This is a genomic window from Paenarthrobacter sp. TE4293 (assembly GCF_050435325.1).
GTDB classification, from domain to species: Bacteria; Actinomycetota; Actinomycetes; order Actinomycetales; family Micrococcaceae; genus Arthrobacter; species Arthrobacter nitroguajacolicus_C.
The window spans coordinates 115,344-173,014 of record NZ_JBNJRY010000006.1 but is presented as its reverse complement, the minus strand read 5'-3'; the positions used below and the strand labels follow the sequence as shown (position 1 = coordinate 173,014).

Below are 57,671 nucleotides of genomic sequence, written 5' to 3'. Positions count from 1 at the left end.
CCAGATCGGACAGCCTGCCTACGCCGCCTCCAAAGGCGCCGTGGCGGCCATGACCCTGCCGCTGGCCCGCGAGTTCGCCCGCTCGCTGATCAGGGTGGCCACCATCGCCCCCGGCATCTTCGAAACACCCATGATGGCCGGGCTGCCCCAGTCTGCCCAGGACTCCCTGGGCCAGCAGGTGCCGCATCCCGCGCGGCTCGGCCGTGCAGCCGAATACGCACAGTTGGCCGCCCACATCGTGGAGAACGCCATGCTGAACGGTGAAACCATCCGTCTGGACGGCGCCATCCGCATGGGACTCAAATGATGGGCGACTACAGTGGGGGCGCAGGTTCCCCGTCAGCCGGACCGGCTCCGTCGGTAGCGGAGTTGCCCAGCGCCGACTTTTTCGACTTCGAATCGCTGTTGAGCGTCCAGGAACAGCGGAAACTGAACGAACTCCGGGCGTTCCTTGCCACGGAAATAGCCCCGTACGCCGGGCAATGGTGGGAAAAGGCCGAGTTCCCGGAACACATCCTGCCCAAGCTCGCGGCACTACGGCTTAGCGCCCCGGCCCAGCGGGGGTACACGCACCTGTTCGCTGGGCTGGTGATTGCCGAGATGACCCGTGTGGACACCTCGATCGCCACGTTCTTCATGGTCCATCACGATCTGTTCGTAGAGTCGCTGTACGACTTCGGCAGCGACTCACAACAGGACCGCTACCTCGACGACGCCTCCAACCTGCGCACCACCGGCGCCTTCGCGCTCACCGAGCCAGACCACGGATCCGACGTCGCGGGCGGCATGGAGACCACCGCGCGAAGGGTCCGGCGGGCAGCGTCCGACGGCGGGGACTACTGGGTGATTAACGGTGCCAAGCGCTGGATTGGCAATGGGACGTTCTGCGACTACATGCTGGTGTGGGCCAAAGACGAAGCCGACGGGGCCATACGCGCGTTCATCGTCGACGCTTCGTTGCCAGGCATTACCCGGAGCCGCATCGAGAACAAGATCGCGCTGCGGACGGTGCAGAACGCCGACATCCTCTTCGTTGACGTCGAGGTCGCCGAGACTGACCGCTTCGGAGGGATCAGCAGCTTTTCAGATACCAACCATCTGCTGCGCGGCTCCCGGATCATGGTTGCGTGGCAAGCTGTTGGGCAGCAAATGGCGGCGTTCGACGTGGCCCGGCAGTACGCCGTCGAGCGCATGCAGTTCGGTAAGCCGCTCGCCAAGTTCCAGCTCATCCAACAGCACCTGGTAGACATGCTCGGAAATGCGGTTGCCAGCATGGGGATGATGGTGAGGATCGCACAGCTGCAGGAAGACATCTCCACGGATGCCCACGGTGTCCGTCACGGCGGTGCCGGCATGGCCCAAGTGGCGCTCGCCAAGGCATACTGCAGCGCCCGGATGCGGGAGACAGTAGCTTTGGGACGGTCAATTCTTGGTGGCAACGGAATTGTCACCGACTACCGGATCGCCAAAATCTTTGCCGATGCTGAGGCCATCTACACCTACGAGGGCTCTTACGAGATCAACTCGCTGATCGTGGGACGCGCAGTGACAGGTGTTTCAGCCATCGCCTAGGCCCGTGGGGCGTGTGGCGTGTGGCGTGGGGTGTTTGGGCTACGAAAGTTGGTCCTGGGGAATTTTCTCGCCGGCTTCCACCCGCACGTCGATCGAATTGCCACGCACCGGCATGGGGCAGGTGCCGTACGGGGTGAAGGCGCTGGGGTAGTTGATGCTTCGGTTGAAGTCGATCACCACGGACCCGTCCGGGCGGGGGCGCGGGATGAAGACCTTGCGCCACTCGTCCGTGGTGGAGCCGTTCGTCTCATCATGGAAGGTCACGTTGAGTGCGCCAAGCTTCTCTTCCTCAGCGTGGAGCCGGATGTCATGCGGGACCCCCGGTACCCGGAAGACGACCTCACCCACGGAACGGTGGACACCGTCCACCAAAGGATTGGCCGTGCCGATCGGTACATCCCTGGGCTCTGGGTAGGCTTCGAAACGCCCTTCGATGACCCAGTCCGGGTTGTAGTCATAGCTGGGCACGCCCTGGAACTCCGTCAGGACGGGAGATGCATCGTCCCGGGTGCGGATGGCGTACTTGTCCGCCCGCATCGCCAGTTCAACCACCACCTGCTTGCCATCGGAACCACCAAACTGAACCCACATCAGGGACTCTTCGTCTTCGAGAACTGCGCTGACCGCCCCTACAACAGGCTCCCCGGTCGCAACGAAGGTGAGGCCGTCTGCGGCGCTCGCCGAAAGAAAGGCCGAAGTCCCGTCGGAGGACCACAGACCGGGAGCAAGTTCGACCTCGCTCGGATCTGGCTCCAGCCATTGGAACGACGTCAGGGTCAACCAGCCGTGCTCCGTTGCCAGCGCCGCATTCCGGCCTGCACGGAACCGCTCCCAACGGGCGAGCTGGGCGTCAGTTGCTGTGGTGGGCGAGCTCATGGGTCTCCTCGGCTGGTGTTCAAGCAGGTTCGCGGTGATTGCACTTCACTCAACTATGCGCCGGGGGTGGGCATTCCCAGAAGTCTGGCCGCTCCGGGTGCCGCCGCGTAGGTGCCGCCGCGTAGGTGCCGCCGCTCAGTGGTGCCGCAGCGCGGCGCTTTTGCGCGGCCGAGTGGAACGGCCCGCGCTGGCCCCCAACCCATGCCAGCGCGAGCCGAGAATAAAGAACCGACTGATGGGCGGAGCGCACAGTGCCCGCCCATCAGTCGATCAAGCCCTGTGTGGGCCCTGCTAGTGCGACCTGCGGCCGGACCAGCGTGCGCCGACAAATGCGAGCAGGGACCCCACTGCCAAGAGCGCAGCGGCCACAAACACAAAGGCCGTTCCTCGGGCACCCGTGGTGGCCAGCGCTTCGGTGGGCTCTTCTGCGACAGGCTTTTCTGCGACAGGCTCCGACGGGATTTCCGTGGGAACCACAAGGACCGGAGAGGTGGTGCTGGAAGTCGGTTCAGGACTTGCCGAGGGGGCCGCAGTGGTGGTGCTCGGGCTTGGCGTGGGCGTCGGCGTCGCGGTGGCTGTGGCGGTGCTCGGGCTCGGCGTCGGCGTGGGGGTCTCAGTTAGCGTGGGCGTGGGCGTGGGCGTGGCGCTGGGTGTCGGGGTGCCGTTGCCGGTGCCGCTTCCGCTACTCCGTCGGGTCTGGGCGCCCACGGGAGTTTCCTGTCCTGCGATTGAGACAGTTCCACTGTTCTCGTAGACGTCCAGTGCCGTATCGGTTACCCGGGTCACAACATAAAGCTCTGCGTGCTCGCCCCTGGGAAGGCCCGTCCACGTGGCTGTGAGTCGCTGCGGAGTGCAGTCGAGGATTACCGGGTACCGCTCGTTGTCGTAGGGCTCGGCGATGTTGCCGTCGTCGTTCAGTACTCGGCCAACGCGTGGCGTAACCTGGCTGCAGTCGATCTCCATGCCTGCGGCGGGGGTATCGGTGACCACGACATCGTTGGTTCCCGAGGGCATCGGCGGCATGTAGAAGATCGACTCAAGGACCGTCTGGGCGGGGTCTACCCACCACATCGCCTTCCCGGCTGACGTAGGGATCGAAGGGCCGCACTCTGACGTGCACGGTTCAACCACCACTGGGACGCGTACCACAGAGGAACCGACGGTAAAGCTCAGTTCTTTTGTTTCACCGTCACCGGGGTCCACCGAGTATTGGGTGCTGAAGGAACAGGTGCCGCCGACGTTCAGTGGATGTTCAGCTACAAAGTCGGTCAACGTGAACACCACCAAGCCCGAGTCGTTTGCCGTGGCGGTGGCCACCGTTTGGCCGTCGGGATTCTGAAGATCAAAGGATGTCACTCCGAACCAACGCAGCTCAGGCGGGAGTTGGATGCTGAAAGTATCACCGGGCTGTGAGTTGTCCGGGACGGACCATTCACACGTCAGATCCACTTTGTCCCATTGACTGGAAACTACTGATTCCGTGCGCAGGGTGACTTCCGCGTCCGTCAGCGCTGCAGCATTGGCCGGCAAGGCAGTCATGCCCAGCCCCAGGACGGTCATGACAACCGCAAGTATGGCGGCCGCCAATGACGCGGTTTTAAGGTGGATCTCGTTTTTCATGTGCTGGATGGTCCTTAGAATCCGTCGTGAAGTGCTCCGTCAGTTAGTGAGTGGTGGGGCCGGATGGTTCGTGACGCAGTGACACAGCAGCTGGCCTACTTTGTTTACCAGGAAGAGTCTTTCGCCGCTGTCCCTGCAGCGGCCGCTGCTGCTTCGGCTGCCGAGGACAGAGGGTAGTACTTCAGGCGGGCAGGGCTGAGGGCACCATCACCCAGGGCTTCCAACGTTGCCTTGCATTCCATCAGCCGGTACAGGTTGCTTTCGCTGAGGGGGAACAGCACATGGATCGCGGAGTTTTGGTACATGGCCATGGCTCCGGTGCCATGCAAGTGACCTTTGACCGCCTCTCCGAGCTGGGCCAGGAGTGTCCAGCAGTGGCTGCGGCTGTCGCGCGGCCCGGCGACGGAGATGATCGCCATGGCATGCGCACCCCGGCAATCGGGCCCGGAACCCATCGCCGAGACTTCGTGGATCCGTCGCTGAAAGTGTGCTTGGGTTGCCAGCCCCGTGTAGACATCCGTGCAGGAGATCGGCGGCGCCGATTCCGCCACCTCGGCCCACCCCTCTGCCAATGACTGCAGGGCATCGACATCGAGGCTCCGTTCCGCCGCGGAAAAGAGGGCCCGAAAATCAGTCATGGTTTCGCTGATGCTCACGCCGTTCCTCGCGCGGGCAGCGCCGAGCGACTTGGCTGCGGGGGCCGGAACGGTGGAGCTTGCTGCCAGCGAGGTGACAACTGTCCGGACTTCCGGCAGGAACCAATCCGCATGAAAGCGCCAGCCTGTTTGATAACTGGTGGTCTGCCATCTACGTAGCAAAAGGTGCCGCGAGAACGTGCATTCTGCGAATGATTTTGTCCGGAACGATGTCATATCCGAACAGTGTGCGGAAAAGCTGATTCGTGACGAAGCGGCCCGGAAAATTGGTTGCTAAAGACAGTGTAGAAACGCGTCACGACTTGCCCCCTACCGCCACTCAATATGTATGGGCGGGATTAATAAGGGTTTGGGGGTGCCCTAGATGGCACACAGGTCACAAGCGGGCAGCCGCATGGACGCTGAGAGTGACGGGCACCTCATTGCGTTGGTCCGCGGCGGAGACATGTCTGCGTTCGACGACCTCTATGAGCGGCATCTCGCCATTGCGGGCACAGTCGCCAAACGCAATGTGGACAATCCCAGCGATGCCGAGGACGTTGTCGCCGAGGCGTTCCAGTCGGTGCTGCAGAGCCTTGTTGCCGGAAAAGGACCCGACACCTTCTTCAGGGCCTACTTGCTCTCAACGGTCACCAGGTTGTCCCACCAGCGGAATCGAAAGGCCGGCAAGGTCCTGCCCAGCAGTGACGAATCCGTCCTCGACCAAACGTTGGCGGACTCTGATTCAGCCGTCAGCGCCTTCGAGTCGCGTACCGTGGCCAAAGCGTTCCGTGCCTTACCGGAACGTTGGCAGGCCGTGCTGTGGTACTTGGACGTTGAGCGGATGAAGCCCGCCGCCGTGGCGCCGATTCTTGGGCTGTCCGCCAACGCAGTTTCCGCACTGGCTCTCCGCGCACGCGAAGGACTCCGGCGGCACTACCTTCAGTTCCATATCGCTGACCAACCCGACGAGGGCTGTGCCGAATTTGTGACCAAACTGGGCACGTTCATTCGTGGGGGACTCTCCAGCGCAACCGAGCGCAAAGTTCGTGGGCATTTGAAGGGCTGCTCCAAATGCACAGCTGCCCTGGCGGAACTAAAGGACGTCCAAGGCAGCATGAGGGTGGTCCTCCTTCCGCTGGTGACGGGTGTACCGCTCGCCTCGTGGGTGGCGCAAGGCGGGGGACTTGGCGCCATCGGCGGAGTCATACCGGCCAAGGCGGTCCTTGCTGTTCCCGCCCTGGCGAAACCGGCCGTGATGGCCGTCATCGCAGCGGCAGGCGTTGGACTTGTGCTGGGGGCTGTAGGAGTGGTTGACCAGCTGACCCCCGATGCCTATATGGAAGAGCGGGCAGTCGAGAGCCGTGCCCCACATGCGGACAACGAGCGTGTGGTGACACCAACTGAACCGACACAGACAACTGCGCCGGCGCCTGTTTCTCCGGCCGTGACCCCACCTCCACCGGTCGCCGCCGCACCCCCAGCCCCGGTGCCGGAGCCCTCTCCGGATCCGGTGGTTACTTCGACTCCCGTACCTACACCGGCGCCAACCACTCCCGCGCCCCTGCCATCAACGGCTCCCTCTCCACAGAGGCCTGTGACTATTTCGGGTACAGCGAGGCGGACCTCCGATTCGTATAACCGCGGTTCTGACATGGCAATTGACTTCACAGCCTCGGGAACACGGCCCTTGAGTGCGGGCACGGCAGTCTTTTCGGTAGGGAAGGACTCCCGGATCGTGGAAAGTTCACTCCGTGCTCCTGACGGATGGTCATGTTCCATGGAAGGGCGGACAGAAGTCACCTGCGTCACGGAGACAATCCAGCGAAGCGACCTGCATTTCCACGTGACTGTGGAGTCCCGGCGTCAGAAGGATGGAGGTGTCCTGAAGTACTCCCTCAGTGGGAGCGGCCTTACTCCGGGCGAGTTCACGTACCTCTACTAAACCGGAGTGGTGGGACAGCGTCACGAACCTGATTCCTCTCCCACTACATCTACGGCGGCCTCCCGGGAGATGGGAGCCGTGCTAATTCCGCTACGCATTCTGGGGGCACTATGGAAGCAACGCTGTTTGCCGTTGCTGGTTTGTCGGGGGTTCTCGTCGCGGTCTGGGCTATGGTTCCAGCGGGCCGGAACTGGTTTGCGAGGAAGTTCAGCTCACCGCATCGGCTGCGCTTGACGTTCGCCGGCTTAGGTTGCTTGATGCTGGTAGCCCTTGCGGGGTGCGCCTTCGGACCGGCGCATCCTCTCTGGCCAAACACCGTACTAGTGTTCGCAGGCGCCGCACTGATCGTCGCCTGTCTCGTCGCACCGGCGTTCCGCATCCGGCATGGAGTAACTTCCCAGCCACGAAGGGTACTTGCCATAGGGGCACACCCCGATGATCTGGAGTTGGCCTGTGGTGCCACCCTCGCCAAGTTGTCCGACGCCGGACATGACGTCAGAACCATGGTGATGAGTGCGGGGAGCGAGGGCGGAGACAGCAGTGTCCGGGTGACGGAAGCTGCTGCGGGCTCGGACTTCATGGGGGCCACTGCGGTTCAGGTCCACCAATTCCAGGACACCCACCTGTCCGAGCACGGGCAGGAAATGGTGAAGGCAATCGAGGACGCCATCCAGGACTTCCGTCCGGACGTCGTCATCACCCATTCCCGCAATGACTACCACCAGGACCACCAGGCGGTCCATAGTGCCACCATGCGGGCAGCACGCCGGCACTCCTCCATTTTGTGCTTTGAGAGTCCTTCATCCACCCGGGAGTTTGATCCCAGCGTCTTTGTGGACATCGCAGGGTATGTCGACGTGAAAATCCATGCTGTGGGCATGCACCGGGACCAAAAGGGCAAGCCCTACATGAGCGCCGAAAGGGTCCGCAGTCTCGCGGCCTTCCGGGGCTCGCAGGTAAAGACAACCTATGCGGAGGGCTTCGAACCCGTTCGGTTGCTGGGCTCGGCCGTAGGGGAGTTCTGACCGTGCGGGTACTCGTTACAGGTGTCGGAGGACCCGCCGGGCTGTCCCTGGCTCGTCAATTGATGGACCAGGGACATTGGGTCCTTGGCGTCGACATGCAGAAGGTACTTCCTTCGGCGGCGGACGCGGTATCCATGGTGTCTCCCTCAAGCGCTCCCGGCTACCTGTGGGAATTGCGGGGACTCGTGGCTGCCCACGGCATAGAACTCATGGTGCCAACGGTCAGTGACGAGCTCGTCCTGGTGGCGGAGGCGAGGGAGGATTTTGCTCCGGGAGTCGACATTCTCATTGCCGATCCTGCGGCCGTCCGCATCGCGAATGACAAGTACCTCACCATGAAGTGCCTTGCCAACGCCAACGTCGCTGTTCCGGACTTTGCCTTGCCTGGAGATTTTAGTTCGTACCACGAGGCAATGGCCCGCCTCGGCGGATCCCTGGTGGTGAAACCACGGGTGTCACGGGGCGGACGTGGTGTCGAGGTTTTGGAGAGAGGCGCCGACGGTGGACGACGTGCTGCGCGTGTGTGGTCCACATTGGATGATTCCTGGATCGTGCAGCGATTCGCGCCGGGAAGCGAATACGCGCCCGTCGTTTTCCGTTCAGCTGTAGAGGAAGAACAGGACGATCTGGTGGTGGTGCTGGAGAAGACGGAGCTCAAACATGGGCGCGTTGGCAATGCCCTCTCCGTCAGAAGAGTGGCTTCACCAGATGTCCACGATGTCTCGCGCCTCGCCGAATCAGCCGCAGCCGCTCTCGGATTGACGGGCCCCGTCGACATCGACATCCGCCGCATGCGGGACGGAAGGCCCGCGGTACTGGAGATCAATGCGAGGTTTGGTGCCAACAGCGCGTATGCCCCTGAACTGGTGGAACACGTCCTTCAGTCCCTTGTTCGCGGGCGAATGCTGGGAGGGACTGTGTGACGTTCCTGAATGCCGCATCGCTTTTCGTTCAGGCTGGCGGCCTGGTGATCCTCTGTTTCGGAATGGTCAAGGTCGCGTATGTACCGCTTGCTTTGTATTTCAACTGGTTCCAGCGTTCCAAGCCACCTAAGCACCGCTACTCAGTACTTAGCGAGCGGCCCTTGGTGTCCGTGATCGTACCGGGCTACAACGAGGCGGTGGTGATCACCAAATGCGTTGAGTCGATTCTGGCCAGCCGCTATCTTCGGCTGGAGGTCATTTTGGTGGATGATGGTTCCACGGATTCCACCGCCCAAATCATGGCGGGGCTGGCGGACCAGTATGACCGGGTGCGCTTCCTGTCGCAGTCGAACGCCGGCAAGGGCGCCGCCCTCAATTTCGGAATCGCCGCAGCGCAGGGTGACATCCTGATGTTTGTTGACGCTGACGGGATTTTTGCCCCGGACACCTTGATGAGCATGCTCGAAGGATTTGACCATCCAAAGGTGGGGGCGGTGTGCGGGGACGACCGCCCGGTCAACCTGAATCGTGTCCAGACGATGATGCTTGCAGTCCTCAGCCATGTTGGCACTGGCCTCGTCCGCAGGGCCCTCTCCCTTTTACATTGCTTGCCCATAGTTTCCGGAAACATTGGAGCCTTCCGGAGCGATCTGGTCCGGCAGCTGGGAGGATTCCACGAGGACACCCTCGGCGAGGATCTTGAGCTGACATGGAGGGTATACAAGGCCGGCTACCGGGTTCGATTCCAGCCCAAAGCCTTGGTCTACGCGGAGTCTCCTTCCACGATGGGTGGGCTGTGGCGTCAGCGTGTCCGATGGTCGCGGGGTCTGCTGCAGACACTTCGCCTGCACCGTGGGATGCTTGGGCGGCCCCGGTATGGGATGTTCGGCCCATTTCTGGTGTTCAATGCCATCACGATGGTTGCGATCCCCATGCTCCAACTGTTTATTTTGGCGGTCCTGCCCTATCTGTACCTGGCTGGCGAAGGTCCGGTGCCGGGCGAGGTTTTCGCGATTCTGGGCTGGTTGGGCCTGTTTGTGTCCCTTGCCCTGGCCTGTTTCTCCATTGGACTCAACCGTTCGTGGAAAGACCTGCGGTTCGTGTGGACCCTGCCCTTGTGGCCCTTGTATTCGGTATTCGTAGGACTGGCCCTGGCCAGCGCAATCGTCAAGGAGATCAAGGGCAGCCCCGCCAAGTGGAACAAGTTGCAACGTACCGGGGTCATCAGCGTCACGGCCACCGAATCCACCTTCCGGAACGAGGTGAGCACGTGAAACGCGTTCCGTCCCTGGCCATCGGCGGCCTGCTGGTATCGATCCTCTTGGCGTCCTCGTGCGCGGGGGAACCGGCCCCTGAGGCAGTGGACCGGATGGTCAATCTGGGCTTCGAGGACGTCGTCAACAGCGAGCCCGGGTACCTGGCCAAACTCTCGGACCGGCTGGACTCCGTAGACGCCACAGCGGTGTCGATCTCCGTTGGGCGCACTGATTGGACGGCTTTCCCCTGGCCCGGCCACGTCGGATCAGGATCCAGCGAGGTATCCCGGACAGGACGCGACTTTGTGGCGGAGTCGATTTCCGCTTTGGAATTCTCAGAAAACGGAAAGAAACGCGACGTCATCCTCACCATCGACGCCTTGTTGGGTCACTTGCTGAAGGACGATCCTTCGATTGCCGGGCGGACCATGGACGGTGTGGCCTCCGGGTCCTTTGCCAGTGTGTGGTCATTGAGGCATGGCATAGCCGGCACACGGCTGGCTTCCCTGGCGGCAACAATCGCAGAGAAATACAAGCCCACGGCGGTGAACCTGACGGAGCTGATGTTCGACGATTTCACGTTCGGAAGCGATGACCTTGAAGACTTCAAAATCACCACGGATTCCAGGGACTGGCCTCGAAACAGTGACGGATCCATCAACGCTGAAGACCCGCGCATCAACACCTGGCGCAGCGAGGCCATGGCGGACATCGTCCGCAAGGTTCGCGCCGCCGTCGAACCTTTTGGGGTCAACCTGGACATGGATGTCCGCTCGCCGCGCGATTCAGCCTCCGGAGACCGGGCGGACAGCGGACATGACTACGATCTGCTGCTCAAACAAGTGGACCGGCTCCACGTGTGGCAGTACGTGGGGCTCAACAACGAGCGATCACCGAAGACCCGGGAACTGGTTGAATCCATGAACCGCCGCGCGGGTCCCCGGATGTCGTTGTCTTTGGGTCTTTGGTCCGAGGATGGCCGGATGCCGGCTGGGGAATTTGCGGGCGCACTGCGGGAGGCTGCGCTGGGCGGGGCAGTGTCAGTGTCCGTGACGCCCGCAAGCCTCATGGAGGACCAGCATTGGGAAGAGCTGAGGAAGGCCTGGGCGGGGGAAGTACGGACTGTTGAGCCGATTCCCCGGGGAGTACGCTGACCGCATGGGGATGGACGCAGTGGTTGCAATCGTTGTCAGTGCCACATTGATTGTTGGCTCCATCTGGGCCGGCACCCGACTTGTCCAACGTGGTGTTCCAGCGAAGGGCGCAACTGGCACGCTGGGCAGCGTCTTGTCCATGATTGAGCCGGCCACCGGCGCACCTACCAGGATTGAGGCAGCCGCAGCGATTGAAGAGATGCGACAGCGCAGGCACGAAAAACTCTCCACCGGGGCCGCCCTGCAACACGATGAGTTGATGAGCGGAAAAGTGGTTCTTCCAGGATCGCCGTCCCGGAAACCTGATGCCAGAATCTGAGACGCATTCCGTAGGGCCAGTTTTGTGCGGGTAAGATCCCGTAGGAAACATTAGTAATCCGGCTCACAGTATCCAGCGCAGTGTACGGGCCACACCAGATCCCGAAGGTATGCATCCATGGTTCACACTGCCCATCAAGACACCGATCTCGCTGCTGAACTGCGGGCTGACGTGCGCCGCGTTTCCACCCTCCTGGGGGAATCGTTGGTTCGCCAGCACGGCCCGGAATTGCTTGATCTCGTGGAGCAGGTCCGCCTGCTGACCAAGGAGTCCAAGGAAGCCGCGCGGGGCGGCGCTGATGCCACCGGGCCCTGGAGCGCGCACGACGTCGTTGCCCAGGTCCGCGAACTGCTCGCCTCCCTGCCGCTGGACCAAGCGACGGACTTGGTGCGGGCCTTTGCGTTCTACTTCCACCTCACCAATGCGGCGGAACAGGTTCATCGTGTTCGCGGGCTCCGCACCCGGCAGGAAAAGGATGGCTGGCTGGCCAAGGCTGTTTCCGAGATTGCCGGCCAGGCAGGTCCGCAAGTCCTGCAGGACGTCATCAACGAACTCGACGTCCGCCCCATCTTCACTGCGCACCCCACCGAGGCTTCACGCCGATCCGTGCTTGATAAGGTCCGCAAACTCTCCGACGTCCTCGCCGAGCCCACCGCCGAAGGGACGTCAGCCAGACGTCGCCAGGACCGGCAGCTTGCCGAAATCATCGACCAGATGTGGCAGACCGATGAGCTGCGCCAGGTCCGCCCCACGCCCGTGGATGAGGCCCGAAACGCCATTTACTACCTGAACAGCATCCTGACCGATGCCATGCCGGAAATGCTGACCGACCTTTCGGAGCTCCTCGCCGAACACGGAGTCACCTTGCCGGCCGCGTCGGCACCCCTGCGGTTCGGCTCGTGGATCGGGGGTGACCGTGACGGCAACCCCAACGTCACAGCCGCTGTCACCCGCGAGATTCTGCAGTTGCAAAACCAGAATGCTGTGCGCATCAGCATTGCCTTGATCGACGAACTCATCTCGGTCCTCTCCAACTCCACGGCTCTTTTCGGGGCCGACCAGGTGTTGTTGGACTCGATCAGTGAGGACCTCAAGAACCTTCCGGGGCTCGACAAGCGAATCCTCGAACTGAACGCGCAGGAGCCTTACAGGCTGAAGCTGACGTGCATCAAGGCCAAGTTGATCAACACCGGACGCCGCGTTGCCGCGTCGACGTATCACGAACCTGGGCGTGACTACGCCACCACGTCCGAGTTGTTGGCAGAGTTTGGACTGCTCGAAGACTCGTTGCGCAACCACTCGGCCGCACTCGTGGCCGATGGGGCATTGGCCCGCGTTCGCCGGGCGATTGCTGCCTTTGGCCTGCATCTGGCAACGCTGGACATCCGCGAGCACGCCGATTACCACCACGATGCTGTTGGCCAGCTTGTGGACAGGCTCGGCACGGAAAAGCCCTACGGTGAACTCAGCCGCGAAGAGCGCTTCGCCTTCCTCGGCGCAGAACTGGCCTCCCACCGCCCGCTGTCCGGGCACCCCATCAAGCTCGACGGAACTGCTGACGGTACCTACGACGTCTTCCGGAGCATTCGACAGGCGCTGCACACCTACGGTCCGGACGTCGTGGAAACTTACATCATTTCCATGACCCGCGGAGCCGACGATGTCCTGGCCGCAGCTGTCCTGGCCCGCGAGGCCGGCTTGATTGACCTCTACGGCGCCAAGCCGCGCGCCAAGATCGGGTTCGCTCCGCTGCTGGAAACCGTTGAGGAACTGCGCGCTTCTGCCGAGATCGTGGACCAGTTGCTGTCCGATCCGTCATACCGTGAACTTGTCCGCCTCCGTGGCGATGTCCAGGAAGTCATGCTGGGCTATTCGGACTCCAACAAGGAGTCCGGTGTGATGACAAGCCAGTGGGAGATCCACAAGACTCAGCGCAAGCTGCGCGACGTGGCCACCAAGCATGGTGTCCGGGTTCGTCTCTTCCATGGCCGTGGAGGTTCTGTCGGCCGAGGTGGCGGACCGACGTATGATGCCATCATGGCCCAGCCGAATGGTGTGCTTGAAGGCGAAATCAAGTTCACCGAGCAGGGCGAGGTTATTTCGGACAAGTACTCCTTGCCCGAGTTGGCGCGCGAAAACCTTGAGCTGTCTTTGGCAGCGGTCATGCAGGGTTCGGCCCTGCACAGGACTCCGCGCACGTCCGAGGATGAGCGCGAGCGCTACGCGAATGTCATGGAGACCATCTCGGACGCAGCGTTTGACCGCTACCGCACCCTCATCGACGATCCCGAGCTTCCGGCCTACTTCCTGGCCTCCACGCCGGTGGAACAGCTGGGCTCGCTGAACATCGGTTCACGCCCCTCCAAGCGACCGGATTCCGGTGCCGGCCTCGGCGGCCTTCGGGCTATCCCGTGGGTCTTCGGCTGGACGCAGTCCCGGCAGATCGTGCCGGGCTGGTTCGGTGTGGGTTCGGGCCTGAAGGCTGCCCGCGAAGCAGGGAACACGGATCAGCTCGTTGAAATGATGGATCGGTGGCACTTTTTCCGCTCGGTCATCTCCAACGTGGAAATGACGCTGGCAAAGACGGACATGGAGATTGCAGGTCACTACGTTTCCTCGCTGGTCCCCGAGGAACTGCACCGTCTGTTCCACATGATCCGCGACGAGTACGAGCTCACCGTGGCCGAAATTGAGCGGCTTACCGGTGAGGTCGAACTCCTCGATGCCCAGCCCACACTCAAGCGTTCCCTGGAAATCCGCGACCAGTACCTGGACCCGATCAGCTACCTGCAGGTGGAGTTGCTTCGCCGGGTGCGCGAAGAGTCAGTGTCCGGAGCCGAGATCGACGAACGGCTCCAGCGGGCCATGCTCATCACAGTCAACGGTGTCGCCGCCGGCCTGCGCAACACCGGCTAACAAACGCTCTAGCACCTCCCGCAGGAATTTATCGATCCCTCTCTCACCCGGTGAGAGAGGGATCGGTTTTTGGGCGCGGAAGGTGAGAGAGGGATCGGTTTTTGGGCGCGGAAGGTGAGAGGGGGATCTGCCCACGGGCGCGGAATTCGGGAGAACGCTAGGGTGGTGGGATGCCGTCGTTCCAGACCAAGTTGAAGATCACTGGCCTCAAACCGGGCAATGCCCCCGAATCGGTCATGGCCGCAGCCGTGGAAGCGCTGGAAACCCGACACCACGTCGAGTCGAACCAGTTGGACATCGTCGGTGGCGTCCCCCAGATCAGCCTTCGCTTTACCGTGGGCGATCGCGATTATTCAGGCGAGAACGACGAAGCCCGGACGTCGGCAGCCATGATGCGTGACGCCGTCGAACGCGTGGCAATCACCGGCAGCCTGTATGTGTTGCGCCGGAGCCGCGGCCGCTGGGCCCCGGTCTAGCGGGGAAACCTACTCAGGTTGCGGTACGTCTCCCGGGTTGTCGGCGTCGTACGGTTCGTCCACTGGCGAGCGGCTGCCACGTCGTCGCGTGACGATCAGCCCGACCACCACACCGATGACCAGGCCAACGCCCACACCGATCAGTGAGCTGGCCCAAAAGGGAAGTTTTGTGGTGGAACCGGTGAAGTAGCCCAGGCCGACTTGCCAGACTGCCCAAAGGACCGCGCCCAGCCCGGCGCAGAGGCTGAAGCCGCGGACGGACACGTTGGCAATGCCGGCTGCGGAGGACGTCGCGAGCCTGCCGCCGGGGATGAACCGCGCGCCGATGATGGTGCCATACGTGGAGGAACGGCCTGCCTTGGCGATAGCTTGGTGAATGCCGCGGTGGACCCGGCGACCCCACGACCACCGGTCCAGGACGTGGCTGATGCGCCGCTTGAACAGGACAAAGACCGCCATGTCGCCAAGCCAGGACGCGAACGCCGCGAGGAACAGGATCAGCCAGAAGTTGGCGTGGCCGTCTGCAGCGAGTGCACCGCCGGTGATGACCACCATTTCGGACGGGATCGGCGGGAAGATGGCATCGCCCAGCACGATGGGGACGATCCACAGGTAAATTGCGGATCCCCACGTCTCCGGGGCGGTGATGTCCATGGGCACAAGGTACCGCACTTGCCGCACCCGCCGCTCCGGCGCGAGACTGGCGCCATGCGAATCGACATTCTGCAAGGGGACATCACCAACCGCACGGTGGATGCGATCGTCAACGCAGCCAACTCGTCGTTGCTCGGGGGAGGGGGAGTGGACGGTGCCATCCACAGGGCCGCTGGTCCGGAACTTCTTGAGGCCTGCCGCGAGCTCCGGCGCACAAAGTTGCCGGGCGGACTGCCGGTGGGCGCCGCCGTCGCTACGCCGGGTTTCCGCCTTCCCGCCCAGTGGGTGGTGCATACGGTGGGACCCAACCGTCACGCCGGCCAGACGGATCCGGCGCTGCTCGCCTCCTGTTTCCACGAAAGCCTCAAGGTGGCGGCCGGGCTGGGTGCCCGGTCCGTCGCCTTCCCGGCGATCAGCGCCGGAATCTACGGTTGGGACGCCCGTCAGGTGGCCGAGGTGGCGTTCGACGCCGTGAGGTCGTTTTCGTCGTCATCTTCCGGTGGTGCCGCTGCGGACAGCCGCCCGCTGGAGGTGGTGGAGTTCGTGCTGTTCTCGGAGGAGACGACGGCGGTCTTCCGGACTGTTTTTGCTTCCTCGCCGGGGCTGGACCCCTCGCTGAAACCTGACGACTGACGCTTACGGCGACGCACCACGAAGTACAGGATGGTGACGAGCGCCAGCGATGGCAGGCCAAAGACCAACGTCATGTTGAAAGCAGAAGTGCCTAAGGTGCTGACGGCGATGGCGAGCATGAGGACTGCACCGAGGACGGTGCCCACAGGGTAAAACCGGGTTTTGTAGGAGAGCTCGGTTCCGCTGCGTTTCATGCTGCGGCGGAAGAACCAGTGGGTTACGAAGATCATGAACCAGGTGAACATGGCCCCGAACATGGAGATTGCCATCATGAAGGTGAAGGCCGACTCCGGGAACATTGCGTAGACCACCGTGGCGATGGCGATTCCAGTGGTGGACAGGATCAACGCATTAACCGGAGCGCCGTTGGAACGCAGTTTTCCGAACACGGCCGGGGCGTCCCCGCTGCGCGAAAGGCTGAAGATCATCCGCGTGGAAATGTAGAGCTGGCTGTTCATGGCGGAGAGCGCGGCGATGATCACCACGAATGTCAGCAGGCTGTCAGCGAAAGGGATACCGAGGTTCTGCATGACGGTGACGAAGGGGCTGCCGCCGGCAAGGATTTGGCTGACCGGTGCGATGGCCAGGATCAGCGCCAGCGTGACGATGTAAAACAACAGCAGCCGGGCAATGGTGGTGCGGAAGGCCTTCTTGACTGCGGTGGCAGGGTCCTTGGCCTCGCCTGCTGCAATGGCGATCATTTCGATGCTGAGGTAGCTGAAGATGGACACGATCACTGCGAACCAGGTGCCGGATAACCCGTTGGGGAAGAAGCCGCCTTCGGCCGCGTAGTTGTGGAAACCCGTGCCTTCCGTGCGGGCGCCGAAGACGATGTACGCGCCAAGCACGATGAAGGCGATGATCGCGAAGACCTTGATGCTGGAGAACCAGTATTCCAAGGTTCCGAACACCTTCACGTTCATGGTGTTGACGCCGATCAGCACGGCGGAGAAGAAGATCACCCAGAGCAGTGATGGCACGTCAGGGAACCACAGTTTCATGTACTCACCCACGGCGGTCACTTCTGTTCCCACAGCCAGCACAATGCAGGACCAGTACATGTACTTGACCAGGAAACCGGCCAATGGGCTGACGTAGTGCTCGGCGAAAGCACCGAAAGAGCCCGACGTTGGGTGGGCCACCGTCATTTCGGAAAGGCTGCCCATCAGGAGCAGGGCAATGAGCCCGCCAATCGCGTAGCTGATGATGACGCTGGGACCGGCCAGGCCGATAGCGAACTTGCTCCCGAGGAACAACCCCGTGCCGATCGCACCGCCGAGCGCGATCATGGTCATTTGGCGCGAAGTGAGCTGGCGTTTGAGCCCACCTTCACGTTCTTGGATTCTGTCGAAACTGCCCATGGCGACCTCCCGATCGATTCTGCAAATCGCTTCAAGATAGAATCCGGATCAAGTTCAAACCAACGATTTCGAAGCATCACGAGGATTTTGGAGGTGTATTCGTGTCTGATTCACCGTTGACCCGAGGGCAGGGGGTCGTTTCGAACCGGGTTCGGCTCGACGGGACTGACCGGCTGATCCTCCAAGAACTCATGGCCGACGCCAGAATCCCCAACAACGTGCTCGCCTCGAAGGCGGGTATAGCTCCTTCCACGTGCCTCGGACGGGTCCGTGCACTGCGGGACGCGGGGATAATCCGCGGCTTCCACGCGTCGGTGGACCTTGAGGCGCTGGGGTTGCTGGTCTACGCGCTGATCTCAGTGCGCGTGAACTCGCAGGCCAGGAACAAGATGCTGGCCATTGGCCAACGGCTGAGAGCGCTGCCGAACGTCCAAAGTGTGTTCCTGCTGGCCGGGGACCAGGATTTCCTGATGCACGTCGCCTGCGGAACTCCCAAAGAGCTCCGGGACTTCATTGCAGTCCATCTGGCCTCTGATCCGGCCATCGCGAATACCCAGACGAACCTGGTCTTCGATCACCTGACGCCGGGGGACTGACGTTTGGGCTGACCTCGGAGCTCTACCGGAAATGCCCCTGGCACGTGCTTAGCCGTGGGCTTCGCTGAGCTCCAACTGGCTGCGGTACTCCACCGGTTGCTTGCTGATCGGATCCACAAAACGAATGCCGCGGGCCAGGAGCTGGAGCGGCTTGGTGTAGTCGTCCGGGGCTTTGTCCAGCAGCTCCGGGTAGAAGGCGTCATTGATGATGCCCAGGCCGAGGGACGCCATGTGGACACGAAGTTGATGGGTTTTCCCGGTGTGCGGCTCCAGCCGGTACAGCGCGCGTTGGTGAGTACCGGCGTCGAACGTTTTTGTTTGTTCGATCCGCGTCTCCGCGTTCGGTTCGCCGTCGATGACTTCGGCGAGCAGGTAGCTGCGGGACTTGGTCATGCGGTTGCGGACCACGGCGGGGAACTCGACGGCGGGATGGCCTGCGGCGGGCGTCGCGGCGGAGACGCACTCGTATTCCTTCTGGACCTGGCGCTTTTCGAAGAGTACCTGGTATTTGCCGCGCGTCTCCGGGTTGGTGGAGAGCAGCAGCAGTCCGGCGGTCATGCGGTCCAGGCGGTGCATGGGGATGAGGTCCGGGAGGTCCAGCAGGTTCCGCAGCCGAACCAGAGCAGATTCCTGGATGTACGTGCCTCCGGGGGTGGTCGGCAGGAAGTGCGGCTTGTCAACCACCAGGATGTGGTCGTCCTGGTGAAGGATGTCGATCTCCACGGGAAGCCGGGTCTCAGGCGGCAGGGTGCGGTAGTACCAAATGAAGGTGTGGTCCTCCAGTTTGGTGCTCCGGTCCAGCGGCACGCCGCCTTCGCCCACGATCTCTCCGGCGTCGAACCGGTCCTCGATGCCTTGGGGGTCTATGTGTCCCCAGCGATGCATCATGTAGTCCATGGCGGTGATCCAGGGGCCCTCGTCCGGCAGGCGGAGGCGGGTCGCGTTCACGCCGTCGCGCACGGGGAGGGGGGATTGCATCACCGGTCAATTCTACCGGTGCTGCGTTGTGGGGCCCGCTCTGCAGGGTATTTCGTCGCGAAAGCATGCATAGCAGGCCCCGCAACCTCCGAACAGAAAAAAGTTCTTGACAAGAAAAGTTGTCGGTCGCCATACTTAAAGCATGTTGGACATCGAAGTGATCGAGGACCCGGCCGCGGCAGAAGCGTCGCTGGATCCCATCCGGACCCGCATTCTGCACGAGCTCACCGAGCCGGCGTCCGCCACGCAATTGGCGGCCAGGGTCGGCCTGCCCCGGCAGAAGGTGAATTACCACCTCAAGGCCCTCGAACGCCACGGCTTGGTTGAACTGGTGGAGGAACGGCGCAAGGGAAACGTCACCGAACGTGTTGTGCGTGCGACGGCGGCCTCCTATGTGATCTCACCGGTCGCGTTGGCGTCCGTGGCCCCGGACCCCCGTCGCTTCGCAGATCGCTTTTCCGCTTTCTGGCTCCTCTCCCTTGCCTCGCGCACCGTCCAGGAAATGGGCAAGCTCATCTCCGGCGCTGCCCTGGCCAAGAAGAAGCTCGCCAGCTTCGCGATCGACGGCGAGGTCACGTTCCGCTCTGCCGCCGACCGCGCAGCGTTCGCCGAGGAACTCGGCGTGGCGGTGACCCGGCTCGTCGACAAGTACCACGACGGCGGTGCTGCCGCAGTGGCGGGCGGGGCACGCAAGCATCGCCTCGTCGTCGTGCTTCACCCCGCACTCAAGCCGCCAACACCACAAGAGACATCAACTCAACAAACTCCAGAAAAGGACCACGGCAATGACTGAGAACAAGAACTTCGAAATTGTGGCGGACACCGAGCTGCCTGGAACTCCCGAGCGCGTGTGGCAGGCTGTCACCGCGGACACCGCAGCCTGGATGTTTCCCACGGACCAGTGGCCGGACGTAAAAACCGTTCAGGAGTACCCCACGCACCTGGTGTCCCGGATGGACGGACCCGACGGCTGGTTCAACCAGCTCGAACATGTCCTCGAGCCGCTCGACGGTGGCCGCGCCAAACTGCACTATGTCCACAGCGGCATCTTCGCCGACAACTGGGACGAACAGTACGACGGTGCCAGCAAGCACACGGCGTTCTACCTCCACACGCTGGGTCAGTATCTGCAGTACTTCGACGGCCGGGCGGTAGTGTTCACGGACATCCAGGCGCCGGCTGCCTCGCAGACTCCGGACGGTTTCACGCAGTTGAAGAAGGCGCTCGGCGTTGAGGGGATCCCGGCTGGAACAGCCGTTGACCTAGAGGTCGACGGCGTCGGGCGGCTGACCGGTGAAGTGGACTTCGCCAACGGGAATTTCCTTGGCCTGCGGACCGGCGACACCCTCTACCGGTTCTTTGGGCGGAACGCCTTCGGTGCTCCGGTGGGCATGACCGTGCACGATTTCAGTGGCTCGGGCGACTCGGAACTCGCGGCGAAGGCCTGGGGCAACTTCCTCGGGAAGGTCTACGCCTAGGGTCTACGGGGCCCAGGCGCGTGCCACGGATTCCAGGGCGGCCTCGTAGATTGCGCCCCAGTCAGTTGCGGGATCGTTCATCTGCGCCAACTCCAGGCTGACCAGGCCGTGGACCTGCCCCCAAATGGCCATCGCAACCATGGCTGGGTCGTGATTCCGGAGGGCGCCTGCTGACTGGGCGGCGACTACCGCCTCCATCAAGGGGCGCATCGAGTCGGAGGCGACGTCCGGCGTCGGGCTGCAATCAACATAGGCGGCCAGTGCCCCGCCGAACATGAGCCGGTACAGGGCCGGGTGCTCCAGTGCCCACACGCGATAGGCCCGTCCGAGCCCCAGCAGCCCGGCCTGAGCGGCTTCTCTTTGGGACTCGCCGAAGGATCGAAAACCGTCGTCGACGGCGGCCGTCAGGAGTTGGGCTTTTCCGCCGAAGAGGGAGTAGATCGCGGTGGTGGAGGTTTCGGCCGCAGCGGCCACGTCGCGGAGGGTGACGCGGGCTGGTCCTTCGCGGTCCACGAGTTCCGCGGTGACGGCCAGGAGCCGTTGCTGGACGTGCTGGTCATGAACGATGGGTCTTGCCATGTCTCCCAGTGTTTCATAACATTGTTTCATAACAGCGTTACGAAACTTCGACTGAAGGATTCCCATGGCACAGGAGATTTTCCCCGGCCGCTTTACCGCTGACATCGGACGCGACACCGTGACGGTCTTCCTCATCGGGATGCGGGCCAACCGGTGGTGGAAGACGGGCCGCGTAGCGAAGGTCGCTTCGGCCATGCCCACCATGATGAAGCACCTCGCCACCAATCCTGAGGCCGGGCTCCTGGGGAGCGAACAGTGGTTTGGGCGCACCACCATCCTGCTCACATACTGGGAAAGCCCCGAGCACCTACGGCGTTTCGCTGCGGACCGCGATTCGCCGCATCTGGGGCCGTGGCGGAAGTTCATGAAGGAGATCGCGGGCAGCGGGGATGTGGGCGTGTGGCACGAGACGTACCAGGTTCCGGCGTCGGGCATCGAAGTGGTGTACAACGGGATGCCGCTGTTCGGCTTGGCCAAGGCAACCTCGCATGTTCCCGTCGGGCCCGGCAGCAACACGGCAAAGCAGCGGATGGGCCCAGCCGCCCGGGCGGCCCGTTAGGCGACCGCGACGGCGGCCGGCCGCTCGTCCTTGAGGGTGCGGCGAAGGTGGGGCGCGGCGTCGAGCTTGTCCTGGGCGGCGCGGAGCGCACCGACGGCGAACTCCAGCTGCTCAGGCGGCAAGGTGTACGGAACGCGCAAGTAATGCTCGAACGCACCACCGACCCCGAAACGTGGTCCGGCCGCCAACCGGATACCAAATTCGGGCGCCAGGACCGTGAGCGCGGTACTGGAGGGCGAGGGAAGCCGGCACCACACCGTGAGCCCGCCACGGGGGCGCTCCACTTCCCACTGAGGCAGATGCTCCGCAAGCAATCCCCGCAGGGAATCCCGGTTGTGGCGGAGCTCCTCAAGCCGGGCGTCCAAGGGCTCGGAGAATGATCTGACCAGTCGGGCTGCGGCCAACTGCTCCACCACAGGCCCGCCGAGGTCCATGACTGTCCTCGTCGCCACGAAGCGGGTAATCAGCGCTTCCTCTGCCCGGATCCACCCGGTCCGCAGCCCGGCCCAATGCGATTTGCTCAGCGAACCAATGGACACCACAGCGGAACCGAAGGCTGACATCGGCGCGGTCCGGACGCCGTCGAGGTTCAGTCCCCGCAACGTCTCATCAACCACCAGTACGGTGCCGGAGGCAGTTGCCGCCCGGACGAGCCGCCGGCGCTGCAGATCCGACATGATGCGCCCTGTCGGGTTGTGGAAGTCCGGCACCAGGTAGGCCATGGCGGGGCGTTGCTGGTTCATGGTGGCCACCATCGCGTCGATGTCCCATGCGGGCGAGGTGCCGGCCGGCAAAGCGACCGGCAACGGTTTGCACCCGGCGGAGCGGATGGCGTCCAAGGCGTTGGGGTAGGTGGGATGCTCCACGAGGACCCGGTCCTGCTTTCCGGCGAGGGCCCGCAGTACGATATTGAGCGCGTGCTGGGCGCCGGAAGTGACCAGGATCTGGCCGGCTGTGGTGGGCACTCCCTCGGCGGTGTACTTTTCCGCGATGGCCTCGCGCAAGGCCGGCACTCCCACGGCGTCGTACCCAAAGCCCGGCAAGAGGGCCGGAAGCTCGGTCAGGGCGTCCGCGAACGCCCGATGCACCACTTCCCCGGCCGCCGGCAGTGACGCATAGGCGAGATCCAGCAGTCCCTCCGGAACGGCGAGTCCGGGCGCGCTGACCGGCACGGTCCGGTGCGGGATGCAGGTCCGCCCGCGGCTGCCCTGGCCGGCCGTCAGGAAGCCCTGCTCGCGCAGGCTCGCATACGCGGCCGTCACGGTGGTGCGGCTGAGGCCAAGTGTCTGTGCGAGTGCCCGCTCGCTGGGCAGTGCCACGTCCAGCGGGATGCGGCCATCCATCACCAACAAACGCACGACGTCGGCCAGCTCGCGGTAGGCGGGCAGGGCGCCGGAGTTCCAGGAGCCAAGGAGGCGGACGAGTGCAGTGGGATTCAGTGAGCCGGACATAAGACCAGTATTCCAAACTGGCTATGGAATACAAGGCCAGTTTTCTTGGATGATGTATTTCATGATGACCCGCAGAATCACACAACTCCTGATCGGCCTCGCGATGTATGGCATCTCCTTGGCCATGTTCATCCGGGCCGGCCTTGGCTTGGACCCTTGGGACGTGTTCCACCAAGGCGTGTCCGAGAAGACCGGGTTCAGCATCGGCGTCGTGGTCATCGCGGTCAGCTTCCTGGTCCTCCTCTTGTGGATTCCGCTGCGGCAGATGCCGGGTGTCGGGACGATCGCCAACGCTGTCCTGGTGGGGCTCTTTGCCGATCTGGGGCTGTGGCTCATCCCCGGGTTCTCCCACCTTGGGGGCCAGATTGCCATGCTGGCCGGTGCCGTCATCCTCAACGGCATCGCCTCCGCCTGCTACATCGGTGCACGCCTGGGTCCTGGCGCCAGGGATGGCTTGATGACTGGCCTCGTCCGCCGCACGGGGTGGTCCGTGCGGCTGGTCCGCACCGGCATCGAAGTCGTGGTCCTCGCTGTGGGCTTCCTGCTGGGCGGTTCGGTGGGCGTCGGAACAGTGGTGTACGCCCTGGCCATCGGACCGATCGTGCAGGTCCTGCTGCCGAAGTTCATGGTCCCGGAGCAGGCAAAGGCAACGGCCCCCACGGACGTCGTGGAGGCCGCCCCCGCGGCTTGACCGGATCGCCTTAGCGGCACGCCTCCAGGTCCTCGCCGTACCGCAACCAGTCCGGCAGGTCCTGAACCAGGGCATCGCGGATGGCGGGTGTTCCAGCGCTCCGCCAGTCGACGTCGTCGTTGATCTCGATCTCGTACTTCTTCCACTCAAACCAGTTGATCATCTTCAACCGGGGGTACTTCCGGTGGGTTTCGGCCGAGAAGACCTGGCGCCACCAAGCTTGCTTGACGTCGAGCTCGGAGGCGCCGCCGCGTGCCGGGGTGAAGATGGCCGCAGTCTCCGGGACGGCCACAGGTTTGCCGTGGTCCACCCCGTACACCTGGTAGAAATCGGGGACGGAACTGTCATCTCCCGCGGTGCCGCTGTAGGTGCCGGTGAGCATGGCCAGGAATTTCCCCGGCTCGGAGATGTCGTTGTTGCCCCAGGGGCGTTGGTTGCCCCAGTGGTACAGCGAGACGCCAACCCAGTCCACGGCGTCGTCCCCGGGGTAATAGGGCGCGTACGTGTCATCGTTCATGGTGAGTGTGCCGTCGTGGTCGGTGTCCAGGGCAGCGAAATCCGGAGTGCCCGGACGCGCGGCAAACTGGCCTCCGGTAAACGGGTAACCGCCGCCGTAGTTCGGAGCCCACATCATGGACGTACCCGGGGCCTGCGTGTGGACTGCCGCGGCCACTTTGCGGAAGACCCCCACATAGTGGAGCGGTTGCTGGCCCCAGGAGTACCAGGAACCGTTCATTTCATGCGCGAAACGTACGACGACGGGCGTCCCCTGATCGTTGATGGCCCGTAAGTCGGTGGCCAGCTTCGCGATGACTTCGTCGCTCATGGTCGCCAGGCCGCCGTGCGGTTCCAGCGTCAGGAGCAGGACTCCGCCGGCAGGGCGGACCTGGGTGACGGCGTTGGTGGTGTGGGTCCACGTTTCGTCGTCGTAGGGGATGTCCGAGAACTGCACCACTACCGCGGGATCATGCCCGAGATTGGCTTGGTGTTCGGCCAAGGTTTCGGAGTTCCAGTCCAGGTTGACGCCCAGGAGCACCCCGTCCTGGGGCACGATGGTGGAGGCGTCCACAGCCCTGCAGAGGGAGAGTGCCTGCACCACTGGTACCACCTCCTTGGAAGCGAAGCCCAGTCCTGTGGCAGCAAGGGCAGTCACTACCAGGGGGATGAGCAGGCTGGCCCGGCGGCGTTTCCGGTCCGGATGGCCGGTGAACGTGGGAGGTGCCGTGGCCACGGTCAGTCCCGCCCCAGGGCACGGCGTCGGCGCGCGAAGAGCCCACGCCTGCGTGACTGCGGCGCGAGGTGACGTGCCCGCGCGAGTTCCGTGCCGCCGTCGACCGCTTCCTGGCGGGTGGCGTAGATTCTGGCCACGTGCCCCAGATGGGCTTGGAGCCGTGTTTGTTCGAGGGCGGTGGAGCTGCCGAAAAGGCGGAGATCGCCGCCGCGGGACCTGAGCACGTGCAGGACCTCAAGCAGGCCAACGACGCCGGACGCGCCCACGGATGTCACGTGGGCAACATCCAGCAGAACCACTACAGGACCGTCGGTTGCGGCTTCTGCGGACATATGGCGAAGGCTGAGGACACTCGCGGCGTCCAAAGTGCCGTCAACGGTCAGATCGAAGGATTTCAGCGGGGCGGACAGTGAATTTTGGACAGGGGAGAGGGTGGACATGGGGTCGCTCCTGGCTGGGGGTTGGAACGGCTGTTAGTGGGTTTGTTGTCAGTGGTTGGTTGGGGGTGCGGATTCGAGGACGTGGGTGAGCTCCTGTGGAACGGGAACCGGTTCGAGGAGTTCGTCACCGGGACCCCGGTATCGGGCAGCCCCGATCACCACGCTCAGCAGCGCCAGGTCCAAAGCAACCCAGGCCAAGGTGATAAGGGTTGGATACAGCGGGGCTTCGTCGGTGGATGCCCGGACAATGCCGATGAGCGCGGAAACAACCAGCAAGGCCATCGCCGCTACCTGAAGCCTGACGTGCTGGAACCCGCGTCCCGCAGCCTGCTTGCTCTTGGCCGTCACCGAGAACGTCAGGTGCTTGCCAAGGAAGACGGCGGCCGCTCCCGAACAGGTGGCGGCGATCCAGGTGGGGAACAGGGCAAAAGACCATTGCTGGCCGCGCCACAGCCCTTTCGAGCCGTTGCCTGCCACTTGGAACAGGACCTGGCACGAGATGAAGAAGGGAAGGAACAAACAGAAGAACACCACAGGACTGGCCGTCAACGGGTAGGTGCCGGCCACCAGGAACACCACGGGCGCTGCGATGTAGCTTAGGGCGGCGAACCCATTGAGGTAACTGGTCATGGTGCCCAGATACATCAGGCGCTGGGCCACCGTGAGGCCACGCAGCAGCAACGGGTTGTCGTTGAAAAAGACCTGCATGGTGCCGGCAGCCCAGCGATGGCGTTGGGAGAGCATGGTGGAAACATCCTCAGGTGCCAGCCCGTGGACCAGGACCTCGTGGTGGTACACGCTGCCCCATCCCATTGCGTGAAGGTGCATGGCCGTGGCCATGTCCTCGGTAATGGTGGTGATGTCCATGGGGTGGATGGCCAGTGCTTGGTCCGTGTGCGCCACGTCCACCGATTCCAAGACGGCGTCGAGTTCAGGCACAACATCATCCATCGCATCCGGCATGGACAAGGCCGCCGCATGGAAAGCTACACGGAGCTCAAAAGTGATCTCGGCGAGGACATCGCCTCTGCGGACCTGACGTTCCGCGCGCGCCATCGCTTCCAAAGCCTGCTCGACGGCGGGCATGGCGGCAGGATGGCGCCTCCCCAGTTCGCCCAGAAGATCCTGAAGCCTGGAGCGGCCCTTCCTGATGGAGCTCCACGTCTGTTCCGTGGCTGTCCGGGTATAGCGGGTCAAGCCCAGGGCCATGAGTGCTTCCCGGCGCAGGACAGCATTCGAGCCGCAGAAGAACGCTGCGTCCCAACCATCCTTGCCCTGTTGGATGGGGCCATAGAACAGTTCCGCCTGGCTGCCTAACGGGTCCCGGTCCGGGACGTTCCAGAAGTGCTGCGGCGTCTGGACGAAAGCCACTTCATCGGCATCAAAATAGCCCAGGACCCGGTCCAGGAACCGGGGTTCAGGAACTTGGTCCGCGTCCAGGATGGCCACGAATTCGCCCGTGGTCATGGCCAGGGCGTTGTTGACGTTGCCCGCCTTCGCGAAGCGCTGCCGTCCGTCCCACTCAGGTCCACGGGTGATGTATCCGACGCCGATCTGCCCGGCCGCCTTCGCGAATTCAGCGCGGTCGCCGTCATCCAGGATCCACGTTTGGTGGGGGTAATCCATGTCCCTGGCGGCAATGGCGGTTTTGAGGACCAGCTCGAGTGGTTCGTTGTAGGTGGCGATGAAAACGTCCACCGTCCTGCCCGGAAGGGCAGGCGGGGGAGGCGGCCGCCGTCGGGCGTTCCACATGGTGATCGCGTACAGCGCTGATTCGCCCAGGCTGTAAGTCTCCGCGGCCACGAGGGGCAGCGAAATCCACCATGCGTCCCACGCGACTGTCCCGGACCAACGCCAACTGATGTAGATCACGCCAAAGGAAACCACCAGAACTGCAAGGATCCTTACCAGTATTTGTCTGTGAATGCCCATGTTTAGCCTCCGGTAACTGCTGGGGAAAAGGCCAAGGCGCGGCAGTATGCCCGGACACCCTCGAAACCAAGGGTGGGAGGACACAGCTGACGCGCCTGGAGCATGCATCGTCGATGCTCAGAGGAAGGAATTCGGCTGCGAACGGAATTTCCCTATGCCATCCGGGGTGACGTTCGAGTCAAGCCGAATGGTTCCTGATTCCACTTTCCCCCGCTGATATTTCGTCGCGGTTACGGAAACAAAAAGTACGCTCACTGAATTATTTCCTCGCCGTGACGTTTTGCGTGTCGAGGCGAAAATGCTTGCGCGCCGGCATGCCGCGCCGTCAGAGTGGCATGCATGAAGCGAAGACCCAAGCCCATGATGGTGGTCATTCTTGGCCTGACCATCGCGGCTACGGTCATTGCGCCGGAGCCGTCCGCCTTGGCAGCCGCGGGCATGCCGTCGCCCGGTGACCTGGTGTGGAGTGACGAGTTCAACGCCCCCGCCGGCACAGTACCGGACGCTGGAAAATGGAGCCACGACACCGGAGGGACCGGCTGGGGCAACGGCGAACTGCAGTACTACACCGGCGATGCCCGAAACGCCGCTACGGATGGTCAGGGAAATATGGCCATCACGGCCCGCAAGGAAAACCCTGCAGGTCTCCAGTGCCACTACGGGACGTGCCAGTACACGTCCGCGCGCCTGCTGACCGCCGGGAAATTCAGCCGGAACCAAGGCCGGTTCGAAGCGCGGATGAAACTACCCAAGGGGCAGGGCATGTGGCCCGCGTTCTGGATGCTTGGGGAGAACGTCTTCAGCGACGGCTGGCCTGAAAGCGGCGAGCTCGACGTCATGGAAAACGTCGGCAAAGAACCTGGAACGGTGTGGGGAAGCATCCACGGCCCCGGCTACTCCGGGGCCAACGCGGTCAACGCCGGCTACACCCTGCCCAACGGCAAAGCCTTGGGCGACGGGTTCCACACGTTCACCGTGGACTGGGGGCCCGAATCCATCACCTGGTATGTCGACGGCACTCCCTACTCACGGAAAACCAAGGCCACAACACCCGGTGCTTGGGTCTTCGACCACAATTTCTTCCTCCTGTTGAACCTGGCCGTCGGCGGCTACTGGCCGGGAGCTCCGGACGCAGGCACAGCGTTCCCGCAGTCCCTCCTGGTCGATTACGTCCGGGTCTATGAACTAGCTGCCCCTCCGTCACCACCTGCAAGCGCGGCCGGAACCCGGATCCAGGGCTACGCGGGCAAGTGCATCGACGTCGTCGGGAGGCAAGCCATGGACGGTGCTCAACTGCAACTATGGGATTGCGACACAGCAGCCTCGGAGCAGTGGACTTTCGCGGCCGACGGAACGCTGCGCTCCTTGGGTAAATGCATGGACGTCGCCTGGGGATCCACATCCAACAGCGCACGCATCCAACTCACCGGGTGCAACGGCAACGCGGCGCAGAAGTTCGTCCTGAACGATGCCGGGGACCTGGTTAATCCACAGGCAAATAAATGTGTTGACGTCGCCGATTGGAGTTCATCCAACGGTGCACGGCTGCAATTATGGGATTGCGCCGGGTCCGCCAACCAGAAGTGGTGGCGGATGGCGTAGGAAAGCGTCCGACGGCGGCGCGCGACTTTACGGGGCCCGTTCGACTATTGCTGGGGCGGCTGGGGAGCTTCCTGGAGTAGTCGGCCGGAGCCGTGGGTGTGCGTTGTCGTCGCGGCGGATGGTGGGTCGCCCGGCCGGGCTGGTTGTTCCGGGCCCGGCCGGGCGGGCTACGGCTGGGCCGGTTTCCGGTGGAGTGTTTGCCGTTTCCGCTTTACGGAGCCGGCTGGCACCTCGGGCAGAAGTAGATGTCCCGTTCCTCGGTTCCATCCGGACCGGCCAGCAGGCCACGCCGCACCGTGGCGCCACAGCGCCTGCACGGTTGGCGTTCCCTGCCGTAAACCCAATACCCGGGCCTCAAGGCGCGTGGGCCCAGAGTGGTCCGGCGGCCTGGGCCAAGGTTTTCGCCCAGGAGCCGCTTGGCGTCGTTCACCGTCTTGGCGAGGTCCGGAACCTCTCCCACCGGGAGGGCGGGGTGGATGCCGGAGAGGTAGCAGGCTTCGCAGCGGTAGATGTTGCCAATGCCGGCAAGCTTCCGCTGGTCCAACAGCGCAAACCCTACGGTGACGTCCGGCTCGGCCCGGAGCCTGCGCAAGGCCTCGTCCTCGTCCCAATCAGGGCCAAGGAGGTCCGGTCCGAGGTGCCCGACAATCTTGTCTTCCTCAGCGGTGGGCACCACTTCCAGGATGCCCAACGAGAATCCGACAGCATCTGCCGAGGCGGTGCGGAGCACACACCGTGCCGTGTGGCCGGGCTTGGTCCACCGACCACCCGGCGGATAGATCATCCAGTTCCCCTCCATCTTCAGATGCGAATGGATGGTCAGCGCCCGGGGCTTCCTGCTGGCACCGGGTTCCTCATCAACAGGGCCGGCGAGGCGCATCAGCAGGTGCTTGCCCCGGGGGACCACCTCCGTCATGGTCCACCCGGCCAGGTTCAGGGTGGCGAAACGGGGCACCCGGAAGTCGGACGCCTTGATGGTTTGCCCGGCGAGGGCCTCGTTCAACCGTGACGCAGCGCGCCAAATGGAATCGCCTTCAGGCACGGATCCGGAGTCCCTTCGGAGTGGAGTAGGCGCCGGCAGCCGCCAAGGCGACGGCGATCGGGGTTTCGAGGAGGTCGTGGCCGTTGACCTTTTCCATGAAGAGCTTGTCAACGGCACCACGGCGTACCACATCCACCAATGCCTGGGCCGCCAGTGACAGCACGGCGTCGTCCTGGCTGAAGGTGAGCAGCGTCTTGCCGCCGCGTTCAACGTACAGGACCAACGCGCCGTCGACCATCACCACCAGCGCGCCGGCCTTGCGCCCCGGACGGTGACCGGAACCGGCGTCGACCGACAGCGCCGGCCACGGAAGCGCCGCGCCGTAGGGGTTTGCCGGATCCGTTGCGGCCAGCGCCAAAGCCGACGGTTCTGCCGTGGAGATGCGGGCATCCTCCGTGAAGGATCTCAGCCGGTCCACCGTCGCAGGGACGGCGAACTGCGCAGCACCCAGATGCTCGATGAAGTAGCCCCGTCGGCACCGGCCCGCTTCCTCCAGCCGCGCCAGCACTTTGTACATGAGCCCGAAGCCGCCGATGATGTTCTCGGCCATGACCGAACCGCGGGTTACTACGCCGTACCTGTCCAGCAGCAGTTCGGCCGTGCCACGGGCATGGATGGTGGGGTCCAACTCCGGCGCAGGCAAGGCTGACCAGCGGCCGACTGCCGAAGGCGGTGCGGGGGCAATGCCACCTGACACCGAGCCATAACGGCCGCCGGTGAGTCCAGGCGAGCCGAGCAGACCGGTCCCGTGCGAGCGCCCCAGCCTGCTGAGGCGGGGAGCCCGCGCCCTCGGGGCCTTGGCCACCTGCCGGTGGGCGGTTTTGCCGCCGGCAATCATGGCGCGCACGGGAGCGAAGGTATCTCCTGTCACCCTGCCGGCCCAGACCAGGTCCCACAGCGCAGAGACCACGGCGTCGTCACTCAACACCGAATCCATGCCGCCTGCCACGTCAGTGAGTTGCCGGAAGAAGTAGCCACCGCCTGCGCTGAAGTGCTCCAGGAGCCGCTGTTGGGCGTCGCCGGGTTCGAACTCGGGGGAGGGGTTGAGGGTCAGCTCGGCGGAATCGGCCACGTGGAGGCTGATCCAGCCGTCGTTTCCCGGGAGCGAACCGGCACCGGACCATAGGAGCTCGCCCGCGGCCATCAGTTCGTCGAGCATGGCCGGTTTGTAGTCCGCCACCCGGCTCGCCAGCACCAAAGGCTCCCAGGCTGAAGCCGGGATAGGTACGCCGGAGAGTTGGTCGACGGCCGTAATGATGCCATCAAGTCCGCGCAGCGCCTGGCTCCGGGACTTCCCTGGCGCTGTGACGTTTTGCCATGCGGGGAGGAACCGCCCATAGGCTGCGGTGTCTACGGGTTCAACTTCGGCGCGGAGCGCAGCGAGGGAACGACGACGGAGCTTGCGCAGGACCTCGGCATCGCACCACTCGCTGGACGGCGGTGCCTCGACGGTCATGAGCTCGGGATCTGCCCCTTCTGCCGGGGCATCAATGGCAACTGCGTGTGGCCGGAACTCGCCCTCCACCACGCGGCCGTCACCGGCGAGCCGTTTCAGGGCAGTGTTGACCACCGCGACACCAAGCCCCAACCTCGAAGCAGCCTCCGAAGCAGTGAACGGCCCGTGCGTTCGGGCATACCGGGAAACGAGGTCGCCCAAAGGGTCAAGGACCGGCTCAATGAAGGCCAGCGGGACACCCATGGGCAACGGAACGCCGATGGCGTCGCGGAGCCGGGCGGCGTCCTCCACCGCCGCGAAACGCTCGACGCCGCCAATGGTTACCTTGAGCGCACGGTTGGCTTTCTGCAGGGCAGCCAAGTGCGATCCGGCGTCGGCCACCGTCCCCGGAGGTGCGGCCGGCGGCGTCTCTTCCACAAGATCCGTGCCGTCGAGCTGCCCCGGGGCGTCCGGCTGCTGGGCACCTTCAAGCCGTTCGGCTACTTCTTCCACGCTGAGCGGGCCGAGCAACCGCAGTAGATCCGCGACGCCCTCCATCCCCCGCACGCGCCTGTCGGGGACCAGGCGCTGCAGTTCCCGCTCCGTGGCGTCGATGACGGCCGCGTCCAGGAGCTCACGCAATTCCACACGGCCCAGAAGTTCGTTGAGGAGCGTGGAGTCCAACGCGAGGGCGGCAGCACGGCGTTCTGCCAAGGGGGAGTCGCCCTCGTACAGGAACTGGGCCACATACCCGAAGAGCAGCGACTTGGCGAAGGGGGACGGCTGCTGCGTGGTGGTCTCCACGATCCTGAGTTCACGACGCTCCACAGAGGCCGCAATGTCTTTGAGCGCGGGCAGATCGTAAACATCCTGCAAGCATTCGCGCACCGTTTCGAGCACGATGGGGAACGAAGGATATTTCCGGGCGACGTCCAGCAACTGGGCCGAGCGTTGCCGTTGCTGCCACAGCGGCTGGCGCTTGGCGGGGTTTTGGCGCGGCAACAGCAGCGCCCGGGCCGCGCACTCGCGGAACCGCGAGGCGAACAGCGCGCTTCCCCCTACTTCTGCGGTGACGATCTGTTCCAGTTCCTCCGGGTCAAACAGGAACAGCTCAGCGCCGGGCGGCTCATCTTCCATCATCGGCACGCGCAGGACGATGCCGTCGTCGGCCGCCATCGCGGAACCGTCCAGTCCGTAACGTTGCTGCAGACGTTGCCCCACGGCGAGTGCCCAGGGGGCGTGGACGGGCATGCCAAAGGGGCTGTGGAGGACTACCCGCCAGTCGCCGAGCTCGTCATGGAAGCGTTCGACCACCAAGGTTCGGTCACTGGGGACGATCTCCGTGGCTTCCTTCTGTTCCCTGAGGTACTGAAGCAGGTTGCTTGCCGCGAAGGCGTCCAGGCCGCTGGCTTGGCAGCGTTCCATGGCAGGAGCCTCGTCAGCGGCGGAGAGTTCGCGGATGAAAGCGCCGAGCGCCCGGCCCAGGTCAACAGGGCGGCCGAGGGAATCGCCCTTCCAGAAGGGGAGCTTGCCCGGTTGGCCGAAGGCCGGGGAGACCAGGACGCGGTCGTGGGTGATGTCCTCGATTTTCCAACTGGTAGCGCCCAGTGCGAAGACGTCGCCCACCCGTGACTCGTACACCATTTCTTCATCGAGTTCACCAACGCGGCGGCCGCCCTTGGCTGCGCGGGCCGAGGCAGTTGGTTCGCTCCCGTCCGCGCTGCCCGGCGAGGCTGAGCCCTCACCTTCTGTGCCGATGATGTACACGCCGAACAGTCCACGGTCCGGGATGGTGCCACCGGAGGTGACTGCGAGACGCTGGGCCCCCGGCCTGCCCTCGATGGTTCCCGCATGCCGGTCCCAGATGATGCGCGGCCGGAGCTCGGCGAATTCGTCTGATGGGTAGCGTCCCGCCAACAGGTCCAGTGTGGCCTCGAACGCGGACCGCGGGAGGCTGGCAAACGGTGCTGACCGGCGCACAGTGCTGAACCAGTCTTCGACGTCGATGCTCCCCAAGGCAGTCGCTGCCACCGTCTGCTGGGCCAGGATGTCCAAGGGATTCGTGGGGATGCTCAAGCGTTCAATTTGCCCGCTCAGCATGCGTTCCACGGTGACACTCGTGTGCAGGAGATCCGCCCGGTGCTTCGGGAACAGCACGCCCTCGGAAATCTCGCCCACCTGGTGGCCGGCACGCCCCACGCGCTGGAGGCCACTGGCCACCGACGGCGGAGACTCCACCTGGATGACCAAGTCCACCGCACCCATATCGATGCCCAGTTCCAATGACGAGGTTGCCACCACACAGCGGAGCCTGCCTGATTTGAGGTCGTCCTCGATCATGGCCCGCTGGTCTTTGGAGACCGAGCCGTGGTGGGCCCGGGCCAGGACAGGATCGGCGCCGGTGGTGCTGCCGGCCTGGGCCATCATGTGGGCAGGGGTGGCTGTTGATGCCGGAACTGCCGGGGCCGGGCCAGTTGATGCCGGTACTCCGGCGTCCGATGCTGGGGCGGCCCACTCGCTGCCGCCTACAGCCATCAATTGCCGTTCAGCGTAGATTTCGTTGAGCCGGGCCGTCAGACGCTCGGAAAGGCGCCGCGAATTTGCGAAGACAATGGTGGATTGCTTGGACAGGACAAGATCAACAATCTGTTCCTCCACATGGGGCCAGATGGATGCCTGGGGCTGCAACCCTGAGGCCGGACCGGAGTCGAACGCTCCGGCAGCACCCTGCAGGTCCGACATGTCCTCCACAGGTACGGTGACCGTAAGGTTCCAGTTCTTCCTGGACGGTGGAGCCACGATTTCCACCGGGGCCTGGCCAGCCAGGAACTGGGCAACCAATTCACGCGGTTGGACGGTGGCCGAGAGCCCGATGCGCTGCGCTGGCTTGGGCAGCAAGGCATCCAGGCGCTCCAAGGAAACGGCCAGGTGGGCGCCGCGTTTTGTACCAGCGACGGCGTGTACTTCGTCGATGATGATGGTGTCCACTTCGCTGAGTGTTTCCCGGGCGCGGGAGGTCAGCATGAGGAACAGGGATTCAGGCGTGGTGATGAGGATGTCCGGCGGGTTGGTCAGCAGCGTTCGGCGATCTGCCGCCGTCGTATCTCCTGAACGGACGCCGACTGTCACGAGCGGTGCAGGCAGCCCCAAACGCTTGGCCGTCTGGGTGATGCCGATCAGCGGCGCACGGAGGTTCCGCTCTACGTCCACCCCAAGTGCCTTGAGTGGGGAGATATACAAGACGCGGGTTTTGGTCTTGGGACGTTTGGCGCGGCCCTTGCCGTTGGCGGGGACTGCCTCCAGCCCTGGGAGGGTGTCCGAGGGCGTGGAATGCAGCCGATCCAAGGCCCAAAGGAACGCTGCGAGGGTTTTGCCGGAACCAGTGGGTGCCACCACCAGCGCATGCGAGCCAGACGAGATCGCGTTCCACGCCCCGTCCTGCGCTGGCGTGGGCTCGGAAAAAGCGCCGAGGAACCATTCCCTGGTTGCCTGGCTGAAACGGCTGATGGCGCCATCCGACGCCTGCGGCTCCTGCATCCCTCCATCATGCCCCACGGCCCCGACAGAATAAGCCGGGAGCCGTGGAGCCAGGGTCAGACTGCCTGGAACGCGGTGACGGTCAGGAGCTTGATGCCGGCATTGCTGCAGGCATCGTGGGGCTCGGCGACGAACAGCGATGCTGTGTCGTTCGGCGGGTAGATCCGGAAGCCGGCGGCAGGGACCTTGGTGCAGTCGCCGTAGTTGCCGGCCTGCGTGTAACGGATTTCAGCCCACGCAGACTTGCCCGGGGCCAGCTCGATCTTGGTGACCGGAGTGGTGGTCTCGCGGGTTGCCGGTTCGCCGATCGGTTCGCCGCTGGCATCGGCTGTCAGTGAGACGCCGGCGAAGCCTTCCAGGACACAGGGGGTTGTGCCGGAGTTCGTCAGGATCAGCTTTTCGTAGATGCTGCCTGCTGCTCCGCCGCCGGTTGAATCGGTAGCCGCCGTCAGCGACGCCGCTTTGCACAGGGTGGCGTCTGCTGGCGCGGCGGACGTGGCGGTCGGCGATGGGGAGGGCGTCGTCGTGGCCGTCGCCGGAGGTGAGCTGGGTGTCACCGAAGCTGACGGACTCGAAGAAGTGGGCGGGGCACTACTGGTTCCCGCAGGGCTGGGGCTTGGCCCGCAAGCCGCCAGGAGCAGCAGTGAAGCCGCTGCCGTCGTCGTCACAAGTCCGGTTTTGATGCGCTGAGTCCACATGGGCACCAGCCTTGCCCCGGCCGTGACGCGAGTCAATTGAGCCACGGCACAGTGTGCGGATTGGCGCCCGGATCGTGATCTTCCGGGCGCCAATCCACGACGACTACTTGGCGGAGTCAGCCTTGGCCGCTGCGGGCTTGGCAGCGCGGCTGCGGAAGAACGCCGAACCACCCAGGCCCAGACCGGCGATACCGGCGATCAGGCCGGCCCAGCTGCGTGCCTGCGAGCCGTCATCGGAGGTCACCGCGGCGGCCTGCTCGGTGGAGACGGCGGTTGCCGCGTGGTGGTCACCTTCCGCGGCAGCAGGGGTGATGGTCACCGACGGCGCAGGAGCCTTGAGTTCGTGCTCGTCCTGGCCCTCCTTGGCGATCTCCGACCAGTCAGTCTGGCCCTGCTCGCAGGTCTGCAAGGTGGGGAAGTAGATGGTCTTGCCGGCCGCGTCCGGCAGTTTGACCGACAGGACCAGAGCGTCACGCAGGTGCGGGTCCAGCGGAGCTTTGGCTGTGTACACGATCTGGCTGGTGCGTTTGGTGATGGTGGTGCCATCGTCCAGCTTCTTGGGCTCTGCGAGGGTCTCCGTGACCTTCTCCACGGTCCAGTTCGGGTTGACCGTGGGCTGGGCGTCGTTCAGCTCCTCGGGGAGTGAAATGGCTACCTTGGTGGTGCCGAACGTGTCGCAACCGTGCGGGATGCCGAAGGTAACCAGGGCGTATGAGTTGGCAGCGGTCTTGTTCGGGTCTGCGGAAACGTGGGCTGACGCTCCGGCCAGGCCGGCCATCATCAGGGCGGCGGTTCCACCGGCGACGGCGGTAGCGGAAAGGGTGCGACGGAGGGCGGACTTGTTCATGGGATTGCCTTTCAGATGCGCTGGCTGAACCGGCGCGGGGGTACGGGTTTGGGGCCCGTCACCATGCAAAGGCTTTGCGTGTGCGGCGTGTTGTCGCGTCGCGTTGGTGCCGGGCGGAACTAGGGAAGGACGACGACGGCGGGCGGGCCGCGTCGGCTGTCTTGCCTGAGGTTCCGCCAGGGGCGGGGGATGAAGACGTCGGGCGCGCCAACCGCGACAGGGGAGGCGCCGGCGTCGGGCCTGAACACCAGGGTGGGCAGGGCGAGCAGGGGACGAAGCCAGACAGCCAGCTGCCACATCGCGTCCTCGCCCTTGGCCAGGACGACGGCGGAAGCAAGCGTGGCCAGGATGTGACCAACAAGCATCAGTGCGCCGAAAGCCGTCCCGAGCTCGTGGGTGTGGGTCGCCGCGATATCCATCCCGGGGTCCAGGGATTCGCCGCCGAGGTGGTGGTTTGCTCCCGGACCGACGGCCGTGATGGGGCTTAGGGCGGTGAAGGCCTCGTGGAGCGCCAACTGTCCTGCGCCCAAGAGGCCCGCCATCGTGACGAGGTTCAGCTTGAACCGGGTGGCCAGCGTGGCAACCAGGGCGGTCAATGCAACGAGCGCCAGCAAAACAGGAGCCGTGGGAAGCGCTCCGCCACCTGCGACGTGCGCCCCTGCAGCAAGGAGGACGACGACCAGCGAAATAGCAGCTGACCGCAGCGCGTGGAAAGGAGCCCGGGGCTGTGAAGCGCGCACTGGTTCCTCCCTGATTTCTGTAGCCGTCCGTAGCCGAGGACTGATTGTCGGCGTCTTGATTCTATCGGGAGTTCGGCGCCGGGCCGGCCTCGGATGGGTGGCTCTGTGGACAGTGACGGCGAGGGGCGGGATCTCTGGACTTGCCCCGCCCTGAAAGAGGCGGGAGTCAGCCCCTTGCGCGCCGGACGAAGGTTGGTTGCGGCGGCTCAGGGACGTCTGCTGCGGACGTCGAACGTCGACGGCGGAGCTCAAGTTTGAGGCTCTCCTCGCCGCGCGCCATGGCCCAGTGGTGATTGGCCGAGAAAGCCGGTTTGAAGAGCCAGCCCAGCCTGCGCAGCAGGGGTTTGGCCGCGCTGACCCGCCAGTCGTAGGTGATGACAACTTCCGGACCGTCGGTCTCGAAGGTCCAGCGGCCCGTGCCGTTGAGGTCCCCTTCGGCGGTGAGGGCAAAGCCGTCCAAGGTCACCGGTTCAGTGACGGTCAGCCGCCAACGCAGGGTGTACGGGAGCCAGCCCTTGGTGTGGAGGTCGAAGCTGGCGCCAACGCCGTCAGGTCCGCCGTCGGCGACGGGTGTGACGGTGAGATAGACGGAGGGCCACCATTGCTGGAGTGTCGCTGCGTCGCCAAGGACGTTCACCACTTCCTCGCGTGTGCCCGCCACTCGCCACACAGTGACGAACTCGTAGTCCGTGCTCCTGGTCGTTTTGTTCGTTGTCCCGGCCATGATTGCCTCCGCGGTCCGTGCTGGTTCCGAGGGTGTCTGGTGGCATCCGTGATTAATCTACTCTTGGCATCGTCGAAGGGTTAGCTCCCGGGGGCTTTGGGCGCGTAAAAGGGTTGGGATCTCGCCTCTCGGGATTCTACTCGCCCGAGTTTTCCCGGGACGTGATGCCGAACGGCGCGGACTGGAGCTCGGTGAAGTTTCCGACGCTGGCCCGGACCGTACACTGCGGTGTGATCTGCAGGGCTGTGACGGTGAGTCCTGAGCTGTCCACCGCCAGCGCTCCGCCACAGCCGTCGGCAAACCGGACCCCCTTCTCCCCGCCAGATACCGCGGCGAGCATCTGCGATGGTTTCCCCGAAGCAGGGCTGACGTAGAGCGGATTGAGTTCATCGGCGCCGCTCGCCCACACCGGAACCAGCGTGATTTTCAGGGGACTGGGCGTGACAACGCGGGCAGGGGTGCGGACCTCCACACCCTTGAGGCGTTGCACCGGGTACGCGGTGCCTTTGACGGCAGGATCCTGGGTTGCGGCCTTGGTTGCCTCGGACCCGGCGCGCAGCCACGTGTCCAGTGCCTTCTGGTCTCCGGGCGCCACCGGAACCTTGGCCGTCATCTGAACGGATCCTCCGGCGGGGATCTCCACCCCGGACAGCTTCCAGCCGCATTCGACATCGACACCGGTGATGGAGGCCTGGTTTCGGCTGACAGTGCCGCCATCCCAGGTCACCGCCGGGCATGCATCGCCCTCAGCCAAGCCGGGGATGACCTCAAGGAACTCACCGGACAGCGGTGCTTTCTGTGCCGAGTAGGAAACCGTCAAGCGGACCTGCCCGGAAGACGGCTCGTACGCGGCGCTCCGTGAAATGGCCAGGCCCGTGGGTGTGGCCGGGTCCTGCAATTGCGTGGACAACTGCTGTCCGGCGGGCGTCGGCGCTGCCTGCGGGCTGGTGGGGGACAGGAGGGTAAAGCCCACCACCATGGCCACGATGAGGAGAACTGCGCCCGCGGCCAGAAGCAGCGCCTTGCGTGTCCGCCAAAACGGGGTGGTGTCCTTCTCCTCCGGACGATCGTCCATCCGGGATTGGACCTCACGGCGTGGCATGGGCCGGGCGATCGTGGCACTGCCCGCCTGCCCAAGGTCCGGAACCACCGCATCGACGCCGACGCCGGCAGCCGGGGCCGCCGCGAAGGCAGCGAGTTCGTCGTCGGTAAAGGCTCCGCGGACCACGGTGGCGTGACGTTCGACGTCGTCGAAGTCTTCGGGGGCTTCCGCACGGGCGATCGGGGCGGTGCCTGCGAGTTTCGGTGCCAAACGCCGGAGCATCGAAACAGCCTCACCTGCCGTGGGGCGCTGGGCGGGATCCTTGGACAACAGTTGGTCGAGGATGCCCCACAGCGCTTCATCCACCGGAATGCGGGGCGGACGTGAAGAAACATGCCGGTAGGCGACGCTGAAATCTGTTCCCGGTCCGGCGAACGGCGTACGGCCGGACAAAAGTTCGTAGAGCAGGACGCCCGTAGAGTAGACGTCGCCGAGAGGGCCGGACCGGCCTTGGCTGATGAGTTCGGGAGGCATGTACTGCGGAGTGCCGATCAGGCCAGTGGTCTGACGGATCTTTTCGCCCACAACATCGGAAATACCGAAGTCGGAAACCCGGACGTCCCCCGCTTCACACTGGGACCACGGACGGGCCAGAAGCACATTGTCCGGCTTGATGTCGCGATGTGTCACACCCCGTGAGTGGGCGAACGCCAGTGCATCGAAGATTTCGGCCGCGACGTTTACTGCGTCTTCGGGAGGCAGTGTGCCGGCCTCCTTGACCACATCGCGCAGCGAACCGCCCGCGACGAAGTCCATGACGATGGCAAGCCGTTCACCTTCCACCACCATGTCCCGCACGGTGACGATGTGGGAGTCCTTCAGTCCAAGCAGCACGGAGCGCTCGCGGACGAACCGTTCAACCAGCGAGGGATCATCGGCATGCTCAGGGCGCAGAACCTTGGCCGCCAGCGTCCGGCCATCCGTCGCAGTGACGGTCCAGACCTCGCCAACGGCCCCGGAACCAACCCGTTCGCCGAAGCGGTATGACGCTCCGAGCGCCTGCCCCGTCTGTGCCAAGTGCATGTCCGTACTCTCCAAGCTATCGATCTGATTCCCCACGGCCTCCCAGCGCCCGCCGCCTACGGCGCGTCGGCCTGGCCCGCTGGGCTGATGGACTGGATCAGTGCCATTTGGCCGCCCACCCCCAGGTATCCGCGTCCGGCGGTCAAGGCTACAGGTGCCTTCCGCGGAAGAGTGGCACCCAGCAGTTCGCCGTCGTAATTGATGTCTGGCTGGAGCAGGACGCCTAGACGCGATTTGCGGACCGTCTTGGTCCAGTGACTGTACAGTCCACGGAGATCAGCGGCCCGTCCCGACGCAATGATGCAGAGCCCCGGGGGCCCGGAGGCCACGATCCCAGCGATGGACTGATCTGTATCCTCGAAGCGCTCGGCGTCGTCGATTAACAAGAACACGGGCCCGCGCTCGATCCGCAGTGATGCCAGCAACGCAGGCACCTCGTCCACGCCCACGGCTGTCCGGTCCAGATCGGCGGTGGCCAACGGTGAGCGGCGGTCGCAGATGCCCCAGACCTGCGCTGGTCCCCGGGACGTGGAGGCGCCCCGAACGGCGTCGGCCAGAGCCAGGAGCAACGTGGATTTGCCAGAACGGGCCGGCCCGGCGATCAGCGCGTGCTCGCCTTCATAGATTTCCAGGAACGCAGGTGAGAGATCCGTTTCCCGGATCCCTACGGGGATGTGCCACGGCTCGGTCTCCAACTGCGGCTTCACGCCCAGATCGGCCATGGTGACGTTGGTGGGCAGGCTCCGTATCGCCGTGGTCTTGGCGGGCGCATCGGCCCAGTCTTGCCGGACGCGGTCCACCGCAGCCTGCAGCCCGATCCCAGGCGTCGCAACGTGCATCTGCAGGGAAGTGCGGGGGTCCACACATCGCCCCGGGAGTGCCGCAGGGACGTTTTTCGCCCGGACGCCGAGCGAAGAGTAATCGTAGTTATCAGCCAGCCGGAAAAGCCACTTCTGCAGCGTTACCTCGTTCATGACCGACGGAACCGCTTTGGCGCGCGTGGTGGTCACAGCAAAGGACAGGCCGAGAGCGGGCCCGTCTGCGTAAGCGCGGTACAGCAGACCCAGCAGTTGCTGCCCCTCAAAGTCCTGGAATTCGTCGCGCAGGGATGCCAGGCCGTCCAGCAGAACCACAGTGCGACGGTGCGTGCCCGGTGCCGCGCGGCGGCTTTCCAGTTCGGTGTTCAGGTGCCGCAGGAAACGCGCTTGCTGCTCCTTGGCGCCGGCACCGGTTCCCACATAGGCCACCGTGTGCGGCAGGCGTTTGAGCATCTCAAGGTCGCCGGAACCCATGTCCAGAATCATCAGGTCCAAGTCGGCGGGATCTATGTTTTTCGCAAGGGTCAGCGCGATGGTCGCCAGGGTGGTGCTTGTACCGGAGCCCGCCACACCCATCAGCATCAGGTTGCCCATGGACATATCCCATCCGGCCGCGGATTGGCGCTGCAGTTCAGGCTCGTCCAGCAGGGTCACCAGCACGTTGGACCCGCGGACACGACCCACTGTCGGAAGTACCCGGGGGGACTCGTCCACGGGAGCGGCGTCCACCGCGAAACCCTCAAGCTCTACCCGTTCACCCAAGGCCTCGGGCCACACCTGCCGCGGCGGGGTGTAGCCGGCCTCGGCGTTGGCTTCCACGACGGCATCGATGAGCAGATCCAGGTCATTCTCGTCCACAGCTGCGGATCGAGGAAGCGCCGGTGCGGGTGCAGGGACGCCGAACTGGCGGATGTCGCGAACGTCGACGGCGGGACCGCCGTCGAGCTGTGCCTGTCCGGTGACCAGCGCTGTCTGGACAGGCGTGATGTCGTCCTGTCCGAGCTTCACAAAGGCACGGCCCATCTGGGCCCTGCCGATGGCAGAAGCTGCGGGCACGCCAATGACGTTGTTGGAGTCATCCCGGCTCTGGACACGCAATGCCACCCGCAGGTTGGTATTGGCGAGAATGTCATCGCTCACCACACCGGCCGGACGCTGCGTGGCCAGGACCATGTGCACTCCCAAGGTGCGGCCTACAGCGCCAATGCTGACCAGGGCGGTCAGTACATCGGGGAACTCCTTGGCCAGCATGGCGAACTCATCCACCACCAGCAGCAACCGGGGCATCGGCTCGGCCGGGTTCGTTGCCAAGTAGGCGTTGAGGTTGTCGATGCCTTCGCCGGCCTCCGCAAAGACCCGCTGGCGGCGCTCCATCTCTGCTTCCAGGGCGATCAGTGCCCGGTCTGCAAGTTGCTCATCCAGGTTGGAGATGGTTCCGATGGTGTGCGGAAGGCGCTCGCAGGCCTTGAAGGCGGCACCGCCTTTGAAGTCGACCAGGATGAAGTTGAGACGGGTCGGATCGTTGCGGGCGGCGAGGCCGGCCACCAGAGAGCGCAGGAATTCGGACTTTCCGGAGCCGGTGGTACCGCCCACCAGCCCGTGCGGGCCGTCCTTGACGAGGTCCAGGGTCAGTGGTCCGTTTTCGCCGGTGCCGATCGGCGTGGAAACCCCTGTGGGGGCCTGCCACAGGCGGCGGATCGTTGCTGCGTCGGGGCGCTCGTACCCCAGAAGGCCCGGCAGTCGCACCAAGGAAGGCAATGAGGCCCCGGGAACGCTGAGCTCAGGATCATCGAAGTGTGCAAGACGTGTGGCGCAACGCAGGGCTTCTTCCTGGTCGAGGCCAGCCAGGATGACGTCATCCACACGGGTCAGGTCCTCGGGCTGGTCCACCGTTGCCGCAGCGTCCTTCCCGACCCTGATGATGGTGGTGCAGGACGCCGGCAGCTGTTCTTCCGACGTTGCTATGACAATGCCTGCCACCCGGGGTGGCCGCTGCTGCGGGTTGACGTGGACGCCGGGCACGGAACGGCCCATGCCGAGCAATGCGCGGGCCGGAGCGTCCCGGCCCTCCGTGAGGACATCGGAATCGAGGACAACCATGAGAGCCGGGGTGGGTAATTCCTCCACGGAGTCCTTGAGCATCCGCAGCATGGCCAGGCTGGTCTCACGATGCGCGGACATCCATCGCTCGCCCGTGCTGCTGCCCGTTTGGCGCGTGTGCGGGAGCCACGAGGCCCATTCCCATTCATCGGCCCGGCCAGCGTCGCAGAAAACGCCGACCGTCAGATCGGCCGGACCCACATGCACCGCGGCCTGCGCTACGAGGGACCGGGCCAACGCCAGGGCCCCGTCCCGGGCGCCAACGATGCCCACCACGCCGGCATCGGTAAGGTCTACCAGCACGGGTGCGGCCAGGAGCCGGGCGGCCTCCAAGGATTCCTTGACCTTTCCGTCAGGCCGGGATCCTGCCGCCCGATCCACCTCGGGCTTCCATGGGACATCACCGGTGCCGGCGTGCAGGGCCAGGAAGTCGTCCGAGTCGGCACGACGTTGCCACAGCGACGTAGCCGGAAGCGCCGGACGGCGGACCACCGTAGCGGGATCGGGAACCATCCGGTGCCGTCGGGCGGTTTCCACTTCGGCAGCCCTACGGATCTGCTGCTCGAACTCCTTGAGCGCTCCATCGAAGCGCTCTGCTTCTTCCTTGAGGCCGCGGGCATGGCGTCGCTTCTGTTCGAACCACATGCCCACCGCCATCACGGGACTGAGCATGGCGAACATGGCGAAACGCATGTCCCTCAGGATCATCACCATCGCGACCGCCATGACCAGCGGCGCCAGCACCGTGATATAGCTGAATTTGTTGGCTGGCGGTACGTCTTTTCGGCTGGGTGGGACCAGCGGATCGCCAGCCGGGGCGCGGCCGGGTCGCGGAGGTCTGTTGAAGGGAGCCGTCGCTGCCGGCGTCAGGTTGTGCAGACTGCCGGGGGCCGGGGCGGGAGTCTCGTCCAGGGCCGGACGGAGGAGAAGCACTGTGCCGCCCGCGGTAATGGTTGCCGTGTGCGTGACGAGGACTCCGTCCTCGCCCACAGGTTCTCCGTTGACCAGCGTCCCGTTGGTGGAGCCGCCATCCACCACCCGCAGCCCGTCCTCCTCGCTGCGAAGGCGGAAGTGATCCCACGAGGCACTTTCGGTGGGGAGACTCAGATCGGCATGGGGCGACCTGCCGACAAGCATGTCACGCCCCTGCGGAACATCCACCACACCACCCGTACGCTGGCCGCCGGCCAGCGTCAGGCTCCAACCACGGACGCGGTGCGGGGCCGGCCACGGTGCGCGTGAGATGCGGCTGCCTTCCAGCAGGATCAGCTCGGATAACGGCGTGGCACCACGGACCTCTGTCTCATTGACAAACAGCGGCTCCTCAGGGGCAACACTTGGTCCGCCTGCGGCTTCCACTAAGTCCGCCACCGTGGTGGCGGGCGCGGCGTGGGCAACCTCGCACTCAAAACGACGATCGTCCAGGTCGATCAGCACACGCACCGGGCGCTCCTCCTGTAGTGGAACTGTTCCCCTCAGACGTGGGGACGGAAAGGTTTGTTAGGGGTTGGCCGGCGCCGGTACCCAGACGAGCCGTGGGGCGTTCTCGTCCGCCGGACGAAGACCGAGATCCTGAGGGGACGCGTAGACGGGGATCGCGTCCGTGGTCAGGGCCTGGGGCTGCGAGAAGTCCAACGGTGGTCCGGCGAGGCCCTCCCCGGGTCCGAAGGACATGGTGCGGAGCGATGCTCCGACCTTCGCTGGATCGTTGCTCCCGGCCAGGGCAGCTGCCCGAACCAAAGCCACGACGGCGTCATGGCTGCGTGCGTCGGCGGCCCAGGCATCTGCCGAGAACGGGGTATCGTCTGTCAGGTTCTTGATCTCCGGGTTACCGCCGGCCAATCTAATGCCGGAGAGGAATGCGGACATTCCCCGGCCTTGCGCGTCCTGCTGAAGTGCGATTGCATCGCCCGTTGCCGGCGCAATGCTGACCAGCTGACCGGAAGCTGTGCCATCCAGTTCGGCGAGCGAGGACGCGAACGAGGGGCTGGTGGCGCCGTCGGGAAGCACCAGCGGTACTGACACGTCGCGTGACTGCAGGGCCTGGACCAGCCGTGCCAGACGCTGCGGCGTTGCCGCCGACACCACAACAGCGTCTGCGGGGTTGGCAATCCGGGTGCCCTCAGCGTCAGCCGGCGCATCCTTGGACGGCGGACGAAGCTGGTCGCCTGTACGGATGGCGGCTTCCTGGGCCAGGCCTGAGACGTCGGAGAAGCCATCCAGCGTCAGTGTGTCAGCGGGAGTGACGGATGCCGGGACCTGGCCGCCGTCGCTGACCAGCAGCACCCGGCTCTCGCCGGCAAGAGCGGTACCCAGGGCGGCCTGGACGGAGGCTGCCGTTGGTCCGGTGGTCCACGTGGTTTGAGCTGGTTCCGAAGCTTGCGAGTAGGGCAGGATGACGGGGAGGCCCCGCTCCTCAGCGGCTTTCGCTGCTGCACGGGCTTGCGGCCCTGTGCTGGCGACGACAATGCCGGACACACCCTGCTCGGCGAGTGTTGCGACGGCAGCACGGGCCCCGTCTTCGGTGCCTTGGTCGTTCTGGGTTGGGAGGGCGACTGTCGCCCCACCTTGGGCGAAACGCTGTGCCGCCACCACGGCACCCTGTGCTGCGCGGTTGTATTCGGTGCCGGGCTCACCGGACTGGCCGAACGTCATGACGACGCCGATCGAAAAGTCTGCTGGCAGGCCGTCAGCCTTGAGGGCGACCGGAACTGTGGCGGCCACAGGATCGGGCCGGGGAGCTTCCGTGGGGCGGTTCAGGGTCATGGTCAGGACCACCGCGGCAGCAATCACGACGGCGGCTCCCGCAGCGATCAGGGCGAAGAGACGGTTGCGGGGGTTCACGCGTTGCCGCCGATCTTCAGTGTGTACAGCGTCTGCGACGTCGCACCTGCAGGGACTTCGAGTTTGAACGGCGGCAGTTCATCCACGGCGTTGAGCGAGGCCTTGAACTGGGCCTGGCGCAACAGAAGCCCTGCAACGTCCCGGGATCGGATGTTGGCGTAGCCTTCAGCGTTCTGCGTAGCCAACGCCAGTTGGAAGTCCGCTGTGTCCGCTTTCGCAGCGCTGGTGGCCATGGAGCCAAGCAAGCCTGAGCCGTTGACCGCGCGGTCACCAAGGTCCAGCATCACTTTGTTAAGGCTGGAGGCAAGAAGGGCACTGGCGCCTTCGACGTCGCGGGTGGAGCCGGACGTGCTGGACGCAATGTTCTCCAGCGAGGACTGTGTGCTCTTGGACAGGGCGGCTGTGAGGTCACCGCTCTGACCCAGGAGTTCGTCGCGCTGTTTGTTGACCGTACCCTCGGCGTCCTTCACAACGTCGTCAGAGGTGGACTTCAGCCCGGAAATGGACCGGTTGAAGGCTGTGGTCACGGCTTCAGAGCTGGCTTCGCCGATGTCGGCAACCTGACGGACTTGTTCACCCACGGTTTTGTAGACCTCGGCTGCAGTTTCGGCGGAAACGTCGCGGAGGGATTCCTTGATCTTTTCGCCAAGTCCGTCCTGCTGCTCCTTCAACTTCGCAAGTGCGGAGGTCACTGTACCGGAGGAGTCAATCGCATCGGCAAGTGCAGCGTCCAGCGCCTCAAGTCCGCGTTTGGTGCCGTTGACGTTTCCTGTAGCGGCGCCGTCGAGCGTCTTGACAGCCGTCTTGATCGCTTCGAGCTTGGTGTCGGCGTCGTCGAACGTGGTTTCCAAAGCCGTGAACGCTTGGCCAATTGCCTGGTCGGCGGCAGTCGTGTCGGTGGCTGCAAGAACCTCGTCCCAAGCGGCTGACTGACCTTCGAGCCGCACGTCCAGTGGCTCCTTGAAACCGGGCGGCGGATTCAGCGCAGATGAAGGATTTCCGTCCTCATCAGTCGGTTCGCACGGTACTGACGTCAAGTAGGAGCGCAGCCGCTCAATGTCCTTTGCGGACAACTTGCCCTTGCCGGGGATGAGGCTGTCATCGGCCAGCTTGCACAGCTCGTCCGCCACCTTCTGGTTCTGCTGCAGCATGGAGCCATTCAGCCAGGTTCCCTGACCGAGTTCGCCGTTGGCTGCCTTGGCATTGGCGGCGATGGTGAGCAGCTTCTGCCGGAGGGTGTCAACACTGTCTTGCGCTGTGGTGGCTGCTTTGCGGGTCGCAGCTGCAGAATCGGCGGCCGACTTGATGGCCGCATCCAGGGCAGCCAGTGCCTTGCTGTAATCCTCGGAAGTTCCGGAGCCGTCAAGCATCTCACCGAGGTCCGCGCGCACTTTTTCAAGTGCGACGCCGGAACTCGCCTGGTCTTTGATCGCACCTTCTATTACCTGTGGCTGGAGGCCGGAGACGAGTTCATCGCCCTTTTGCACGAGGCCCAGAAGCGCTCCGGTCACGGTCACGGCGGAACCGTAGAGCGAACACGTCATGGATCCCTGTTTTGCGCACTCCGCGGGCGTGGGGTTTTCGGGGCCCATGGTTGCTTTGAGGGCGCCGGCAACCGTGTCCCGGCAACTCGCGTTGACCTTGGCGTAGGCATCCAGTTGGGAAGACATGGTGAGGACGCTGGAGTACACGGTGGCCGCAGGCGCAGCCTTGGCCACCTCGGCGGTGCAACCGTCGCCGGTGATAGGGGTGACCGGTGGTGTGGCGGAAGTGTCACCCAGCATCGCGTCCACGGCGGAGACCGTCAGCTTCAACTGGGACATGGTGGTGGATTGGGTAGCGTTTGTTGAAGACTCCAAGTCAGTGCCGAGAACCTTCAGTTGCTGCTTCAGGTCCGACATCGTCGCAGCCAGGGCCTTTGAGTTGTCGCGAAGCTCACCGGCTGTCTTTGCGCCGAGGGTTTGGGACGTTGCCTGCAGATTCCGGCGAACCTCGGTGATGGTGGATCCGGCTTTGGCCAGGACCGTGTTGACGTCCGATACCAGTGAGATGGTGCGGCGCTGCAGCTCCATCTCCGAACCGGTTCCGGAGGAGAAGGCGCTGGCGAGCACTCCGTTGGCGCTGAGGTCAGTATTAAGGCCAGGCTGAACAGCGACGTCGAACTCGGGAACCTGGAAGTCCTTCACGTCCGCTGCCAGGCGCAGCGTCGTGCTCGCACCCGAACGCGGGGGAGCCAGGACCGTGGCCCATTGGACAACGGTGGCGCCATCTTCGGTGCTGCTCAGGACCCCGTTGGTACCTGTGGCGCCGTCGGCTGAGCCAGGTGTTACGTCGTCCGCCCGGATGCCCGGGAGCTTAGTGGACGCGGCGATGGTCAGCGGGGCGCCTACCAGGGCGGTGTCAGAGCGGGCCTGGCCGGCGGCGTCGTACTGGATGGTCTGGGGTTTGACGGTGAGGTTTTCAAGCGTCAGGTTGATTTCCACCGGACCGGTGTGGCCTTTTAGGTCGGCGAGGTCGGAGCCGGACTTTCCCCCGGCGCGGTATTGAAGGCTTACCCGAACCGGCAGTTCGCCCACCGCTTGGGCGGCGTCGTAGGTGATGTTCTCGGCCGAGGAATCTCCCGCGGCGGACACCGAGATGGTGGTGCCTTCGATCGTGTGTACACCGGCGGCCGGGGACAGGCCCACACGGACGCTCTGCAGGAGCTTAACCGGGTCGGACACCGGCTCCGGCTTGGGAGTCTGGGTGCAGGACGTGGTCGCGATCAGTCCCAGGGCAACCAAGGCAATGCCTAGTGCGCGGCCCGGGGAGATGCGACGCCCCGGGTTGTAATCGTTAAAACTAGCCTGCCTGGGCATGGATCGTCCCCCTGTTTCCGTTCACGGTGCCTTGAGTATCATAAGGGGTTGCGCTCCCGAATGGAGTAATCCGGCTGTGCGGGTATCACTGCAGGCCGCAGTCATGTCATGTCTGTTGGCATTTGTTTGTCTGTTTGTTGGATTTATTGGGTGGTGTTGGTAGTTTAGGCATCGTCTGGTCGCCGGGGGTTGTTCCTGGTGTTGCGATTGTTCTTATTGGGAGGAAAGTTCTATGTCGCGTGTGTTGTCTACTGAGCAGGCCAAGGCTGCTATCGGTCAGGTGCAGTCGATTATTACTGGTGGGTTTACGGATCAGATTTCGGCGTTGGATGCCCAGGGCCGGGTTTTGTCGGATCCGAATGTGTGGGATGGTCCGTTGGCTGCTGAGTTCCGTGGTTCGACGTGGCCGGAGACGAAGGCTGCGTTGGACAAGGCCAAGGAGGAGTTGGAGCAGTTGCGGGGTCAACTGCAGAAGATTTCGCAGGATATTTTCTCTGCTGGTGGGGGGGCCTGATTCCCCTTTCTTGATTCGGGTGTGAGGGCCGGGTGATCGTGCCGCTTTGGTGAGCGGTGTGGTTGCCCGGCCGTTGCGCTCTTTCCTGGTGTGCTGCTCTTCCTGCTGCGCTGCACTGGTTTGTGTGCTGGTTTGTCTGGTTTTGTTCGTGTTGTGGTCCGTGGTCGTGTTCTTGTTCTGTGGGGGGCTTTGGTTGTGACCGAGTTCGTTGAGATGCCGTTGTTGCCTGATTCCGGTGCTGGCCATGGTGGCCGGTTTGTGTATGGGACTGCGGAGGCGGTGAAGAGTGCTTTTAGGTCCGCAGCGTCGCGGGTTGAGGAGCATTCGGGGTCGCGGGGACCGTTGGTGACAGGTGCGGGGGAGGATTTCCGGGGGCATTTTTCGGAGGTGTTCGCCGCGAACGCGGCTACGGCGGCCCGGGACGCGTCGGGGTTGGCGTCGGCGTTGCGGACGGTCGCGGATTATGTGGGCACGATGATCGACGCGGCGCGGGAGGAGGATTCCCGGCGTCGGGAGAACAACGAGTGGGTCCGGCGGCATAACAACCGGAACTGGCTTGAGCAGTTCGGTGACAGCATTTGGGGTGAAGAGGCCCGGCCGAACATGGAGCCGGGGAACGCGCCGTCGTTCCCGTCGGCGTCTGCGTCTTCGGGGGCGCGGGATACCCCGGGCCCGGGTGGCGGGTATGGGGGCGGGACGTCTTCGGCCCGACCGGAGGCGTTGCGGTCTTTCGCTGCTTCCTCGCGGGGTCTGGATGACGGGCTCGCGTCAACGCCGGGGTCGTTGGAGGGGCATTTGTCCTCGTTTGAGGGGCAGTGTTCGTGGGGCCGCATCGAGGCTTCCGGGGTGATCACGGCGTTCCGGCAGTACTTGGCGGCTAATGAGAATGATGCGGCGTGGGCGGTGGTGGTCGCGGATGCGTTCGCTGCTGCCGGTAGTGAGGGCGCGGTCTCCACCCTCTCGGACGCGGCGGTGAACGAGGCGTTGGCAGCGGCGGGGGTTTCCGGGACGCGGACGGGCCTGGTCATTGACCCGCCCACCGCGGCCGGGGCGATGCCGACGTCCGGGTATGCGAATGATCCGGTGAACACTGCCACGGGGAACTTCATCGAACCCGAAACCGATCTCGGGTTCGCCGGGGCCGCCTCGAACCTGGTCTTGACCCGGATGTATAACTCCCTCGGCTCCGGCCTGACCGGTGACGGGGTGTTTGGTCCGGGGTGGGCGTCGGTGCTGGACCAGCACCTGGTATTCACGGATGAGGGTTGCCGGTGGGTGATGGCCGACGGCCGTGCGGTGGACTTCCCCCGCGAGGGTGCGGGTTGGGCCCGCGCGGTCGGCGAGAATTACTGGCTGACCCGGCACCCGGTCACGGCACCGTGGTTGACGGAGCTGACGTCGGTGCCGGAGGGCACCGTTGAGGTGTTGGTCGTGACTGATAACCAGGGTGGCTGGTGGGCTTACACCACTGCCGGGGCCTGGCTCGGGACCGGGGCAGGGCCCGGCCGGACCGTCTCCGCGCACCGCGACGACGCGGTCGACGGCGGCGGGTTGGGTGTGGTGTGCCGGTTGGTGCACGCACGTGGCCGGTCCCTGGAGATCGATTACGTTGACGGGCTGGTCGGCGTGGTCCGGGCCTCTGATGGGCGCCGGGTCCAGTACGGGTACGACACCACGGGCCGTTTGGTCACCGTCGGCACCGAGACTGGTACGAGGGTGTACCGGTGGAACGAGCAGGGCTTGATCGCTTCGGTGGTTTCTGCCGCGGGGGTGGTGGAGGCCGAGAACACGTATGACGAGTCCGGCCGGGTCATCCTGCAGGTCACTCAGCATGGGCGGCGGACGAGGTTCGCGTATTTGCCGGGCCGGGTCACGGTGGTTTCGGACGAGGACGGGTCGCGGTCCAATTCCTGGGTTGCTGATGGCAAGGGCCGCCTGGTGGGGGTTCTGGATGCTGAGGACCGGCGCCAGTCGATGGCGTATGACGGGCACGGGAATTTGGTGTCGGTGACTGAGCGTGACGGGTCGGTCACGGTCCATGGCTATGATGCCCGGGGCCGGAAGACCCGGACGGTGACCCCGGAAGGGGCGGACCTGACGTATGGGTGGGACGACCAGGACCGGATCACCACCTTGGTGACCGCGTCTGGCGCGGTCTTGGCCTATGAGTACGCTGACGAGGTCTCCCGGGACCCGTCCGTGATCGTGGACCCGCTGGGTGGCCGGACCGAACTTCAGTGGCGGGACGGGCTCCTGACCCAGGTCACCGACCCTGTCGGTGTCACGATCGGGTTCGTGTACGACACGTTCGGGGACCTGATCGGAACCCGCAACGCCGCCGGGGATGTTGCGAGGATTGTGCGGGACCAGGCCGGGCGCCCGGTGACCGCGGTGACCCCGTCCGGGGCTGAGACCCGGTTCAGTTATGACGACGCCGGTGTGCTGGTTCGGCGCCAAGATCCGGATGGGGCGGTGTGGGCGTTTGAGCATGACCCCGCGGGCCGGACCACCGCGATGGTCGCCCCGGACGGGGGCCGGACCGAATTCCAGTACGCGGCCAATGGTGAACTGGTCCGCACCACCGACCCGCTCGGACGGGTCATCGAGCGGGTCTTTGATGAGCTCGGGAACCTCACCGCCGCGGTGCTGCCCGACGGCGCGTCGTGGGGGTTCACCCATGACAACCTCTCCCGGCTCGTGGGGATCACGGATCCGGGCGGGCATGACTGGGTGCGGGAGTACGACACGGTCGGTGCCCTCACTGCGGTGGTGGATCCGACCGGGGTCCGCACCGCGGCCGTCACGGACCGGGGGACCGGGACCGCGACCCTGACCGACGCGTTCGCGTCGTCGACGTTCAGTTTTGATGAGTACGGCCGCCCCACGAAAGTCGAGTCCGTGGATGGGTCCGCGGAGCTGGTGTCCTATGACGGGGCGGGGAACCCGGTCGAGTTGGTTGATGGTGAGGGCGGGCTGACCGTCCTGGGCCGCGACCTCGCGGGGAAGATCACCACTGTCACGTCCCCGTCGGGGGTGGTGACCCGGTACGAGTACGACCATTGCGGGCGCCCGTGGAAGAGTGTCGACCCGGTGGGGGCGGTCACGGAACTGTCCTACGACGTCGACCAGCGCCTCACAGCGAGGAGACTGCCGACCGGCGAAACCGAAACCTACCAGTACGACGCCTGTGGCAGGTTGACCGCGAAGCACACCCCGGGGGAGGGCACGGCCCGGTACGGGTACGACTCGTGTGGGCGGCTGAGCTTCTCGCAGGATTCCTGGTACGGGACCCGCCGCTTTGAATACAACACCGCCGGAGAACTGGTCTCCACCACGAACGGGGTCGGTGGGAAGACACGATTTGAGTACGACACCCGCGGCCGGCTGGTCAAGGTCACGGACCCGGCCGGTGGGGTAACAACGCGCACGTATACGGCCACGGACCAGGTCAATAGTGTGACGGACCCGCTCGGGCGGGTCACGACCGCGACGTATGACCCGGCCGGGCGGCAACTGTCCCAGACGGACCCGGACGGTCACACCACCACCTGGACCTACGACCGTGCCGGCCGGGAAGCGTCCACCTCGGTGGACGGTGCCCTGATCGCCGCGATCGAACGCGACCTCGCCGGCCGCCGCGTGGTCATCACGGACCACACCGCTGGGGCCGGGTACGCGGTCGAGCAAGAACTGGTGTTTGACCGGCGCGGACTCCTCACCAGAAAGTCCAACGGGAACCGGACGTTGGGGTGGGAGTACGACGCCGACGGGAACCGCGCCGGCTTCACCACCCCGGCCGGCACCACCCGCTACACCCGCGACGCCGCGGGCCGGGTCACGGCCGTGTCGAACCCGCTCCTCGGGGACGCGTCCTTCACCTATGACGCCTCCGGCCGGGTCACCACCGCGACTGCCGGCCAGTACTCCCAGGAATGGGTCTACCGGGACGGGAACCTCTCAGAGCACAGCCGCGTCCATGCCAACGACCCGGGCACAGCGGATGTGACCCTCATCGGCCGTGAGGACGGCGGCCGGATCACCGCCCTGACCCGCAACGGTGCCGTGACCCGGTACGGGTACGACGGTGCCGGGCAAATGGTCTCCGCCACCACCAGCAGCAGTTCGTTGGAGTGGGAGTACGACGCCGGCGGTCGGCTGCTCCGCGAAACCACCCCCACCGGGGCACGCACCTACAGCTACGACGCCGGAGGCCAGCTGTCGTCCGTGACGGAACCTGATGGTTCGGTCACTGAGTTTGTGTATGACGGGCTGGGCCGCAGGGTGCGGGTGATCGGGGAGGACGGGTCCTGGACCGAATACGCGTGGGGCCCCACCGGGCACTTGGCCGGCACGGTCGAGAAGGACCGGGACGGGGCCGAGGTGTCCCGGCACTGGCTCCACGTCGACGCGCTCGGTGAACTCGCCACCGTGGACGGAGCCCCGTTGTGGTGGGACACCGCAGCACCGGTCCCGACCCTGACCGGGATCAACACCACCCAAATCCTGTCCTTGCCCGGCGGGGTCACCGGCATCGGCGAAGCGTTCACCGCCCCGGGCTGGCGGGCCGCGCGCCCGACCGACCAGCATGACCCCTGGGCCGTCTTCGGCACGCCCACCACTCCCACCCCCGGCAGCCCTGCAGCTGCTGGTATGGGTGCGGGTGTGGGTGGTGTGTTGCCCGCCGGGATCACCCTGACCCAAGGTGGCGGGCTCGACATCGCCGGACTCGAATGGCTCGGCGCCAGGGCGTACGACCCGGCGACCAGGGGATTCCTGTCCACCGACCCCCTCGCCCCCGTCCTGGGAGCGGGCTGGGACGGCAACCCCTACTCCTACGCCGGGAACAATCCCCTCAACACCACCGACCCCACCGGACTGCGGCCACTCACCGACGCGGACCTGAAAGCCTACGACGGCTCCTCCCGCGGCGCCCTCGCCGCCGCAGGGGAATGGCTCGGCGACAACTGGGAGTATTTGGCTGGTGGTGCGATGGTGATCGCCGGTGGTGTTCTGATGGCCACTGGCGTCGGTGGCCCGGCGGGGATGATGCTCATCGGAGCGGGCGCCGACACAATCATTCAGAAGGCAACTACTGGAGAGGTAAATTGGGGCCAAGTTGCCCTCAGCGGAGCCCTCGGAGGTTTCGGCGGCGCCAGCATCGCCGCTCGCGCTGGTTTGAACGGGATGAAGGCGACCTTGGTGGCCGGGGCCAGTTCGGGCGGCATTAGCGGCGGTATCCAAAGTACGTATGGGTACTACTCAGGCCCTGGCCCGCACACCATAGCAGGGGCCCTGGGAGCCACTGCCCAAGGGACAGTTCTAGGTGCTGCTACTGGCGGTGTCGGTGGGGCGGCCGGCCAAAGGATCAGCCAGGGAATCATGGGGGCAGTCACAAGGAATGCCGGCGCAGACACTGTAGTCATGGGTCGGATGATGGATCAAAGAGTGCATCCCTACGGCAGCGCCCACGGCTATGGGACCTACACGGCGCTTCCTGAAACGGTCTACAACTTCACTTACCGACATCTTCCTAATTCGGTCCATGATGGAATCCATCTTTGGGCCAACAAGAAGTGGATTAACTATCAAATGATGCAGGGCCACCAAATTGTGGACATTGGAGCGCCCAGTCCTGCCCTGAACCCAAGAGGACCAGGCGCCTTGCCCTCCAGCAATTACTACGACATGGAGCAGGCACAGGTAGCTGGATATTCGGGCTATAGCCAGGATCTGCAACCTGCGTGGGATCTGAGATAGGAACATTGATGTACATCGAGGGAAACATATATCTGCGATTGGTTGCTGTTCCGGTTCGCAAGGGGTTGCTCCTGCGGGGAGATCATATGTACGAGGTATTGACATACCCCGGACATCCCCGAGTCGTATCGGCAAAGGAGTTGGCGGGGGCCGTTGGGGTAGATCCGCGCGGTCCTTGGAACGATTTGCAGGAGTGTCAGCGGGTTGCGGATCGGCTATATCGGGAAGGGAGGAAGGGCGAATGGGTCGAGTATCATACTGCGATCATCGTTCCGGACAGCCCTGCTGAGGGTGACGCTGGGATTTGAACTTGCGCGTGAAGTCATGATGGGTGCCGGTCACCGCTCCCGTCGCGCAGAAGGACATCGCTAGGGACATACTCACGCTCGGCTCGGCAGGGCTGCCCGGTAACGTCCATACCGCCGCTGACCTCAACGCAGGACACGTATACTCCGGTCGTGCGCGCGACAAGATACCTGGCGAAACCGAACGCGGTGACCAGTGGGCCTGGACTGGCCGGGAAAACAGCCGTGACCACCACGTGAACCCGATCAAACCGGAGTTTGGTTCCCACGCCTTCGGCACTGATACCGGCGGCGACGCCGGACGGCCCGTCACCGACCACAACGGTCTCATGTCTGATGGTGGCGAACAGGCCGGATATTTTGACGAGCGAACAGAGTCTCTACAAAATGTAGCCTGGGCAATCAGGGGAGAAACCGAGAAGATCACCCCGTATGTCCCGCTGGGGCCGACTGATCTGCAAAAGGCCCTACTGGAAGGAATGTCGATTGCCAGCGGTTAAGACGTATTTTAGGATCCTCATGGCCGTGACGGCCGTGCTAATGATGGGAATGACAATAACCGCATGCGCTGAGAAGGAGCCAAACGCGACAATGTCAGACAAAGCGACACCGGAAAAGACAATCAGCGCAAGGGAAGGGCGGGACCGGGCGGTCGAACTCGTCGTCAACACCACCAAGCAGCTCGACGTCACTGGCTGGTGGCCCCGTAACGGCGTCGCGTGGGCGCAGGAGTGCTCCCTAGGGTCGGGCGAGAAGGGAGCCAGCTATGGTTACGACCGCTGGGCACCCCAAGGAACGAACCATGTTGAAGACGCCAAACGCGTAGCCGAGTATTGGAAATCCCTGGGCATGACCGTACGCACCGTAAATCCAACGACACACCCGACCGTCTTCGCAGAGGGCGGTCCCGTAGTTCGGGCTGAGTTCGACACTGATGCATCTGACAAGTCGTACAGCATAGGTGCTACTGCCCCGTGCTCACTGGGCGACGCAGTTACTTTGAACGACGAAGACGAAGCAGAACGCAAACAAGGCAAAGTACTCCCCGGAGACGAAGGCCTAGTCGTTCGAGAAGGCCTCACGCAATAACTCCAGGCGGCGACCACACCCGATGTTCGCCATTCAGTCCTTACTGTCGGTCACTAGCCGTTCTCCTGTTTATAGCGTTCTCCTTATGCCTGAAGACGATAAGCCGAGCCCGCGATTCCTGACGATTGAGCAGGTAGCGGAGGAATTGGCGACCAGCGAGGTTCAGATCCGCGCCATGCTCAAGACCGGCCAGATCAAAGGCATCCAAATCGGTGGGCGCAACGTCTGGCGCATCGGACGCCAAGACCTAGAAGACTTCATCCATGACGCCTACCGACAAGTCAGCGAATGAATCGCCGCTGGCAACCTAGAAGATGCGCCTTCGGATGGTGACGTATGAGCACAGTTTCACCCGCAAGAGCTTCGAAGACTGCACCTTCCGGGGCGGAAGCTTCTCGCGAGGATCTGGTGTTCCCCGGTGAGGACGGGCACCATCTACGGCTGGCCCGCGTGCACGAGGACAACATGAGTTGGTTTGCTGGCGCCGTGAAGCGTTCCGGGATTCCCAGGATCACTCCGCACGATCTCCGCCACTCCGCCGCCAGCTTCGCTGTATCCGCCGGCGCCAATGTGAAGGCGGTGCAAAAGATGCTCGGACACAGCTCGGCCGCGATGACGCTAGATGTCTATGCGGATCTCTTTGACGGGGACCTGGACTCAGTTTCAGACGCTCTAGATCACGCCGTCTCTCAGGCGAATGTGCCCAAAATGTGCCCACCAGCCTGATTCTGGCAAAAGAAAAGGCCCTGCTTCCCTTGTAAACAAAGGGAAGCAGGGCCTTTCTCATTGGCGGTGACGGTGGGATTTGAAACCTCTCCGAGCTGAGTCAGGGCAAGAGGAACCCCGAGATTACGCCGAAATACACCATGTTGTATAACGATGATTCACTGTGGTTCTGGGCAAAATGTGGGCAAACTGTGGGCACTAGGCCCTCTTGGGAATCCTTGGGCGCTGAGCCTCTCCACGCCTGGGGATCCGCGGCGCCCGCCGCGGGGATTCCTCTGGGGCTGACGACTTCCGGTTCATCGACTGGATTGCGTCAATGTCCCCTGAGGTGAAGCGGAGGCTCCCGCCAAGCATGATGTGCGGCCAGTTCTGGGATTTCTTTAGCCTGTAGGCGTGTGAGCGAGTGATCTTCAAGAGGCCGGATACTTCCACAATTGTGTATAGCTGTTGATTCATGCCGAGAGGATAGGCACGCCCGGCCCTCCCGTTGCGAACCACAGGCGCGGCTTGACTTGCCCCGAAATTTCAGAAGTACTGCGGAATACTTAGGGATACGGCGTTCTACTGTGCCGAACTACTGCGAAGTACTGTGCGCGTTGTGGGAAGTCCA

43 protein-coding genes and 1 pseudogene (1 of these 44 only partly in view) are annotated in these 57,671 nt (G+C 64.2%); 23 read left to right on the top strand and 21 right to left on the bottom strand.

The annotated features are described in order from the left end of the window. Both QF015_RS13840 and QF015_RS13835 read left to right on the top strand, forming a co-directional pair. Positions 1-307, top strand: the final stretch of a protein-coding gene (locus QF015_RS13840) for an SDR family NAD(P)-dependent oxidoreductase (protein WP_310202748.1). It extends 491 nt beyond the left edge of the window; 307 of the gene's 798 nt are visible here — the last part of the coding sequence; its start codon lies off the left edge, out of view; the stop codon is at positions 305-307. Continuing rightward, positions 304-1,572: an acyl-CoA dehydrogenase family protein gene (locus QF015_RS13835; RefSeq protein ID WP_310202746.1), complete on the top strand. Its 1,269-nt coding sequence runs from the start codon at positions 304-306 to the stop codon at positions 1,570-1,572. Before QF015_RS13840 ends, QF015_RS13835 begins: the two co-directional genes overlap by 4 nt. A gap of 39 nt (positions 1,573-1,611) precedes the next feature. On the opposite strand, the gene QF015_RS13830 is transcribed toward QF015_RS13835, so the two are convergent. From QF015_RS13830 to QF015_RS13820, 3 genes are all read right to left on the bottom strand, one after another. Further along, a complete protein-coding gene (locus QF015_RS13830) occupies positions 1,612-2,448 on the bottom strand; it encodes a DUF1684 domain-containing protein (RefSeq protein ID WP_310202744.1) in 837 nt (278 codons plus the stop codon). A gap of 291 nt (positions 2,449-2,739) precedes the next feature. Further along, positions 2,740-4,068 (bottom strand): Ig-like domain-containing protein, encoded by a 1,329-nt coding sequence (locus QF015_RS13825; RefSeq protein WP_429389677.1) that lies wholly within the window; start codon positions 4,066-4,068, stop codon positions 2,740-2,742. A 104-nt stretch (positions 4,069-4,172) separates the two neighbouring features. Next, entirely contained in the window at positions 4,173-4,724 is a 552-nt protein-coding gene (locus QF015_RS13820; protein WP_429389676.1) for a hypothetical protein, read from the bottom strand. A 394-nt stretch (positions 4,725-5,118) separates the two neighbouring features. Between QF015_RS13820 and QF015_RS13815 the strand changes: the two genes are divergently transcribed. From QF015_RS13815 to QF015_RS13780, 8 genes are all read left to right on the top strand, one after another. Then, complete coding sequence (locus QF015_RS13815) at positions 5,119-6,648, top strand: sigma-70 family RNA polymerase sigma factor (RefSeq protein ID WP_310202736.1); 1,530 nt, start codon at positions 5,119-5,121, stop codon at positions 6,646-6,648. A 323-nt stretch (positions 6,649-6,971) separates the two neighbouring features. Further along, entirely contained in the window at positions 6,972-7,673 is a 702-nt protein-coding gene (locus tag QF015_RS13810; RefSeq protein WP_310202734.1) for a PIG-L deacetylase family protein, read from the top strand. A gap of 2 nt (positions 7,674-7,675) precedes the next feature. Next, entirely contained in the window at positions 7,676-8,596 is a 921-nt protein-coding gene (locus QF015_RS13805; RefSeq protein WP_310202731.1) for an ATP-grasp domain-containing protein, read from the top strand. Further along, positions 8,593-9,870 (top strand): glycosyltransferase, encoded by a 1,278-nt coding sequence (locus tag QF015_RS13800; RefSeq protein ID WP_429389673.1) that lies wholly within the window; start codon positions 8,593-8,595, stop codon positions 9,868-9,870. The genes QF015_RS13805 and QF015_RS13800 overlap by 4 nt, the downstream gene beginning before the upstream one ends. Then, positions 9,867-11,006, top strand: coding sequence for a hypothetical protein (locus tag QF015_RS13795; protein WP_310202728.1), 1,140 nt, complete (start codon positions 9,867-9,869; stop codon positions 11,004-11,006). The genes QF015_RS13800 and QF015_RS13795 overlap by 4 nt, the downstream gene beginning before the upstream one ends. A gap of 4 nt (positions 11,007-11,010) precedes the next feature. After that, complete coding sequence (locus QF015_RS13790) at positions 11,011-11,325, top strand: hypothetical protein (protein WP_310202726.1); 315 nt, start codon at positions 11,011-11,013, stop codon at positions 11,323-11,325. A 117-nt stretch (positions 11,326-11,442) separates the two neighbouring features. Next, entirely contained in the window at positions 11,443-14,241 is a 2,799-nt protein-coding gene (ppc, locus tag QF015_RS13785; RefSeq protein WP_310202724.1) for a phosphoenolpyruvate carboxylase, read from the top strand. A gap of 170 nt (positions 14,242-14,411) precedes the next feature. After that, positions 14,412-14,717, top strand: a complete 306-nt coding sequence (locus QF015_RS13780) for a hypothetical protein (protein ID WP_159704865.1) — start codon at positions 14,412-14,414, stop codon at positions 14,715-14,717. Between the two features lie 9 nt (positions 14,718-14,726). Here QF015_RS13780 and QF015_RS13775 read toward each other — a convergent pair whose 3' ends face one another. Then, positions 14,727-15,371, bottom strand: coding sequence for a DedA family protein (locus tag QF015_RS13775; protein ID WP_429389670.1), 645 nt, complete (start codon positions 15,369-15,371; stop codon positions 14,727-14,729). Positions 15,372-15,425: 54 nt separating this feature from the next. On the opposite strand from QF015_RS13775, the gene QF015_RS13770 reads away from it, so the two are divergent. Continuing rightward, positions 15,426-16,004 carry an O-acetyl-ADP-ribose deacetylase gene (locus tag QF015_RS13770; protein WP_429389668.1) on the top strand — a complete coding sequence of 193 codons (579 nt, stop codon included), beginning with the start codon at positions 15,426-15,428 and terminating at the stop codon, positions 16,002-16,004. Positions 16,005-16,090: 86 nt separating this feature from the next. Here QF015_RS13770 and QF015_RS13765 read toward each other — a convergent pair. After that, a pseudogene (locus tag QF015_RS13765) lies at positions 16,091-17,293 on the bottom strand (amino acid permease); the annotation flags it as partial. A gap of 173 nt (positions 17,294-17,466) precedes the next feature. Between QF015_RS13765 and QF015_RS13760 the strand changes: the two are divergent. Beyond that, entirely contained in the window at positions 17,467-17,961 is a 495-nt protein-coding gene (locus QF015_RS13760; protein ID WP_310202717.1) for an Lrp/AsnC family transcriptional regulator, read from the top strand. Positions 17,962-18,009: 48 nt separating this feature from the next. On the opposite strand, the gene QF015_RS13755 is transcribed toward QF015_RS13760, so the two are convergent. Continuing rightward, positions 18,010-18,939: an RluA family pseudouridine synthase gene (locus tag QF015_RS13755; protein WP_310204014.1), complete on the bottom strand. Its 930-nt coding sequence runs from the start codon at positions 18,937-18,939 to the stop codon at positions 18,010-18,012. A gap of 142 nt (positions 18,940-19,081) precedes the next feature. Here QF015_RS13755 and QF015_RS13750 point away from each other — a divergent pair, with 142 nt between their 5' ends. Together QF015_RS13750 and QF015_RS13745 are read left to right on the top strand one after the other, a co-directional pair. Further along, a complete protein-coding gene (locus QF015_RS13750; protein WP_310202715.1) occupies positions 19,082-19,732 on the top strand; it encodes a helix-turn-helix domain-containing protein in 651 nt (216 codons plus the stop codon). Beyond that, positions 19,725-20,417: an SRPBCC family protein gene (locus tag QF015_RS13745; RefSeq protein WP_310202713.1), complete on the top strand. Its 693-nt coding sequence runs from the start codon at positions 19,725-19,727 to the stop codon at positions 20,415-20,417. Before QF015_RS13750 ends, QF015_RS13745 begins: the two co-directional genes overlap by 8 nt. Before the next feature lie 3 nt (positions 20,418-20,420). Here the strand turns inward: QF015_RS13745 and QF015_RS13740 are convergent, their stop codons facing one another. Continuing rightward, positions 20,421-20,996, bottom strand: a complete 576-nt coding sequence (locus QF015_RS13740) for a TetR-like C-terminal domain-containing protein (RefSeq protein WP_429389665.1) — start codon at positions 20,994-20,996, stop codon at positions 20,421-20,423. A gap of 64 nt (positions 20,997-21,060) precedes the next feature. On the opposite strand from QF015_RS13740, the gene QF015_RS13735 reads away from it, so the two are divergent. Beyond that, positions 21,061-21,555 (top strand): DUF4188 domain-containing protein, encoded by a 495-nt coding sequence (locus QF015_RS13735; RefSeq protein WP_310202709.1) that lies wholly within the window; start codon positions 21,061-21,063, stop codon positions 21,553-21,555. Here the strand turns inward: QF015_RS13735 and QF015_RS13730 are convergent. Further along, positions 21,552-23,006, bottom strand: coding sequence for a PLP-dependent aminotransferase family protein (locus QF015_RS13730; RefSeq protein ID WP_429389663.1), 1,455 nt, complete (start codon positions 23,004-23,006; stop codon positions 21,552-21,554). The two genes, QF015_RS13735 and QF015_RS13730, sit on opposite strands and share 4 nt — an antisense overlap. 61 nt (positions 23,007-23,067) lie before the next feature. Here QF015_RS13730 and QF015_RS13725 point away from each other — a divergent pair, with 61 nt between their 5' ends. Continuing rightward, on the top strand, positions 23,068-23,697 hold the full coding sequence (locus QF015_RS13725) for a YczE/YyaS/YitT family protein (RefSeq protein ID WP_310202705.1): 630 nt from the start codon (positions 23,068-23,070) through the stop codon (positions 23,695-23,697). A 10-nt stretch (positions 23,698-23,707) separates the two neighbouring features. On the opposite strand, the gene QF015_RS13720 is transcribed toward QF015_RS13725, so the two are convergent. The 3 genes from QF015_RS13720 to QF015_RS13710 are packed head-to-tail and all read right to left on the bottom strand — an operon-like array spanning position 23,708 to position 27,300. Further along, positions 23,708-24,928: a glycoside hydrolase family 26 protein gene (locus tag QF015_RS13720; RefSeq protein ID WP_429389660.1), complete on the bottom strand. Its 1,221-nt coding sequence runs from the start codon at positions 24,926-24,928 to the stop codon at positions 23,708-23,710. A 2-nt stretch (positions 24,929-24,930) separates the two neighbouring features. Further along, positions 24,931-25,368: an STAS domain-containing protein gene (locus tag QF015_RS13715; protein WP_310202698.1), complete on the bottom strand. Its 438-nt coding sequence runs from the start codon at positions 25,366-25,368 to the stop codon at positions 24,931-24,933. Between the two features lie 48 nt (positions 25,369-25,416). Next, positions 25,417-27,300, bottom strand: a complete 1,884-nt coding sequence (locus QF015_RS13710; protein ID WP_429389658.1) for a glycosyltransferase family 2 protein — start codon at positions 27,298-27,300, stop codon at positions 25,417-25,419. Positions 27,301-27,639: 339 nt separating this feature from the next. On the opposite strand from QF015_RS13710, the gene QF015_RS13705 reads away from it, so the two are divergent. After that, entirely contained in the window at positions 27,640-28,902 is a 1,263-nt protein-coding gene (locus tag QF015_RS13705) for a ricin-type beta-trefoil lectin domain protein (protein ID WP_429389656.1), read from the top strand. A 211-nt stretch (positions 28,903-29,113) separates the two neighbouring features. On the opposite strand, the gene QF015_RS13700 is transcribed toward QF015_RS13705, so the two are convergent. From QF015_RS13700 to QF015_RS13655, 10 genes are all read right to left on the bottom strand, one after another. Then, positions 29,114-29,944 carry a DNA-formamidopyrimidine glycosylase family protein gene (locus tag QF015_RS13700; RefSeq protein WP_310202692.1) on the bottom strand — a complete coding sequence of 277 codons (831 nt, stop codon included), beginning with the start codon at positions 29,942-29,944 and terminating at the stop codon, positions 29,114-29,116. Then, on the bottom strand, positions 29,937-34,916 hold the full coding sequence (locus QF015_RS13695) for an ATP-dependent helicase (protein WP_429389654.1): 4,980 nt from the start codon (positions 34,914-34,916) through the stop codon (positions 29,937-29,939). Before QF015_RS13695 ends, QF015_RS13700 begins: the two co-directional genes overlap by 8 nt. A gap of 56 nt (positions 34,917-34,972) precedes the next feature. Further along, entirely contained in the window at positions 34,973-35,614 is a 642-nt protein-coding gene (locus QF015_RS13690) for a DUF4232 domain-containing protein (RefSeq protein ID WP_429389845.1), read from the bottom strand. A 103-nt stretch (positions 35,615-35,717) separates the two neighbouring features. Then, positions 35,718-36,461: a YcnI family protein gene (locus QF015_RS13685; protein WP_429389652.1), complete on the bottom strand. Its 744-nt coding sequence runs from the start codon at positions 36,459-36,461 to the stop codon at positions 35,718-35,720. Between the two features lie 119 nt (positions 36,462-36,580). Then, positions 36,581-37,201, bottom strand: a complete 621-nt coding sequence (locus QF015_RS13680; protein WP_310202686.1) for a hypothetical protein — start codon at positions 37,199-37,201, stop codon at positions 36,581-36,583. A 166-nt stretch (positions 37,202-37,367) separates the two neighbouring features. Then, positions 37,368-37,925 (bottom strand): SRPBCC family protein, encoded by a 558-nt coding sequence (locus QF015_RS13675; RefSeq protein WP_310202684.1) that lies wholly within the window; start codon positions 37,923-37,925, stop codon positions 37,368-37,370. A 136-nt stretch (positions 37,926-38,061) separates the two neighbouring features. Continuing rightward, positions 38,062-40,050 (bottom strand): serine/threonine-protein kinase, encoded by a 1,989-nt coding sequence (locus tag QF015_RS13670; RefSeq protein WP_429389650.1) that lies wholly within the window; start codon positions 40,048-40,050, stop codon positions 38,062-38,064. Between the two features lie 56 nt (positions 40,051-40,106). Continuing rightward, positions 40,107-44,411 carry an FtsK/SpoIIIE domain-containing protein gene (locus QF015_RS13665; RefSeq protein WP_429389648.1) on the bottom strand — a complete coding sequence of 1,435 codons (4,305 nt, stop codon included), beginning with the start codon at positions 44,409-44,411 and terminating at the stop codon, positions 40,107-40,109. Positions 44,412-44,468: 57 nt separating this feature from the next. After that, entirely contained in the window at positions 44,469-45,812 is a 1,344-nt protein-coding gene (locus tag QF015_RS13660) for a hypothetical protein (protein ID WP_429389646.1), read from the bottom strand. Continuing rightward, on the bottom strand, positions 45,809-48,670 hold the full coding sequence (locus QF015_RS13655) for a hypothetical protein (protein WP_429389644.1): 2,862 nt from the start codon (positions 48,668-48,670) through the stop codon (positions 45,809-45,811). Before QF015_RS13655 ends, QF015_RS13660 begins: the two co-directional genes overlap by 4 nt. Before the next feature lie 232 nt (positions 48,671-48,902). Here QF015_RS13655 and QF015_RS13650 point away from each other — a divergent pair, with 232 nt between their 5' ends. From QF015_RS13650 to QF015_RS13625, 6 genes are all read left to right on the top strand, one after another. After that, entirely contained in the window at positions 48,903-49,184 is a 282-nt protein-coding gene (locus QF015_RS13650) for a hypothetical protein (protein ID WP_026547649.1), read from the top strand. A 387-nt stretch (positions 49,185-49,571) separates the two neighbouring features. Continuing rightward, a complete protein-coding gene (locus QF015_RS13645) occupies positions 49,572-54,941 on the top strand; it encodes a DUF6531 domain-containing protein (protein ID WP_429389642.1) in 5,370 nt (1,789 codons plus the stop codon). Positions 54,942-55,272: 331 nt separating this feature from the next. Beyond that, positions 55,273-55,746: a hypothetical protein gene (locus QF015_RS13640; protein ID WP_429389640.1), complete on the top strand. Its 474-nt coding sequence runs from the start codon at positions 55,273-55,275 to the stop codon at positions 55,744-55,746. 91 nt (positions 55,747-55,837) lie between these two features. Beyond that, positions 55,838-56,335: a hypothetical protein gene (locus QF015_RS13635; RefSeq protein WP_310202670.1), complete on the top strand. Its 498-nt coding sequence runs from the start codon at positions 55,838-55,840 to the stop codon at positions 56,333-56,335. A gap of 85 nt (positions 56,336-56,420) precedes the next feature. After that, positions 56,421-56,627 carry a helix-turn-helix domain-containing protein gene (locus QF015_RS13630; protein ID WP_354516690.1) on the top strand — a complete coding sequence of 69 codons (207 nt, stop codon included), beginning with the start codon at positions 56,421-56,423 and terminating at the stop codon, positions 56,625-56,627. A 44-nt stretch (positions 56,628-56,671) separates the two neighbouring features. Next, the gene (locus QF015_RS13625) at positions 56,672-57,061 is read left to right on the top strand and encodes a site-specific integrase (RefSeq protein WP_429389637.1); all 390 of its coding nucleotides are present in this window, start codon (positions 56,672-56,674) and stop codon (positions 57,059-57,061) included. The last annotated feature ends 610 nt before the right edge of the window (positions 57,062-57,671 follow it).

Bases quoted from the DNA above. Each gene is read 5' to 3' on its own strand.
- QF015_RS13835 (WP_310202746.1), top strand. From the start codon at position 304: ATGATGGGCGACTACAGTGGGGGCGCAGGTTCCCCGTCAGCCGGACCG.
- QF015_RS13830 (WP_310202744.1), bottom strand. From the start codon at position 2,448: ATGAGCTCGCCCACCACAGCAACTGACGCCCAGCTCGCCCGTTGGGAG.
- QF015_RS13825 (WP_429389677.1), bottom strand. From the start codon at position 4,068: ATGAAAAACGAGATCCACCTTAAAACCGCGTCATTGGCGGCCGCCATA.
- QF015_RS13815 (WP_310202736.1), top strand. From the start codon at position 5,119: ATGGACGCTGAGAGTGACGGGCACCTCATTGCGTTGGTCCGCGGCGGA.
- QF015_RS13790 (WP_310202726.1), top strand. From the start codon at position 11,011: ATGGGGATGGACGCAGTGGTTGCAATCGTTGTCAGTGCCACATTGATT.
- ppc (WP_310202724.1), top strand. From the start codon at position 11,443: ATGGTTCACACTGCCCATCAAGACACCGATCTCGCTGCTGAACTGCGG.
- QF015_RS13780 (WP_159704865.1), top strand. From the start codon at position 14,412: ATGCCGTCGTTCCAGACCAAGTTGAAGATCACTGGCCTCAAACCGGGC.
- QF015_RS13775 (WP_429389670.1), bottom strand. From the start codon at position 15,371: ATGGACATCACCGCCCCGGAGACGTGGGGATCCGCAATTTACCTGTGG.
- QF015_RS13770 (WP_429389668.1), top strand. From the start codon at position 15,426: ATGCGAATCGACATTCTGCAAGGGGACATCACCAACCGCACGGTGGAT.
- QF015_RS13755 (WP_310204014.1), bottom strand. From the start codon at position 18,939: ATGCAATCCCCCCTCCCCGTGCGCGACGGCGTGAACGCGACCCGCCTC.
- QF015_RS13750 (WP_310202715.1), top strand. From the start codon at position 19,082: ATGTTGGACATCGAAGTGATCGAGGACCCGGCCGCGGCAGAAGCGTCG.
- QF015_RS13745 (WP_310202713.1), top strand. From the start codon at position 19,725: ATGACTGAGAACAAGAACTTCGAAATTGTGGCGGACACCGAGCTGCCT.
- QF015_RS13740 (WP_429389665.1), bottom strand. From the start codon at position 20,996: ATGGCAAGACCCATCGTTCATGACCAGCACGTCCAGCAACGGCTCCTG.
- QF015_RS13735 (WP_310202709.1), top strand. From the start codon at position 21,061: ATGGCACAGGAGATTTTCCCCGGCCGCTTTACCGCTGACATCGGACGC.
- QF015_RS13730 (WP_429389663.1), bottom strand. From the start codon at position 23,006: ATGTCCGGCTCACTGAATCCCACTGCACTCGTCCGCCTCCTTGGCTCC.
- QF015_RS13725 (WP_310202705.1), top strand. From the start codon at position 23,068: ATGATGACCCGCAGAATCACACAACTCCTGATCGGCCTCGCGATGTAT.
- QF015_RS13715 (WP_310202698.1), bottom strand. From the start codon at position 25,368: ATGTCCACCCTCTCCCCTGTCCAAAATTCACTGTCCGCCCCGCTGAAA.
- QF015_RS13710 (WP_429389658.1), bottom strand. From the start codon at position 27,300: ATGGGCATTCACAGACAAATACTGGTAAGGATCCTTGCAGTTCTGGTG.
- QF015_RS13705 (WP_429389656.1), top strand. From the start codon at position 27,640: ATGAAGCGAAGACCCAAGCCCATGATGGTGGTCATTCTTGGCCTGACC.
- QF015_RS13695 (WP_429389654.1), bottom strand. From the start codon at position 34,916: ATGCAGGAGCCGCAGGCGTCGGATGGCGCCATCAGCCGTTTCAGCCAG.
- QF015_RS13690 (WP_429389845.1), bottom strand. From the start codon at position 35,614: ATGTGGACTCAGCGCATCAAAACCGGACTTGTGACGACGACGGCAGCG.
- QF015_RS13685 (WP_429389652.1), bottom strand. From the start codon at position 36,461: ATGAACAAGTCCGCCCTCCGTCGCACCCTTTCCGCTACCGCCGTCGCC.
- QF015_RS13675 (WP_310202684.1), bottom strand. From the start codon at position 37,925: ATGGCCGGGACAACGAACAAAACGACCAGGAGCACGGACTACGAGTTC.
- QF015_RS13670 (WP_429389650.1), bottom strand. From the start codon at position 40,050: ATGCACTTGGCACAGACGGGGCAGGCGCTCGGAGCGTCATACCGCTTC.
- QF015_RS13655 (WP_429389644.1), bottom strand. From the start codon at position 48,670: ATGCCCAGGCAGGCTAGTTTTAACGATTACAACCCGGGGCGTCGCATC.
- QF015_RS13650 (WP_026547649.1), top strand. From the start codon at position 48,903: ATGTCGCGTGTGTTGTCTACTGAGCAGGCCAAGGCTGCTATCGGTCAG.
- QF015_RS13635 (WP_310202670.1), top strand. From the start codon at position 55,838: ATGTCAGACAAAGCGACACCGGAAAAGACAATCAGCGCAAGGGAAGGG.
- QF015_RS13630 (WP_354516690.1), top strand. From the start codon at position 56,421: ATGCCTGAAGACGATAAGCCGAGCCCGCGATTCCTGACGATTGAGCAG.
- QF015_RS13625 (WP_429389637.1), top strand. From the start codon at position 56,672: ATGAGCACAGTTTCACCCGCAAGAGCTTCGAAGACTGCACCTTCCGGG.